Annotated in this window: 53 protein-coding genes (1 of these 53 only partly in view); 35 read left to right on the top strand and 18 right to left on the bottom strand. The window is 60.4% G+C overall.

Translation table 11 applies throughout. The features are described from left to right. Positions 1–1059 carry the end of an efflux RND transporter permease subunit gene (locus tag C6382_RS19815; RefSeq protein ID WP_107026039.1) on the top strand. Its footprint begins 2007 nt before the window's first position, so the window shows 1059 of its 3066 coding nt (coding positions 2008–3066); its start codon lies off the left edge, out of view; its stop codon occupies positions 1057–1059. 51 nt (positions 1060–1110) lie between these two features. Here C6382_RS19815 and C6382_RS19810 read toward each other — a convergent pair whose 3' ends face one another. From C6382_RS19810 to plsB, 5 genes are all read right to left on the bottom strand, one after another. After that, positions 1111–1800 (bottom strand): DUF4197 domain-containing protein, encoded by a 690-nt coding sequence (locus C6382_RS19810; RefSeq protein ID WP_107026038.1) that lies wholly within the window; start codon positions 1798–1800, stop codon positions 1111–1113. Between the two features lie 33 nt (positions 1801–1833). Next, entirely contained in the window at positions 1834–2232 is a 399-nt protein-coding gene (locus C6382_RS19805; RefSeq protein WP_107026037.1) for a YbaY family lipoprotein, read from the bottom strand. 147 nt (positions 2233–2379) lie between these two features. Further along, positions 2380–2799, bottom strand: a complete 420-nt coding sequence (locus C6382_RS19800; RefSeq protein WP_107026036.1) for a hypothetical protein — start codon at positions 2797–2799, stop codon at positions 2380–2382. 280 nt (positions 2800–3079) lie between these two features. Continuing rightward, positions 3080–3430, bottom strand: coding sequence for a YbaY family lipoprotein (locus C6382_RS19795; RefSeq protein ID WP_107026035.1), 351 nt, complete (start codon positions 3428–3430; stop codon positions 3080–3082). A gap of 63 nt (positions 3431–3493) precedes the next feature. Further along, positions 3494–5980, bottom strand: coding sequence for a glycerol-3-phosphate 1-O-acyltransferase PlsB (gene plsB, locus C6382_RS19790; RefSeq protein WP_107026034.1), 2487 nt, complete (start codon positions 5978–5980; stop codon positions 3494–3496). 221 nt (positions 5981–6201) lie between these two features. Between plsB and C6382_RS19785 the strand changes: the two genes are divergently transcribed. Beyond that, on the top strand, positions 6202–6411 hold the full coding sequence (locus C6382_RS19785; RefSeq protein WP_045189627.1) for a cold-shock protein: 210 nt from the start codon (positions 6202–6204) through the stop codon (positions 6409–6411). 72 nt (positions 6412–6483) lie between these two features. On the opposite strand, the gene C6382_RS19780 is transcribed toward C6382_RS19785, so the two are convergent. From C6382_RS19780 to C6382_RS19765, 4 genes are all read right to left on the bottom strand, one after another. After that, entirely contained in the window at positions 6484–6861 is a 378-nt protein-coding gene (locus C6382_RS19780; RefSeq protein WP_107026033.1) for a hypothetical protein, read from the bottom strand. A 17-nt stretch (positions 6862–6878) separates the two neighbouring features. Next, complete coding sequence (locus C6382_RS19775; protein ID WP_107026032.1) at positions 6879–7691, bottom strand: putative RNA methyltransferase; 813 nt, start codon at positions 7689–7691, stop codon at positions 6879–6881. Next, on the bottom strand, positions 7691–8842 hold the full coding sequence (gene dapE / locus C6382_RS19770; RefSeq protein ID WP_107026031.1) for a succinyl-diaminopimelate desuccinylase: 1152 nt from the start codon (positions 8840–8842) through the stop codon (positions 7691–7693). The genes C6382_RS19775 and dapE overlap by 1 nt, the downstream gene beginning before the upstream one ends. Before the next feature lie 102 nt (positions 8843–8944). Further along, positions 8945–11536, bottom strand: a complete 2592-nt coding sequence (locus tag C6382_RS19765) for a glycosyltransferase (protein WP_107026030.1) — start codon at positions 11534–11536, stop codon at positions 8945–8947. A gap of 290 nt (positions 11537–11826) precedes the next feature. Here C6382_RS19765 and tcdA point away from each other — a divergent pair, with 290 nt between their 5' ends. After that, positions 11827–12648, top strand: a complete 822-nt coding sequence (gene tcdA, locus C6382_RS19760; protein ID WP_178082806.1) for a tRNA cyclic N6-threonylcarbamoyladenosine(37) synthase TcdA — start codon at positions 11827–11829, stop codon at positions 12646–12648. On the opposite strand, the gene C6382_RS19755 is transcribed toward tcdA, so the two are convergent. The 4 genes from C6382_RS19755 to C6382_RS19740 are packed head-to-tail and all read right to left on the bottom strand — an operon-like array spanning position 12627 to position 15732. Next, positions 12627–13037 (bottom strand): SufE family protein, encoded by a 411-nt coding sequence (locus C6382_RS19755; RefSeq protein ID WP_107026029.1) that lies wholly within the window; start codon positions 13035–13037, stop codon positions 12627–12629. The genes tcdA and C6382_RS19755 overlap by 22 nt on opposite strands. Next, positions 13034–14239, bottom strand: coding sequence for an aminotransferase class V-fold PLP-dependent enzyme (locus C6382_RS19750; protein WP_107026028.1), 1206 nt, complete (start codon positions 14237–14239; stop codon positions 13034–13036). Before C6382_RS19750 ends, C6382_RS19755 begins: the two co-directional genes overlap by 4 nt. A 53-nt stretch (positions 14240–14292) precedes the next feature. Beyond that, positions 14293–15327, bottom strand: a complete 1035-nt coding sequence (gene dapD / locus C6382_RS19745) for a 2,3,4,5-tetrahydropyridine-2,6-dicarboxylate N-succinyltransferase (RefSeq protein ID WP_107026027.1) — start codon at positions 15325–15327, stop codon at positions 14293–14295. A 42-nt stretch (positions 15328–15369) separates the two neighbouring features. After that, positions 15370–15732 (bottom strand): ArsC family reductase, encoded by a 363-nt coding sequence (locus C6382_RS19740; protein WP_107026026.1) that lies wholly within the window; start codon positions 15730–15732, stop codon positions 15370–15372. A gap of 230 nt (positions 15733–15962) precedes the next feature. Between C6382_RS19740 and C6382_RS19735 the strand changes: the two genes are divergently transcribed. Beyond that, positions 15963–17609 (top strand): Na+/H+ antiporter, encoded by a 1647-nt coding sequence (locus tag C6382_RS19735; RefSeq protein ID WP_107026025.1) that lies wholly within the window; start codon positions 15963–15965, stop codon positions 17607–17609. 68 nt (positions 17610–17677) lie between these two features. Here the strand turns inward: C6382_RS19735 and dapC are convergent, their stop codons facing one another. Genes dapC through map form a run of 3 tightly spaced genes read right to left on the bottom strand, consistent with a single transcriptional unit; the run spans position 17678 to position 22397 of the window. Further along, entirely contained in the window at positions 17678–18871 is a 1194-nt protein-coding gene (dapC, locus tag C6382_RS19730) for a succinyldiaminopimelate transaminase (RefSeq protein WP_107026024.1), read from the bottom strand. Positions 18872–18893: 22 nt separating this feature from the next. Continuing rightward, the gene (locus C6382_RS19725; RefSeq protein WP_107026023.1) at positions 18894–21593 is read right to left on the bottom strand and encodes a [protein-PII] uridylyltransferase; all 2700 of its coding nucleotides are present in this window, start codon (positions 21591–21593) and stop codon (positions 18894–18896) included. A gap of 21 nt (positions 21594–21614) precedes the next feature. After that, a complete protein-coding gene (gene map / locus C6382_RS19720) occupies positions 21615–22397 on the bottom strand; it encodes a type I methionyl aminopeptidase (protein WP_107026022.1) in 783 nt (260 codons plus the stop codon). Between the two features lie 341 nt (positions 22398–22738). Between map and rpsB the strand changes: the two genes are divergently transcribed. The 23 genes from rpsB (at position 22739) to ispD (ending at position 48711) form a co-directional block, all read left to right on the top strand. Continuing rightward, positions 22739–23473: a 30S ribosomal protein S2 gene (rpsB, locus tag C6382_RS19715; RefSeq protein WP_038614011.1), complete on the top strand. Its 735-nt coding sequence runs from the start codon at positions 22739–22741 to the stop codon at positions 23471–23473. Positions 23474–23662: 189 nt separating this feature from the next. After that, a complete protein-coding gene (gene tsf, locus C6382_RS19710) occupies positions 23663–24526 on the top strand; it encodes a translation elongation factor Ts (protein ID WP_107026021.1) in 864 nt (287 codons plus the stop codon). Positions 24527–24707: 181 nt separating this feature from the next. Then, a complete protein-coding gene (gene pyrH, locus C6382_RS19705; protein WP_010224848.1) occupies positions 24708–25451 on the top strand; it encodes a UMP kinase in 744 nt (247 codons plus the stop codon). Then, entirely contained in the window at positions 25448–26005 is a 558-nt protein-coding gene (gene frr / locus C6382_RS19700) for a ribosome recycling factor (RefSeq protein WP_045193626.1), read from the top strand. Before pyrH ends, frr begins: the two co-directional genes overlap by 4 nt. A gap of 17 nt (positions 26006–26022) precedes the next feature. Then, positions 26023–26778: a polyprenyl diphosphate synthase gene (gene uppS, locus C6382_RS19695; protein WP_107026020.1), complete on the top strand. Its 756-nt coding sequence runs from the start codon at positions 26023–26025 to the stop codon at positions 26776–26778. Continuing rightward, positions 26778–27593 carry a phosphatidate cytidylyltransferase gene (locus C6382_RS19690; protein ID WP_107026019.1) on the top strand — a complete coding sequence of 272 codons (816 nt, stop codon included), beginning with the start codon at positions 26778–26780 and terminating at the stop codon, positions 27591–27593. The genes uppS and C6382_RS19690 overlap by 1 nt, the downstream gene beginning before the upstream one ends. After that, complete coding sequence (gene ispC, locus C6382_RS19685) at positions 27590–28780, top strand: 1-deoxy-D-xylulose-5-phosphate reductoisomerase (RefSeq protein ID WP_107026018.1); 1191 nt, start codon at positions 27590–27592, stop codon at positions 28778–28780. The genes C6382_RS19690 and ispC overlap by 4 nt, the downstream gene beginning before the upstream one ends. Positions 28781–28822: 42 nt before the next feature. Next, positions 28823–30175, top strand: coding sequence for an RIP metalloprotease RseP (rseP, locus tag C6382_RS19680; RefSeq protein ID WP_107026017.1), 1353 nt, complete (start codon positions 28823–28825; stop codon positions 30173–30175). 74 nt (positions 30176–30249) lie between these two features. Beyond that, on the top strand, positions 30250–32610 hold the full coding sequence (bamA, locus tag C6382_RS19675) for an outer membrane protein assembly factor BamA (RefSeq protein ID WP_107026016.1): 2361 nt from the start codon (positions 30250–30252) through the stop codon (positions 32608–32610). 44 nt (positions 32611–32654) lie between these two features. Continuing rightward, the gene (locus tag C6382_RS19670) at positions 32655–33158 is read left to right on the top strand and encodes an OmpH family outer membrane protein (protein WP_045189677.1); all 504 of its coding nucleotides are present in this window, start codon (positions 32655–32657) and stop codon (positions 33156–33158) included. 2 nt (positions 33159–33160) lie between these two features. Beyond that, on the top strand, positions 33161–34216 hold the full coding sequence (gene lpxD / locus C6382_RS19665) for a UDP-3-O-(3-hydroxymyristoyl)glucosamine N-acyltransferase (RefSeq protein ID WP_107026015.1): 1056 nt from the start codon (positions 33161–33163) through the stop codon (positions 34214–34216). A gap of 110 nt (positions 34217–34326) precedes the next feature. Continuing rightward, positions 34327–34767, top strand: coding sequence for a 3-hydroxyacyl-ACP dehydratase FabZ (gene fabZ / locus C6382_RS19660; RefSeq protein WP_038613986.1), 441 nt, complete (start codon positions 34327–34329; stop codon positions 34765–34767). Then, positions 34764–35540, top strand: coding sequence for an acyl-ACP--UDP-N-acetylglucosamine O-acyltransferase (gene lpxA, locus C6382_RS19655; RefSeq protein WP_038613984.1), 777 nt, complete (start codon positions 34764–34766; stop codon positions 35538–35540). The genes fabZ and lpxA overlap by 4 nt, the downstream gene beginning before the upstream one ends. 2 nt (positions 35541–35542) lie before the next feature. Further along, positions 35543–36670: a lipid-A-disaccharide synthase gene (lpxB, locus tag C6382_RS19650; protein WP_107026014.1), complete on the top strand. Its 1128-nt coding sequence runs from the start codon at positions 35543–35545 to the stop codon at positions 36668–36670. Next, positions 36671–37300, top strand: coding sequence for a ribonuclease HII (gene rnhB, locus C6382_RS19645; RefSeq protein ID WP_107026013.1), 630 nt, complete (start codon positions 36671–36673; stop codon positions 37298–37300). 108 nt (positions 37301–37408) lie between these two features. Beyond that, a complete protein-coding gene (gene dnaE / locus C6382_RS19640; RefSeq protein ID WP_107026012.1) occupies positions 37409–40930 on the top strand; it encodes a DNA polymerase III subunit alpha in 3522 nt (1173 codons plus the stop codon). A gap of 98 nt (positions 40931–41028) precedes the next feature. Next, on the top strand, positions 41029–41976 hold the full coding sequence (locus tag C6382_RS19635) for an acetyl-CoA carboxylase carboxyltransferase subunit alpha (protein ID WP_107026011.1): 948 nt from the start codon (positions 41029–41031) through the stop codon (positions 41974–41976). A 104-nt stretch (positions 41977–42080) separates the two neighbouring features. Next, positions 42081–43373 carry a tRNA lysidine(34) synthetase TilS gene (gene tilS / locus C6382_RS19630; protein WP_107026010.1) on the top strand — a complete coding sequence of 431 codons (1293 nt, stop codon included), beginning with the start codon at positions 42081–42083 and terminating at the stop codon, positions 43371–43373. A 271-nt stretch (positions 43374–43644) separates the two neighbouring features. Further along, positions 43645–45273 carry a CTP synthase gene (locus tag C6382_RS19625; protein WP_107026009.1) on the top strand — a complete coding sequence of 543 codons (1629 nt, stop codon included), beginning with the start codon at positions 43645–43647 and terminating at the stop codon, positions 45271–45273. A 2-nt stretch (positions 45274–45275) separates the two neighbouring features. Continuing rightward, positions 45276–46121 (top strand): 3-deoxy-8-phosphooctulonate synthase, encoded by an 846-nt coding sequence (gene kdsA / locus C6382_RS19620; RefSeq protein ID WP_107026008.1) that lies wholly within the window; start codon positions 45276–45278, stop codon positions 46119–46121. 154 nt (positions 46122–46275) lie between these two features. After that, positions 46276–47565, top strand: coding sequence for a phosphopyruvate hydratase (gene eno / locus C6382_RS19615; RefSeq protein WP_107026007.1), 1290 nt, complete (start codon positions 46276–46278; stop codon positions 47563–47565). A gap of 163 nt (positions 47566–47728) precedes the next feature. Further along, positions 47729–48007: a cell division protein FtsB gene (gene ftsB, locus C6382_RS19610; protein ID WP_038613966.1), complete on the top strand. Its 279-nt coding sequence runs from the start codon at positions 47729–47731 to the stop codon at positions 48005–48007. Further along, positions 48004–48711 (top strand): 2-C-methyl-D-erythritol 4-phosphate cytidylyltransferase, encoded by a 708-nt coding sequence (gene ispD, locus C6382_RS19605; RefSeq protein ID WP_107026006.1) that lies wholly within the window; start codon positions 48004–48006, stop codon positions 48709–48711. The genes ftsB and ispD overlap by 4 nt, the downstream gene beginning before the upstream one ends. A 43-nt stretch (positions 48712–48754) precedes the next feature. On the opposite strand, the gene C6382_RS19600 is transcribed toward ispD, so the two are convergent. Further along, the gene (locus tag C6382_RS19600; RefSeq protein ID WP_107026005.1) at positions 48755–49651 is read right to left on the bottom strand and encodes a LysR substrate-binding domain-containing protein; all 897 of its coding nucleotides are present in this window, start codon (positions 49649–49651) and stop codon (positions 48755–48757) included. A gap of 106 nt (positions 49652–49757) precedes the next feature. On the opposite strand from C6382_RS19600, the gene C6382_RS19595 reads away from it, so the two are divergent. From C6382_RS19595 to rpoS, 8 genes are all read left to right on the top strand, one after another. Next, entirely contained in the window at positions 49758–50870 is a 1113-nt protein-coding gene (locus C6382_RS19595) for an S-(hydroxymethyl)glutathione dehydrogenase/class III alcohol dehydrogenase (RefSeq protein WP_107026004.1), read from the top strand. 8 nt (positions 50871–50878) lie between these two features. Beyond that, positions 50879–51727: an S-formylglutathione hydrolase gene (fghA, locus tag C6382_RS19590; RefSeq protein WP_107026003.1), complete on the top strand. Its 849-nt coding sequence runs from the start codon at positions 50879–50881 to the stop codon at positions 51725–51727. A gap of 76 nt (positions 51728–51803) precedes the next feature. Beyond that, positions 51804–52277, top strand: a complete 474-nt coding sequence (ispF, locus tag C6382_RS19585) for a 2-C-methyl-D-erythritol 2,4-cyclodiphosphate synthase (RefSeq protein WP_107026002.1) — start codon at positions 51804–51806, stop codon at positions 52275–52277. Beyond that, positions 52274–53332 carry a tRNA pseudouridine(13) synthase TruD gene (gene truD / locus C6382_RS19580; protein ID WP_107026001.1) on the top strand — a complete coding sequence of 353 codons (1059 nt, stop codon included), beginning with the start codon at positions 52274–52276 and terminating at the stop codon, positions 53330–53332. Before ispF ends, truD begins: the two co-directional genes overlap by 4 nt. Then, the gene (gene surE / locus C6382_RS19575) at positions 53320–54069 is read left to right on the top strand and encodes a 5'/3'-nucleotidase SurE (RefSeq protein ID WP_107026000.1); all 750 of its coding nucleotides are present in this window, start codon (positions 53320–53322) and stop codon (positions 54067–54069) included. The genes truD and surE overlap by 13 nt, the downstream gene beginning before the upstream one ends. After that, on the top strand, positions 54069–54746 hold the full coding sequence (locus C6382_RS19570; protein ID WP_107025999.1) for a protein-L-isoaspartate(D-aspartate) O-methyltransferase: 678 nt from the start codon (positions 54069–54071) through the stop codon (positions 54744–54746). Before surE ends, C6382_RS19570 begins: the two co-directional genes overlap by 1 nt. 179 nt (positions 54747–54925) lie before the next feature. After that, on the top strand, positions 54926–55801 hold the full coding sequence (locus C6382_RS19565; protein WP_107025998.1) for a peptidoglycan DD-metalloendopeptidase family protein: 876 nt from the start codon (positions 54926–54928) through the stop codon (positions 55799–55801). A 107-nt stretch (positions 55802–55908) separates the two neighbouring features. After that, positions 55909–56916: an RNA polymerase sigma factor RpoS gene (gene rpoS / locus C6382_RS19560; RefSeq protein ID WP_038613944.1), complete on the top strand. Its 1008-nt coding sequence runs from the start codon at positions 55909–55911 to the stop codon at positions 56914–56916. Between the two features lie 531 nt (positions 56917–57447). On the opposite strand, the gene C6382_RS19555 is transcribed toward rpoS, so the two are convergent. After that, positions 57448–57525, bottom strand: a 78-nt coding sequence (locus C6382_RS19555; RefSeq protein ID WP_146146908.1) for an integrase core domain-containing protein, incomplete at its 5' end; no start/stop codon positions are given.

The following is a 57525-nucleotide window of genomic DNA, read 5'->3' as shown; positions in this document are numbered from 1 at the left end:
TATCCGGTGCAGTTCCGAGTCACCGGCGAGCACATCGAGCAAGTGCGTGCCCTGGCCCGCAAGGTGGCGGCCAAGGTGCGCGAGAACCCGCATGTGGTCAACGTGCACCTGGATTGGGAAGAGCCGAGCAAGGTGGTCTACCTCAACATCGACCAGGACCGCGCCCGCGCCCTTGGGGTGAGCACGGCCAATCTTGCCAGGTTCCTGCAGAGCTCGCTGACCGGCTCCTCGGTCAGCCAGTTCCGTGAAGACAACGAACTGATCGAGATCCTGCTGCGCGGCACCCGACAGGAACGCACTGAGCTTGCCAACCTGCCAAGCCTGGCGGTGCCGACCGACAATGGCCAAAGCGTGGCGTTGTCGCAGGTGGCAACGCTGGAATACGGTTTCGAGGAAGGTGTCATCTGGCACCGCAACCGTCTGCCTAACGTTACCGTCCGGGCAGATATCTACGGCAAGGAACAGCCGGTGACCCTGGTCAAGCAGATCCTGCCAACCCTGGATTCGGTGCGTGCCGAACTGCCGGATGGTTACCTGCTGGACGTTGGTGGCACCGTGGAAGATTCCACGCGTGGACAGAAGTCGGTGAACGCCGGCGTGCCGCTGTTTATCGTGGTGGTGCTGACCCTGCTGATGCTGCAACTGCGCAGCTTCTCGCGCACGGTGATGGTGTTCCTCACCGCGCCCCTGGGGTTGATCGGGGTGACGCTGTTCTTGCTGGTGTTCCGTCAGCCATTTGGCTTTGTCGCCATGCTCGGGACGATCGCGCTGTCGGGGATGATCATGCGTAACTCGGTGATTCTGGTCGACCAGATTGAGCAGGACATTGCTGCCGGACTGGACCGTTGGCAGGCGATTATCGAGGCGACGGTGCGGCGTTTCCGGCCGATCGTGCTGACCGCGCTGGCGGCGGTACTGGCGATGATCCCGCTGTCGCGCAGCGTGTTCTTCGGCCCTATGGCGGTGGCGATCATGGGCGGGCTGATCGTGGCGACGGCGTTGACGTTGTTGTTCCTGCCGGCGCTGTATGCCGCCTGGTTCAGGGTGAAGAAGGGCTGAGGGCCTCATCGCGGGGCAAGTCGAATCGTCGCACCGCGATGCATTTCAGGCTTACAACGCGCCAAACACCTTTTTGGCCAGCCCGGTCGCCGCCGCAGCCGGATTCTGGCGAATGCCCTCTTCCTGCTTGGCGATCATCTCGAACAAACCGTTGAGCGCCTGCTCGGTCACGTAGCCTTCGACATTGGCGTTCTTGGCATCGAGCACGCCCAAGGTCGCTGCTTGCCCGGCAAAGCTGTTGTACTGCTGGGCCAGGCCGACCTGGTCGGTGGCCTTTTTGACGATCGGCAGGAACCTGGCGCGGATCTGCTCGCGGCTGGTCTTGCTCAGGTACTGGGTGGCCGAGTCATTGCCACCGGCAAGAATGCCTTTGGCATCGTCGACGGTCATTTTTTTCACGGCATCGACCAGTAGCGCCTGAGCCTGGGGCACCGCAGCCTCCGCGGCCTGGTTCATGCTGGCTTCCAGCTGTTCGACCTGAGCACCCATGCCAAACTGCTTCATTTTCTTCGCCACTTTACCGAGGTTGCCCGGCAACTCGATGCGTGCATCCGGGTTATTACTGAAGCCGCCGGGCGTACCCAGTTGCTTCACGGCCACCTGGGCGCCTTGGGTCAGGGCGTCTTTCAGACCGCCAGTGGCGTCTTTCTGTGACAGGTCGCTGAGCGACAACGCCAGCGCGCTGGCCGACAGCAGCAGGCCGGCGCACAGGCCGGTGAAGGTGAGAGCGGGGCGGAACATGGCAGCATCCTTATCAGTTGTCAGAGCGGGCTATCAGCGAACAGCATCGACTTTGATGCGTAGCGCCTGCTGGTCGTTGCCATCAAGCGTTACGCCATGGTGTTCGGTGTTGATGAACAGCAGCTTGCCGTCCAGTTCGATTCGCGCGCTGATCGCGTAACGGTGACCAGGCTTGACCTGGGCCGGGTCGTAGGTCAGGTGGAAAGGCAACGGGACGTTGCCCTTTACCGGACCATTCTGGCGGGCCAGCGTGACTGCCGGGGCATCCATGAGCGAAACATCCTGCAGGCTGACGCTCAAGGTGGCGGCAGGCGGCAAAGCGATACGCTGCAGGTAGAAGACTTCGCCGTCGAGGCTGGCGTGTTGATTGGGGTTATTGCCGGAGCAGGCTGCAAGAAGGGTTAAGCAGCACAGTATTAAGCATTTTTTCATGGAATCTCCGGGCCCTTGGCGCTGGCTTGTGGCCAACCCTTGGGACTTTAACGGATTTTTATCGCGGATATCGATTGAATGGGGCGTACATCCTTTGATTTCGCCTGTAGTTCACTCGCTCACCTAGGATGTTGGCTTGGCCTGCCTTTATTCCACTTGGAGATCGCTTATCAGGGCGTAAAGGTCTACGTCTCGGAGGACTCGCCCGGCAACGTAGCGACCCGTGGGGTGCCGCAATAAGAAACTCAGCTCCGGCTTAGCATTTTTGGTTAGCGCGCCTGCATCGACATGGAGCGAGAATGGCTCTTGTGTACCTCGGATCTGAAAGCTGTTCTCGGAGATGTTGACATAGGTTTTGTGCTGATTTTCATCCAGATGAACCGCATGCAATGCGGTGATCAGCTGATGTCCCGACAGATCCGCAATTTCGGGGATTGATAGTGTTCCGGTGATGTGCTTAAAGCTAGCTGCATCAATTGGCTCGCTTACTGTCGGCCTGTCTTGGCTGTTGAGTGTGAGGTTCTGCCGGATTCGACGTGTCTGATGGTCCAGTGAAATCGGCAACATGTTTCTCAAAACAGGGCACATTGGCAAGGCGGATCGTGCCCTGTATTTCAATGAAAGTCATATTGCTCATGGAGTTCCTTGGTACCACCATGTTGTCGGCGATATTGCCAAGGGGCGCTGGTGATCACGTTAAGAAACAGGTGCGCCCTCCACCAGTTGGAAATGGGTCCGATCTTGAGATGCCAGCCATTTCCTTACATTACGACTAGTCGTTTTGACTGGCCGTACGGATCTCCCACCGCAGACCAACCATAAACACCACTGCTTGCTGCGATTGTCCTCAGTCGCGGGTGATGCGTTGTACCACTACGGTCAGCGGGGTGGCGGACGGATTATTCAAATCAATCGTATAGGCGCGGGTGTTGATGTAGAGCAGACGCCCTTCGTGTTCGATGCGCGCACTGATGCTGTAGGTGTGGTTGTCCTTGATCAGGCTCGGGTCGTAGCGCAGCTTGAAGTCGAAGGGCACATTCTGGTCGGTACGCAGGGTTTGGCTGGCCATGGGCAATGCTGGCGCGTCCTGCAGGGACACATCGTTGAGGCTGACGGTCACCAGCTTTTCGCCAATCAGCGCGATGCGCTCGAGGTAGAGCACTTCGATTTCCAGGCAGTTGTGTTTCTCAGTGGTCATAATCAATCTCCAGAGTAGGGCGATGAATTGCTTGCCTACCCTAAGTCTGGAGATCGCGTTGGATCAGAGGGAAACGCTAGCCGTCGGTTCGTCACGGTGCAAGGCCACCTGGCGGATCGACAAACGTACCTCCGCCGACAGCACCCGCTTGGCCGCCCCTTCGGCCAGTTCGCTGAGTTTCTCGTGGTAACCGAGCTTGCCATTGCTATCCGGGCGCAACACGCCTTGTTCGATCTGGGTCTGGATAAAGTGGCGGAACAGGGTTTTGTCGAAGAACTCCGGGGCGTTCAGGCCATGCAGGATCGACAGGCGCTGGGCCATGATCACACACAGGTCTTCCAGCTCTTCGGCGCTAAGCGTGTGCTGGCCGCTGTTGAGCAGCAACGCGGTGGCCATGTAGAAACGCTGCAGGGTCTGAGTGATGGCGCGGGCCAGCAGGGTCAGCAGCACGAACTGGCGTGAGCTTGGTGCCGGGCGCAGGTACACGCCACTCTCGTAGCGCAGCAGGCCCTGTTCGACAAAAGCCTGCAGCCACTGGTCGATTACCGCGTCCAGCTCTTCCAACTCCCAGCGGATGAACAGCTCCGATTGCAGGTACGGGTACAGTGCCCGGGTGTACTGCAGGATCAACTCGCGGCTCATGCGCGAGCTGCTCTGGAAGAAACTTGCCAGTAATGCCGGCAGGGCGAATATGTGCAGAACGTTGTTGCGGTAGTAGGTCATCAGCACCGCGTTCTGTTCGTCCAGGTACAGAATCCTGCCCAGCGCATCGCTCTGCTCGGCCAGCAGGCCCATGCCTTTGACGTGGCTGATCAGGGCCAGACCGTCACCTTCGGGCAAGGTCGTGTGCGGCGAGTAGGGTACCGTGCGCAGCAACGCCAGGTACAGGTCCAGGACCCGCGCCAGGGCACGTTCGTCCAGGGCCAGGCGGCTGGTGGAGAGCAAGGCCAGGGCTACCAGATTGACCGGGTTGATCGCCGCCGCTTCATTGAGGTGGCGCGCGACCTTTTCACCCAGACGCGAGGTGGTTTCGTTGAGCCAGGCCGGACGAAATTGCGGGGCATGGGTCTGTTCACGCCAGCCGGGCTGCTGCTGGTCGAGGAAGGCACCGAGGCGGATCGGCTCGCCGAAGTTCACCGCTACCTGGCCGAAGCGCTGTTTGAGCGCACCGATGACTTTGAAGATGTCAAAGATCGACTCTTTCTTCTTGCTTGCACCACGCAACTCACCCAGGTAGGTGCGGCCTTCAAGGACGCGTTCATAGCCGATGTACACCGGTACGAAGACGATCGGCGTGCGCGATGAGCGCAAGTAGCTGCGCAGGGTGATGGCCAGCATGCCGGTTTTCGGTTGCAGCATGCGCCCGGTACGTGAGCGGCCGCCTTCGACGAAGTACTCGACCGGGAAACCCTTGGTGAACAGGGTGTGCAGGTACTCGTTGAACACCGCGGTGTACAGCGGGTTGCCCTTGAAGGTGCGGCGCATGAAAAACGCCCCGCCGCGGCGCAACAGGCCGCCGATCACTGGCATGTTGAGGTTGATCCCGGCAGCGATGTGCGGCGGGGTCAGGCCGTTGCGAAACAGCAGGTAGGAGAGCAACAGGTAGTCGATATGGCTGCGGTGACAGGGTACATAGATGACTTCGTGACCGGGGGCGATGCCTTGTACCTGCTCGATATGGTTGACCTTGATACCGTCGTAGATCTTGTTCCAGAACCAGCTGAGCACCACTTCGAGGAAGCGGATGGCGGTATAGGTGTAGTCCGAAGCGATCTCGTTGCCATAGCGCAGGGCTTGGGCCTCAGCCTTGGCCAGGGGGATTTTCTCACGCTCGGCCTCGTCGGCGATGGCCTGGCGCACCAGCGGGTCGTGGATCAGGCCCTTGACCAGGTTGCGCCGGTGCGAAATGTCCGGGCCGATGACCGCGGTCTTGAGGTTGCGAAAGTGTACCCGCAACATGCGCTGAGCCATGCGTACGGTACGTTCGTGGCCCTTGTTGTGCTGGACCAGTTCACGCAGGTGAATCGGCGCAGAGAACTGCACACGGGTCTTGCGTCCGAGAATCAGCACGGTCAGCAGCCGACGCAAGCGCCCGGTCACCGCCCAGCTGTCGGCAAACAGCAGTTTCCACGGGCTGGACTCGCTGGCTGGCGACTGGCCCCAGAACACGCTGACCGGAATGATCTGCGCGTCTTCCTCGGCATGCTGGCTGATTGCGTTGACCAACCGCGACAGGGTCGGCGGGGCACCGCGCTTGTCCTGGCGGCCGAGCCAGTCGGGCTCCGGGGTCAGGTAGAAAAACGCAGCGGGTTCCTGCAGGGTACCGACAGCCACCGGTAATACCGGGCGCGGCAGCCCGGCTTTGGTGCATTCGCGGTCAAGTACCGCCAGATCGGTCAACGATGGCGACTGCAGGGCATAGAACACTGGTCGGCTGCGATCCAGGTTCAGGGTGAAGGACGACTGGTTGATGGTCTCGGAGCGAACCCACAGGTACAACAGGCGACGCAGGGCGCCAAAGATCAGGCGGCGCAGGGGGGAACGGGTCATACAGTGTGTGCTCTGGGTAAAATTTTCGAGTAATTGCTCAGCTGGTTAGTGTGACGTATCTGCGCAAGTTCAGCAAAATGCCGAGCCGTCATAAAAAATCTTTCGAGCCTGTCATATACTCGGTCCGCAGCTTGCAGGCGTAATCCCCAAGCTGCGTCGGCGGAGGAAGGTGATCCTCCGCTTGCAAGGCGATTCCAAAATAAAAAACCGGAGTAGTTCAGATGTCGTCTCGTGAGACTGGAAGTGTAAAGTGGTTCAATGACGCCAAAGGTTATGGCTTCATTCAGCGTGAAGGTGGCGCCGATGTGTTCGTTCACTACCGCGCCATTCGCGGCGAGGGGCATCGCACCCTGCTCGAGGGGCAGCAGGTCGAATACAGTCTGACGCAGGGCCAGAAAGGCCTGCAGGCCGAAGACGTTATAGGGCTCTAAAGCTGCAAGTATGAAGCTGCAAGCTGCAAGTTGACCGTGCTCGGCTTGTAACTTGCAGCTTACGGCTTGCAGCTAGTGCGTACGCCAGGTGATTTCCTCTTCACCGTCGGCACTGATGCGGATCCAGCGATCGGCATCCTCTTCACCTTCTTCCTCGACCCAGCTGCCCGGTGCACAGCGCACCTCGACACTCAGTGCAGCGAAGGCGGCGCGCGCGCAGGCGATGTCGTCATCCCACGGTGTTTGGTCGCTTTCCAGGTAGAGACTGTTCCATTTGCCTACAGCCTTCGGTAACCAGGTAACCGGAATGTTACCGGCCTTGCACTTGTAGGTCTGACCTTTCTGCTGCCAGTCGCTGCAAGGGCCGAGTGCTTCGGTGAGCCAGGCCGCGATCTGTTTATGGTCGACGTCAGCGTCTTTGAGGTAAATCTCGATATCGGGTTGGCGCATGGGGGCTCCAGGTGTGCTCAGTCTTGGCGCACGAAGTAATCGTAACGCATCGATACCGTGACCTCGAAAGGCTCGGCCTGCTCGATGACGCGGGCGCGTTTTTCCGCGCTGGCGCGCCAGCCATGAGGGGTCATGGCCAGCAAGTCAGCGCGGGACTTGCCATCGGCAAGGCTCAGACGGAATGTGAGGATTTCACTGTGGGCGTGCTGCATGCCGGCCGGGACCAGCGCCAGGTGCTTGTCGTCGGCGTAGTCGCGCACTTCATCATAGAGTTTATGGCGCAGCTCGATCAGGTGATCGTTGGTCGGGCCGACGCGCATCAGGCCGCCACCTGGGGCGAGCAGGCGCAGGGCCTCTTGCCAGTCCAGAGGGCTGAACACACTGGCGAGGAACTGACAGCTGGCATCGGCCAGGGGCACCCGCGCCATGCTTGCCACCAGCCAGGTCAGTGCCGGGTTGCGCTTGCAGGCGCGCTTTACCGCCTCGCGGGAGATATCCAGGGCATAGCCGTCAGCCTCGGGCAGCGCCTCGGCGATCTGCGCGGTGTAGTAACCCTCGCCACAACCGATATCCAGCCAGCGCGCGGGCGCGCGCTCGGCGGCCAGTTCGGCCAGGCGATGGGCAACCGGGGCATAGTGCCCGGCATTGAGAAAGTCGCGACGGGCTTCGACCATGGCCTGGTTGTCGCCCGGATCGCGGCTGTTCTTGTGCTGCACCGGCAACAGGTTCAGGTAGCCTTGGCGAGCCCGGTCGAAACGGTGTCCGGCCGGGCAGGCCACACCGTTGTCGACTGCACTGAGCGCTGCGCTGCAGAGAGGGCAGATGAGCATCAGGCAAGCAACCGGGTCAGGGTCTGGTAGTAGATCTCGGTCAGTACGTCGAGGTCACTGGCCAGGATCCGCTCGTTGACCTGGTGAATGGTGGCGTTGACCGGGCCCAGTTCAACCACTTGGGTACCGAGGGTGGCAATGAAGCGCCCATCGGAGGTGCCGCCGCTGGTCGAGGCCTTGGTTTCGCGACCGGTGACCGCTTTGATGCTGGCCGATACCGCGTCGAGCAGGTCGCCCGGCTCGGTCAGGAACGGCAGGCCAGACAGCGCCCAGTCGACGTGCCAGTCCAGCTGGTGCTTGTCGAGGATCGCCGCGACGCGGGCTTGCAGGCCTTCAACCGTCGATTCGGTGGAGAAACGGAAGTTGAACAGCGCCGTCAGTTCACCCGGTACCACGTTGGTCGCGCCAGTGCCGGAGTTGAGGTTGGAGATCTGGAAGCTGGTCGGCGGGAAGAAGGCATTGCCTTCGTCCCAATGCTCGGCAGCCAGCTCCGCCAGCGCCGGGGCGGCCAGGTGGATCGGGTTCTTGGCCAGGTGCGGGTAGGCCACATGGCCCTGCACGCCACGCACCGTCAGCTTGGCGCCGAGCGAGCCGCGACGACCGTTCTTGACCACGTCGCCAACCAGGCTGGTGCTCGACGGCTCGCCGACGATGCACCAGTCCAGGCGCTCTTTGCGCGCGGCCAGGCGTTCGATCACCGCCTTGGTGCCGTGGTGGGCCGGGCCTTCTTCGTCACTGGTGATCAGGAAGGCGACCTTGCCGCGATGGTTCGGGTAATCGGCGACAAAGCGCTCGGTGGCCACAACCATGGCCGCCAGGCTGCCTTTCATGTCGGCAGCGCCACGGCCACAGAGCATGCCGTCGGCATCGATCAGGGCATCGAACGGATCGTTCTGCCAGGCCTGCACGGGGCCGGTGGGCACTACGTCGGTGTGACCGGCAAAGCACAGCACCGGACCATCCTGGGTGCCATGGGTGGCCCAGAAGTTGTCGACATCTTCGATACGCATCGGCTCCAGCATGAAACCGGCATCGCCCAGGCGCTGCATCATCTGTTTCTGGCAGTCGGCATCGAGCGGGGTCACCGAGGGGCGACGGATCAGGTCGCAGGCCAGTTCTAGGGTAGGCGAGAGGTCGGCTGGGGCCGTCATTGAAGAAACTCCGGGGGCAAGGCAGGGCACGAATTCGAGGGGCGTTATCTTATAGCAATTCGGGGGGCTGTAGGAGCGGGGCGAGCCCGCTCTTACAGGTGGTCAGGACGCCTGCGCCGGCTGGGCGGCATCCACAGGCTTGGGCAGCGACGACAGCAGCGCCATGATCAGCGCCGCCAGATACGGCAGCGACTGCACCAGCAGCATGGCCACCCAGAAGCGCATGTCATTGCTCGGCAAACCCTGAACCAGGTAGATACCGGCCGCAGCACCCCATAGCAGCAACATGATGAACAGCTCTTCGCGGGCTTCGGAAAGCGCCACCAGCAAACCATGGCTGTCGGCGTTCTTCGGCGTGCGGAAGAACGGAATGCTGCTGGTGAAGAAACCGTACAGCACCGCTTTGGCGATGGTATGCGACAGGGCAAGGCCGGCCAGGGCTGCGGCGAAGGCATCCTTCATGTTGACCCCGACCGCACGGCGGTAGAGGAAGACAATCTTGCCGACCTTGAACACGAACAGCGCCAAGGGCGGGATGGCGAAGATCAGCAGCGGTGGATCGACTCGTTGCGGCACGATGATCATCGCCGCCGACCAGAGCAAGGCGCCAATGGTGAAGAAAATGTTCATGCCATCGGCAATCCACGGCAGCCAGCCGGCCAGAAAGTGATAGCGCTGGCCGCGGGTGAGCTCCGAGTCTTTACCACGCAACAGACTGGCAGCATGGCGCTTGATGATCTGGATGGCGCCGTAGGCCCAGCGGAAGCGCTGCTTCTTGAAGTCGATGAAGGTATCGGGCATCAGACCCTTGCCATAGCTCTCGTGGGAGTACGCCGCTGAGTAACCCTTCTCGAACACCCGCAGGCCGAGTTCGGCGTCTTCACAGATACACCAGTCAGCCCAACCGAGTTCTTCGAGCACCGAACGCCGGGTCATGGTCATGGTGCCGTGCTGGATGATCGCGTCTCGATCATTGCGGGTGACCATGCCGATATGGAAGAAACCCTTGTATTCGCTGTAACACAGCTTCTTGAAGGTGCTTTCGTTCTGGTCGCGGTAGTCCTGCGGCGATTGCACCACGGCGATTTTCGGGTCGCTGAAGTGCGGGACCATGTGCTTGAGCCAGTTGCGATCCACGCAGTAGTCCGAGTCGATCACCGCGATCACTTCGGCATCCTTGGCGGTGTGCGGGATCAGGTAGTTCAGTGCGCCCCCCTTGAAGCCCGCCAGAGGGGAGACGTGGAAGAACTTGAAGCGCTCACCGAGCATCTGGCAATGGGCCTTGATCGGCTCCCAGACCGCCGGATCCTTGGTGTTGTTGTCGATGATCAGGACTTCGTAGTCTGGATAATCCAGCGCCGCTAGGGCGTTGAGGGTCTGTTTGACCATCTCCGGTGGCTCGTTGTAGCACGGCACATGCACCGAGACTTTCGGGCGGTAAGCGCTGTCGGCCTGCACCGGCAGGAACTCACGGCGGCGTTTGCGAATCCACACCGCCTCGGCCAGTTCATGGGCTTCGGTCAGCAACACGATAAACACCCCGAGCGCGCCAAGTGCGAGCAAGAAGCCCACCGTCAGGCTGAACCAGGTGCTGTACTGCTGGCTGTAGTCGTAGCCGATCCACACCAGCACCGAACCGCAGAGGAAGGCGATAAAGGTCAGGAAGGTGCGCCCGCGCTGACGCAGGGCCGAGCCATCGATCAGCAGCAAGGTCAGCGAGAGCATCGCCAGGACCACCGAACCCACCGCCAGCACGCGCCACTGCGGAATGGCCACTACCGGGCCTTCGAAGTTGAATTTTTGCTGGCGGGCGGCGTTGAATACGCCCCAGTAAGCGCCGACCGAACCTTCGTCGCTGGCCTTCCACGGTTGGTCATAGGCTTCGATAACGAAGTAGTTGTAACCCTGACGGTTGAGCTTGTTGACCAGGGTGCGCAGGTAAATGGCCTGGTCGGCCGGGGTGGCGTCGGCGCCGCCACGCATGCGCCCGTTGCTCGGCCAGCCGACTTCGGAGAGCAGCAGTGGCTTGCGTGGGAATTGCTGTTTGAGGTCGCGGGCGCGGTCCAGTACGAACTGGCCGGCGTCCTTCATCGGGATGAATTCCCAGTACGGTAGGATATGCGCCGCTACCAGGTCGACGTGTTTGGCCAGCTCCGGGTGCTCTTTCCAGATATGCCACTGTTCACTGGTGGTCACCGGGACTTTCACCGCTGCGCGCACCCGGTCCAGGTACTGGATCAGCGCCTGGGGGGTGATTTCTTCGCGGAACAGTGCTTCGTTGCCGACCATCACCCGCACGACACTGCGCGAGCTGTTGGCCAGTTCAATGGCTTTCTGGATTTCCCGTTCGTTACGCTCAAGGTCCGGGCTGATCCACACCCCGAGGGTTACCCGCAGGCCGAACTCTTCGGCCAGGCGTGGAATCTCGGCCTGGGTGCCTTCGACGGTATAGATACGAATACTGTCGGTCAGCTTGCTCAGTTGCTCGAGGTCCTGGCGCAGTTCGTCCTCAGTCGGGTATTGGCCCTTTTGCGGGCTTTCTCCGAGGCGGAACGGCGAGTAGGAGAAGCCGGAAATCTGCTCCGGCCAGTCAGGGGCGGAAACCGGGCGGTTGATCAGTGCCCAGAACCCGGTGAATAGCGCGGCGATGGCCATGACTATCACCAGGTTGATACCAAATTTACGCGATGACATAGATAGTTCGGGTTCCGAAAGGTGGAACGGGCGAGCGCCACAGGGCGCGGATTCTGCTCTTTGTCCGCCTATGCTGTGTAGGAACAGGCTGGCGGCAAGGGTTAGATTGTCTTCAGGTGTCGAAGTTCTGAGGCCCGTGCTGTTGTCGTCCAGGACTAGGGATTGCCTGGCACATTAAAGCAGGATTACAACCGACTTTACTAATTCGTACAGGGGTGACTGGTCCGAAGCAGGATGGCAGCGGGCCTCAACAGGCCTATAATGCGCGCCGGTTTTTTCAGGGTATGGCCATGAGTACAGATGATCCACGCTTTGCCGGTGTTGCCCGGTTATACGGTGACAGCGGCCTGCAGCGCCTGCGCGAGGCCCATGTGGCGATCGTCGGTATTGGTGGTGTCGGCTCGTGGGCGGCTGAAGCCATGGCGCGTAGTGGCGTCGGTGAAATTTCGCTGTTCGACCTCGATGATGTCTGTGTCAGCAACACCAACCGCCAGTTGCATGCCATGGAAGGGAATGTCGGGCGCGCCAAGGCTGAAGTCATGGCCGAGCGCCTGCGGGCGATCAACCCGGCGTGCAAGGTGCATGCGGTGGTTGATTTCGTCACCAAGGAAACCTTGCCTGAGTACATCGGCGAGCACATCGATTGTGTGATCGACTGCATCGACAGCGTCATGGCCAAGGCCGCGCTGATCGGTTGGTGCAAGCGCCATAAGGTCACCATCATCAGCACTGGTGGTGCCGGCGGGCAGATCGACCCAACGCAGATTCGCGTTGCTGACCTGAACAAGACCTTTAACGATCCGCTGGCTTCGCGGGTGCGTTCGACCTTGCGTCGTGACTATGGCTTTTCCCGCACGGTCACTCGCAACTACAGTGTGCCTTGCGTGTTCTCTACCGAACAGTTGCGCTATCCCAAAGGCGACGGCAGCGTCTGCCTGCAGAAGAGTTTTGTCGGTGAGGGCGTCAAGCTCGACTGCTCGGGTGGCTTTGGCGCAGTGATGATGGTGACGGCGACCTTCGGCATGGTCGCCGCCAGCAAGGCGGTGGAAAAGCTGGTGGCCGGCGCCCGTCGGCCATCCGAACGCCAGGCTCAGTTGCCCGCGGCCAGCTGAGCCATACGCTGCAGCACGGCGTTCAGGCCGTTGCTGCGTGAGGGGGAGAGCTGACGCCCGAGGCCCAGCTGGTTGAACCAGCCGGGCAGGTCAAGTTGCTGGAGTTCGGTGCTGGACAAGCCCTCTACCCGAATCAGCAGCAGCGCCAGCAAGCCACGAATGATCCGCGCATCGCTGGCGCCTTTGAAGCGCCACTGACCGTCCTGCTGTTCGGCCACCAACCAGACCTGGCTTTCACAGCCATGAACGCGGTTGGCTTCGGATTTTTCTGCCTCGCTCAAGGGCGTCAGACGCTCACCCCATTGCATCAGCAAGCGAGCCCGTTGCTCCCAGCCCGCAGCCTGTTCGAAGCTGCTGAGCGCGTCTTGGGCGTTAACCGGCAGGCTCATCGCAGCAGCTCCAGGGCTTGATCCAGGGCCTCGAAGAAGCGTTGCAGGTCGTCGGAATCGTTGTACAGGCCCAGGGAAACCCGAATCGCCCCGTCCAGCCCGAAGCTTTTCAGCAGTGGCATGGCGCAGTGGTGCCCGGCACGCACGGCGATCCCCTGTTCAGTCAGCAGGTGGGCGAGGTCGGCATTGTGCACGCCTTCGACCACGAAGCTGGCCAGGGCCAGTTGCGGTTGACCCAGCAGGCGAATGCCTTCGCGATCGTTCAGGCCGCGCAACAGGCTGCGGTGCAGGCTGGCTTCGTGTTCGGCGACAGCGCTCGGATCGAGCCCCGCCAGGTAGTCGAGGCTGGCGCCCAGGCCGATCACACTGGCAATTGGCGGGGTGCCGGCTTCGAACCCCAACGGCGCCGGGCGGAAGCTGGCGTCGTGGTAATCGGCCACCTGGACCATCTCGCCACCGAATTGCCAGTGGCGCAGACGTGCCAGCGCTTCGCTGCGGCCGTAGAGCACGCCGACACCGTCAGGTCCATACAGCTTGTGGCTGGAGAACACGTAGAAGTCGCAGCCCAGTTGCTGCATGTCCTGGCGGCCATGCACCACGCCCTGGGCGCCATCGACCACCGTCAGCGCACCCTGGGCATTCGCGTGGGCCAGCAACGGCGCCAGCGGTTGCCAGGCACCCAGCACGTTGGACAACTGGCTGACCGCCAGCAGGCGGGTGCGCGGGCCAATCAACTGCAGGGCAATCTCAAGATCGATCAAGCCGCGGTTGTCCAGAGGCAGAATCACCAGCTTGAGCTGGCGGCGCTGGGCCAGTTGCTGCCAGGGCAACAGGTTGGCGTGGTGCTCCAGGGCGCTGATGGCGATTTCATCGCCGGCTTCGAACAGCCCTTCAAGGCCGTACGCCAGCAGGTTCAAGGCCGAGGTTGCGCCATGGGTGAAGATGATCTGTTGGGGGTTAGTGGCGTTGAGCCAGCTGGCGACCTTTTCCCGGCTACGTTCAAAGGCCTGGGTAGCCAACGCGCCGGGAAGGTGTTGGGCACGGTGCACATTGGCGGCACCGTGGCCGTAATAATGGCTCAAGGCATCGAGCAGTAGTTGCGGTTTTTGCGTAGTTGCAGCGTTGTCCAGGTAGGTCTGGTGCTGCCGTTGCAGAGCGGCGATGGCTGGAAAATCAGCGCGCCACGGGGAGGGCTGGAACATGATGTCGGACCTGAGTATCGGGCCTGGCGTTAGGCCAGACCCGATGGTACCACTTAGTTGTGGGCGTGCAGCGCTTCGTTGAGCTCGATCGCCGACTTGTGGGTCTTGCACTCTACAGCGCCGTTCAGCGAGTTACGGCGGAACAGCAGGTCGGTCTGACCAGCCAGGTCGCGGGCCTTGACGACCTTGACCAGCTGGTTGTTCTCGTCGAGCAGGTTCACCTTGGTGCCAGCGGTGATATACAGACCGGCTTCTACCGTGTTGCGGTCGCCCAGCGGAATGCCGATACCAGCGTTGGCGCCGATCAGGCAGCCTTCACCTACCTTGATGACGATGTTGCCGCCACCGGACAGAGTGCCCATGGTCGAGCAGCCGCCGCCCAGGTCCGAGCCCTTGCCGACGAACACGCCAGCCGAGACGCGGCCTTCGATCATGCCAGGACCCTCGGTGCCGGCGTTAAAGTTGACGAAGCCTTCGTGCATGATGGTGGTGCCTTCGCCGATGTAGGCACCCAGGCGCACACGGGCACTGTCGGCGATACGCACGCCGGCAGGTACGACGTAGTCGGTCATCTTCGGGAACTTGTCCACCGAGAACACTTCCAGCAGCTCGCCCTTCAGACGCGCTTCCAGTTGTTGCTCGGCCAGTTCAGCCAGGTCGACTGCGCCCTGGCTGGTCCAGGCCACGTTTGGCAGCAGCGGGAAGATGCCGGCCAGGCTCAGGCCGTGCGGCTTGACCAGGCGATGCGAGAGCAGGTGCAGCTTCAGGTAGGCTTCCGGCGTGGAGCTCAGGGCCGCGTCTTCGGCCAGCACGGTGGCGACCAGCGGCTTATTGCTTTCAGCCAGACGGGTCAGCAAAGCAGCTTGAGCGGTATCGATACCTTTCAGGGCTTCGGCCAACTGCGCAGCTTGGGCGGTGCTGAAGGTGATGGCCTGGTTGCCACCTTCATAACCCAATACAGGGGTAATCGCGGCGACCAGTTCGGCGCTCGGATTGATCAGTGGTTGTGCGTAGAAAACTTCCAGCCAGGCGCCTTGGCGGTTCTGGGTGCCGACACCGAAGGCCAGACTGAACAGGGTAGTGGACATGCAGTTACCTCTTGCGAATTTGAATGAAAGCGTGATGCCGCGTTATTGCAGGGCGGCTGCGTACAGGTCCGGCTTGAAGCCGACCAGGGTCCGCGCGCCGAGGTCGAGCACCGGGCGCTTGATCAACGACGGTTGGGCCAGCATCAGTTCGATGGCCTTGGCCTGGTCGAGGTCGGCCTTCTGGGCGTCTTCGAGCTTGCGGAAGGTGGTGCCGGCACGGTTTAGCACGGTTTCCCAGCCGTGCTCGTCGCACCAGCGGGTCAGGCTCGCACGGTCGATGCCTTGGGTCTTGTAGTCGTGAAAGTGGTAACCCAGGCCTTTGTCTTCCAGCCAGGTACGGGCTTTCTTCATGGTGTCACAGGCCTTGATTCCATAAAGGTGCAATGGCGTGTCGCGGTTGGTCATGTCTTGCCCCTCCTGGGAAAAAATGGTGAAGGATTATGCCATGGTCAACCGGTTAGGGTGGGTCTCGCCACGGCACTTTGTAGCATTGTGTTACAGGTTTCGGCAGCCTCTGCGACTTTTGTGCAGCGGTGCGCTAGCAGCCTGAACGGCTACCATGTCGTTTCAATGGCAATGTCCGGAATGGGCAAAGGGGGCGCCGTTGACTGTTTGAATTGAAAGGAACACGCCGCATGCAATCAGCCTACACCGTTCTCATCCTGCTGATGCTGGTGAGTGTCTCCAAACTTGTCGGTCGGGTGATCCCGTTGCCGTTGCCGCTGGTGCAGATCGCCGCCGGGGCCTTGCTGGCCTGGCCGACACTGGGGTTGCACGTGGCCCTGGACCCGGAACTGTTTCTGTTTCTATTCCTGCCACCGTTGCTCTTTGCCGATGGTTGGCGCATGCCAAAGCGCGACCTCTGGCGCTTGCGCGGTCCAATCCTGACCCTGGCTGTGGGGCTGGTGCTGTTTACCGTGGTCGCCGCTGGATACTTCATTCACTGGATCCTGCCGAGCATCCCATTGCCGGTGGCCTTTGCCCTCGCCGCCGTGCTGTCGCCAACTGACGCTGTGGCGGTGTCGGCGATTACCCAGGATCGTCTGCCAACGCCTCTGATGCATATGCTTCAGGGTGAGGCGTTGATGAACGACGCCACCGGTCTGGTGACTTTCAAGTTTGCCCTGGTCGCCGCCATTACCGGTGCGTTCTCGCTGGCTGAAGCGAGTGTCACATTCGTTCTGGTGGCGCTCGGTGGTCTGGCCATTGGCGTGGCCCTGAGCTGGCTGGTGGGGCGCCTGCGCGCGTGGATGATCGCCCGTGGTTGGGACGACCCCGCTACCCATGTGGTGTTCATGTTGCTGCTGCCGTTTGCCGCCTATGTATTGGCCGAGCGCCTTGGCGCTTCCGGGATCCTCTCGGCGGTGGCTGCCGGGATGATGCAGAGCTGGCTCGACCTGCTGCCACGCCAGACCAGCACGCGCTTGCTCAACCGCAGTGTCTGGTCATTGCTGGAGTTCAGCTTCAACGGCCTGATCTTCCTGCTGCTGGGCCTGCAACTGCCCGACATCATCAAAGCGGTCACCAGTCATGAAGCATCGTTGTGGCCGACTCTGCTGTGGCGTTGCCTGGATGTGGTGGCGATCTTTGCAGTGCTGGTGGTGTTGCGTTTCGTCTGGGTGCAGAGCATTTGGCGCTTGATCGGGGTGATCCGCCGCTGGCGTGGCAAGGAAGACCTGGTGCTGGTGCCCACTGCCCGTTCCTGCTGGCTGCTGACCCTCGGCGGGGTGCGGGGTGCGGTGACCTTGGCCGGGGTCATGTCGGTGCCTTTGCTGATCAGTGCGGGCAAGGCCTTCCCGGAGCGCGATCTACTGATCTTTATTGCTGCTGGGGTGATCCTGCTGTCGCTGGTGTCGGCCTGCATTGCCTTGCCGCTGCTGTTGCGCGGGGTGACAAAGAGTCCCGACGACACCTTGCGCCAGGAGGCCAAGGAAGTCTGGCGACGCACGGCTGAGGCGGCTATCCATGCCCTGGAAGCCGAAGATCTGTCTGAGCCGGGTGGGCCCCAGGATGCGGCCCAGGCGGCGTTGGCCGCGGAACTCAAGGCGCGGCTGATGGCCGAGTACCGGTATCAGCTGGACAGTTTCAATGACAGCGCGGAAACCCAGGCCCTGGCCGAGCAGATGGATCAGTTGGAGCGACGCCTGCGTCTGCGTGCGTTACGGGCCCAGCGTCTGGAGTTGTACAAGCTGCACCGTCATCACCAGGTGGGCGATGATGTGGTGCGTCAGGTGCTGGGGGAACTGGATTTGAGCGAGGCAAACCTGGGGGCGGTTAAGTAAAACGCGGGGCAAGCCCGCTCCCACAGAGGGGTGTGATCCTCTAGGGGCGGGCTTGCCCTGCGATAGGCTTACTTCTGCAGGAACGCGCGAATCCGCTCCGCCGCTTCTACACACTCAGCCAGCGACGCAACCAGCGCCATGCGCACACGCCCGGCTCCCGGATTGACGCCATTCACTTCACGGGACAGGTAAGAACCCGGCACCACGGTCACGTGCTGGGTCTTGTACAGGTCGCGGCAGAACTCGGCATCGTCACCCGGCACTTTGGCCCAGAGATAGAAACCACCGTCCGGGCGCTGCACATCCAGCACCGGCGCCAGAATTTCCAATACCGCATCGAACTTCTCGCGGTACAGATCACGGTTGGCCAGCACGTGTTCTTCATCGTTCCAGGCGGCGATGCTGGCCAGTTGGGTCTGTACCGGCATAGCGCAGCCGTGGTAAGTGCGATAGAGCAGAAACGGCTTGATGATTTCAGCATCGCCAGCGACGAAGCCCGAACGCAGGCCCGGCAGGTTGGAGCGCTTGGACAGGCTGTGGAACACTACGCAACGTTTGAAGTCACTGCGGCCCAGCTCCACGCAGGCGCTGAGCAGTCCCGGTGGCGGGCTTTGTTCGTCGAAATACAGCTCGCTGTAGCACTCGTCGGCGGCAATCACGAAGTCGTGCTCATCGGCCAGGGCGATGAGCTTTTTCAGGGTATCCATCGGCACCAGCGCGCCGGTGGGGTTGCCCGGGGAGCAGATGAACAGGATCTGGCAACGCTTCCAGGTCTCGGCCGGGACGGCATCGAAGTCCGGATTGAAACCGTTGCTGTCCAGGCATGGCAGGTAGTGCGGGGTGGCGCCGGCCAGCAGGGCTGCGCCCTCGTAGATCTGGTAGAACGGGTTGGGGCTGATGACCAGGCCATCGGCGCTACGGTTGACCACCGCCTGGGTGAAGGCGAACAGTGCTTCGCGGGTGCCATTGACCGGCAGTACGTGTCTGTCGGCATCCAGCCAGCCACTTGGCACCGCAAAACGACGCTCGCACCAGCGGGTGATGGCCTGGCGCAGGGTTGGCAGGCCAACGGTGGTCGGGTATACGGCCATTTGCTGGAGATTGTCGGCCAGGGCCTGGGCAACGAACGCCGGCGATTCATGCTTGGGCTCACCGATCGACAGGGCAATGGCGCGTTTGTCGGCGGCAGGCTGGACGCTGCCGAGCAAGGCACGAAGTTTCTCGAACGGGTAGGGCTGAAGCTGAAGCAAATCGGTGTTCATCGGCGCTGGGTCTCGTCAAACGTTAAATGGTCAGGCGGGAAACGGTGGTCGCGGCGGCCTGGTCGACGCGCAATTGCTCGACGATGGCATCCTGCAGGCGGCTGCACAGCTGTGGATCGGACAGCGGTTGGTTGTCGGCATCGGTGATGAAGAACACGTCTTCGACCCGCTCACCAAGGGTGGCGATCTTGGCATTTTGCAGCGAAAGGTCGAATTCCAGGAAGATCTTGCCGATCCGCGCCAGCAGGCCTGGGCGGTCAGGGGCACTGAGTTCGAGGATGGTCACCGGTCGCTGGGCGTCGTTGTGAATGGTTACCTGTGGGGCAAAGGTGAAGTGCTTGAGCTGGCGCGGCACCCGGCGTTTGATGATGGTCGGGTAATCGTCCGGATTGCGCAGGGCATCACTCAGGCCGTCGCGAATCTCTTTGACCCGTTGCGGATTGTCGCCGATTGAGCCGCCGTCGTTATCGAGCACGATATAGGTGTCGAGGGTGAACTGGCTGCTGGAGGTGATGATCCGCGCGTCATGGATGTTCAGGTTGAGCTGGTCCATGGCCGCCACGGTCACGGCGAAGAAGTCGTGTTGGTCCGGCGCGTAGATGAAGATCTGCGTGCCGCCTTCGAATTCGCGCTGGGTGGTTTCTTTGATCAGCACCAGCGGGCCGCCATCGGCCGGCTGCTGCAGGATCGCGTCGCTGTGCCAGGCCACGTCGGCGGCGGTGTGGCGCAGGAAGTAGTCGTCGCCCAGTTGCGCCCACAGCTGCTCGACGTCGTCCGGGTCGGTGCCTTCGCGGATCAGGATATCCAGGGCCGCGCTCTGGGTCTGGCGGATCTGTTCTTCGCGGTCCAGCGGGTTTTCCAGGCCGCGGCGCAGGGCGCGCTTGGTTTCGGTGTAAAGCTGGCGTAACAGGCTGGCGCGCCAGGAGTTCCACAGGCTCGGGTTGGTGGCGTTGATGTCGGCCACGGTCAGCACATAGAGATAATCCAGGCGGGTCTCATCACCGACCTGTTGGGCGAAATCGTGGATCACTTGCGGATCGGACAGGTCCTTGCGCTGAGCGGTGGTCGACATCACCAGGTGATTCTGCACCAGCCAGACGATCAGACGGCTGTCCCAGGTGGGTAGCTGGTGACGCAGGCAAAACGCCTGTGCATCCACGGCGCCGAGCTCGGAGTGGTCGCCCTGGCGGCCTTTGCCGATGTCGTGATAGAGGCCGGCCAGGTAGATCAGCTCGGGCTTGGGCAGGCGGCCCATGAGCTTGCTGGCCAGCGGGAATTTCTCCGACACCGGGGTGTATTGCAGTTTACGCAGGTGCTTGATCAGGTTCAGGGTGTGGGCATCGACGGTATAGATATGGAACAGGTCGTGCTGCATCTGCCCGACGATCAGGCCGAATTCCGGCAGGTAGCGCCCCAGAATGCCATAGCGGTTCATGCGTCGCAGATTGCGATGTATGCCGATTTCGCACTTGAACAACTCGATAAACAGGCTGGTATTGCGGATATCGTTGCGAAAATCGTCGTCGATCAGGTGGCGGTGTTCACGTAGCAAGCGAATGGTGTCGGCGCGCACCCCCTTGATTTCCGGGTGCTGGGCCATCAATACGAAAATTTCCAGCATGGCGAACGGGGTGCGCTTGAAGACGTTCGTGCGGACTGCCTCGATATAGCCGTCATGCAACTGGAAGCGCGCATTGAGCGGCTGGGTGCTGCCACTGTCGTCGTCGAGAATGATTTCTTCAAAGTGCTGGATGATCAGGTCGCTGAGCTCGGCGATGCTCATGACTACCCGGTAGTACTGTTGCATGAACTGTTCGATGGCCCGCTTGGGGTTGTCATCACTGAAACCGAGCAGGGCGGCAATACTGCGCTGATGATCGAACAGCAGGCGGTCTTCGGCGCGGCCGGCGAGCATGTGCAGGGCATAGCGGACCTTCCACAAGAATTCCTGGGAGGAGGCCAGCAGGGCGTTTTCGCTCTCCAGCAGGAAGCCTTCACCTGCCAGAGCATGCAGGTTCAGGGTGCCGTACTGGCGACGGGCGATCCACAGTACCGTCTGGATATCGCGCAGACCGCCGGGTGAGCCTTTGACGTTGGGCTCAAGGTTGTATTCGGTATCGTTGTACTTGTGGTGCCGGGCCTTTTGCTCGGCGCGTTTGGCCAGGAAAAACTCCTTGCTCGGCCACATGTGCGCAGTGCTGGTGACTTCCAGCATGCGCAGGCGCAGGCGCTCGGGGCCGGCAATGGTGCGGCTTTCCATCAGGTTGGTGGCTACCGTCAGGTCGGCTCGCGCTTGTTCGGCGCACTCATCGATCGAGCGCACGCTCTGGCCCACTTCCAGGCCAATGTCCCAGAGCAGGGTCAGGAAACGCTCGATCGAGTCGCGAAACACTTCGTGATCGGCGCTGTCGAGCAGAATCAGCAGGTCGATGTCGGAGTAGGGGTGCAACTCGCCGCGGCCATAACCGCCGGTTGCCACCAGAGCGATATCGGCCTCATCACTCCAGTCGAACTGGTTCCAGGCCTGTTGCAGGATGTTGTCGACGAACCAGGCGCGGTCCTCGATCAGCCGGCGGATCTCGCGACCGTCGCGAAAACGCTTGTCGAGCACTTCGCCAGCCTGGCGGATGGCCTTCTTGAAGGCTGCGATAGGGCTAGCCTTGAGGGCCAGTTCCGCCTGGAACTGGCCGCGGTCGAACAGCTCGGGATCCACCTGGGGCATCGAGTCACTTTCCTGTTTGAATCAGGCTGACATACGGGGAATGGTGTCGTCTTTACGCAGTGTGAAAATCTCGTAACCTGTCGCGGTCACCACCAAGGTGTGTTCCCACTGCGCCGAGAGCTTGCGGTCCTTGGTGATGGCGGTCCAGCCGTCGCCCAGCACTTTGGTGTCGGCGCGGCCCTGGTTGATCATCGGCTCGATGGTGAAGGTCATGCCTTCCTTGAGCTCCATGCCGGTACCGGCGCGGCCGTAGTGCAGGATCTGCGGCTCTTCGTGGAACACCTTGCCGATACCGTGACCGCAGAACTCGCGGACCACCGAGAAACCGTTCTTTTCGGCGTGCTTCTGGATCACTTCACCGATGTCGCCCAGGCGGCAGCCCGGCTTGACCAGCTCAATGGCCTTGTACATGCATTCCTGGGTGACCTGCGACAGGCGCTCGGCCCAGACCGGCACGTTGCCGACGTGGAACATGCGGCTGGTGTCGCCGTGGTAACCGTCCTTGATGACGGTCACGTCGATGTTCAGGGTGTCGCCATCCTTGAGCGGTTTGTCGCCCGGGATGCCATGGCACACCACATGGTTGACCGAAGTGCAGATCGACTTGGGAAAACCCTTGTAGTTGAGCGGTGCCGGAATCGCCTTCTGGACGTTGACGATATAGTCGTGGCACAGGCGGTCGAGCGCTTCGGTGGTGACCCCGGGCTTGACGTGCGCTTCGATCATTTCCAGGACTTCGGCGGCCAGGCGGCCGGCGATGCGCATCTTTTCGATGTCTTCGGCGGTTTTGATGGTGACGGTCATTGCAGGCTCTCTACGGCGCATTGCTGCGCAAATATTCTGAGGAAAGGCCGGATTCTACCAGAGCGGCGCCCGCTCAGGCGGCTATGGCGGTGATACAGCCTTTATATAGACGCATTCTGGCGCGATTAGCGTTGCGGTGCAAAAGCCTGTGACGGACGATGCTATTTCGGGTTCCGTTCAGCGTGTTTGTGTGATATAAAATGCGCCGCTTTGCGGGGATAGCCCCGGAAGCTTAAACCCACACACGTGTCGACACGATGACCTGGGTGCCTGCGATCTACGGATCCTGGGTTGGTCATTGGGATACGTGGAGGCCCAACCCGACTTATCAAGGAACTATCATGTCCCAAGTCAATATGCGCGATATGCTGAAGGCCGGTGTGCACTTCGGTCACCAAACCCGTTACTGGAACCCGAAAATGGGCAAGTACATTTTCGGTGCGCGCAATAAGATTCACATCATCAACCTTGAAAAAACCCTGCCAATGTTCAACGACGCACTGACTTTCGTTGAGCGTCTGGCCCAGGGCAAAAACAAGATTCTGTTCGTCGGCACCAAGCGTTCCGCTGGCAAGATCGTTGCTGAAGAAGCAGCACGTTGCGGTTCGCCGTACGTCGATCACCGCTGGTTGGGCGGCATGCTGACCAACTACAAAACCATCCGTGCTTCGATCAAGCGTCTGCGCGACCTGGAAACCCAGGCCGAAGATGGCACCTTCGCCAAGCTGACCAAGAAAGAAGCCCTGATGCGCTCCCGTGATCTGGAAAAACTGGATCGCAGCCTGGGCGGTATCAAGGACATGGGCGGTCTGCCTGACGCTCTGTTCGTGATCGACGTTGACCACGAGCGCATCGCTATCACCGAAGCCAACAAGCTGGGTATCCCGGTCATCGGCGTTGTCGATACCAACAGCAGCCCAGAAGGCGTTGACTACATCATCCCAGGTAACGATGACGCCATCCGCGCTATCCAGCTGTACATGGGTTCGATGGCTGACGCGGTTATCCGTGGTCGCAACAACGTTGCTGGCGGCACCGAAGTTTACGCTGAAGAAGCAGCACCAGCTGCTGAGTAATTGACGCCTGGCGTCTACTCGGCACGCAAAAAGGGGGCTAGGCCCCCTTTTTGCCACCTTGAAATCCTCTTGTCAGCATCGCCGTTGCAAGCTTGTCCGGGCATGAGTGTTGATGAGTGGATTTACAGAATTGAACGCCCGTCAAGTATCGGGTGGAATGGTTGAAAACCTATCCAAGAGGAATTTGAAATGGCAGCAATTACTGCAGCGCTGGTCAAAGAACTGCGTGAGCGTACCGGCGAAGGCATGATGGATTGCAAGAAAGCCTTGGAAAAGGCTGGCGGCGACATCGAAAAAGCCATTGATGACATGCGTGCTTCGGGCGCCATCAAGGCAGCTAAAAAGGCTGGTAACGTTGCCGCTGAAGGCGCTATCGCCATCAAGGCCGACGACAAATCCGCCGTCCTGCTGGAAGTGAACTCGCAGACCGACTTCCTGGCTCTGCAAGACGACTTCAAGAATTTCGTCAACGCCAGCGTTGATAAAGCATTCGCTGAAAAGCTGACCGATGCCGCTCCACTGATCGCTGCTCAAGAAAGCGCTCGTGAAGCCCTGGTTGCCAAGGTTGGTGAGAACGTCAACATCCGTCGCCTGGTGCGCGTTGAAGGTGACGTTGTTGGTACCTACCTGCACGGTAACAAGATCGGTGTTGCTGTTGTCCTGAAGGGCGGCGACGTCCAGCTGGCCAAAGAAATCGCCATGCACGTAGCGGCAAGCAACCCTGAGTTCCTGCTGCCTTCGGAAGTTTCGGCTGAAGCGATCGAGCGCGAGAAGAACGTCTTCCTGACCCTGAACGAAGAGAAGATCAAGGGCAAGCCTGAGAACATCGTCGAGAACATGGTCAAAGGCCGTATCTCGAAGTTCCTGGCCGAAGCCAGCCTGGTCGAGCAAGCGTTCGTCATGAACCCGGAAATCAAAGTCGGCGAACTGGCCAAGAAAGCCGGTGCTGAAATCGTTTCCTTCACCTACTTCAAAGTGGGTGAAGGCATCGAGAAGCCAGTCGACAACTTCGCTGAAGAAGTTGCCGCCCAGCTGGCTGCTGCCAAGCAATAAGACAGATTCACCTCTGTCGCCCCGAAGAGGCTGCCCGCTCACGCGCGCAGCCTCTTTGTCAAACCGGAAGGGGTTTATCCAACCTGCTTCCGCTGGCACTGAAGCAGTGCCACGCTACAGTTAGCAGGCTGTAAACAGCCCGCTCAGATTTTTTTTACAAACGCCGCAGGAGAGATTCGCAATGGCTCAGCAGGGCAGTGGTTATCAGGCTCGCTATAAACGCATTCTACTCAAGCTTAGCGGCGAGGCCCTGATGGGCTCGGAAGAGTTCGGGATCGACCCCAAGGTCCTGGATCGCATGGCACTGGAAGTTGGCCAGCTGGTCGGGATCGGTGTTCAGGTAGGCTTGGTGATCGGTGGTGGTAACCTGTTCCGTGGCGCGGCGCTCAGTGCAGCCGGCATGGACCGCGTCACTGGCGACCATATGGGCATGCTGGCTACGGTGATGAATGGCCTGGCCATGCGTGATGCGCTGGAACGGGCGAATATTACCGCTATCGTCATGTCGGCCATCTCCATGGTGGGTGTGACCGATCACTACGATCGTCGCAAAGCCATGCGCCACCTGAACTCGAAAGAAGTTGTAATCTTCGCTGCCGGCACCGGCAACCCGTTCTTCACCACCGACTCCGCTGCTTGCCTGCGCGCCATCGAAATCGATGCCGATGTGGTATTGAAGGCAACCAAGGTTGATGGTGTATACACTGCAGATCCATTCAAAGACCCGCATGCCGAGAAGTTCGATCATCTGACCTACGATGAAGTGCTGGATCGCAAGCTGGGTGTAATGGACCTGACGGCAATCTGCCTGTGCCGCGACCACAAGATGCCGCTGCGCGTCTTCAACATGAACAAGCCCGGCGCCCTGTTGAACATCGTGCATGGTGGCGCTGAAGGAACTCTGATCGAGGAAGTTCAAAAATGATCAACGAAATCAAGAAAGACGCCCAAGCGCGCATGCAGAAATCCCTGGAGTCTCTGGCTTACGCGTTCGGCCAGATTCGTACCGGCAAGGCACACCCAAGCATCCTGGCAAGCGTGATGGTGCCTTACTACGGTACCGACACTCCGATCAGCGGCGTCGCCAACGTCACCGTGAAAGATTCGCGCACCCTGCAGGTCGTGGCTTTCGAGCGCAACATGCTCGCTGCCGTTGACAAGGCCATCCAGAGCGCCGGTTTGAATCTCAACCCGACCAACCTGGGTGAGTTGCTGCTGATCACCATGCCAGCCCTGACTGAAGAAACCCGCAAGGGCTTCACCAAGCAGGCACGCAGTGCGGCCGAAGACGCTCGCGTTGCTGTGCGCAACATTCGCCGCGATGCTCTGGGTGAACTGAAGAAGCTGGTCAAAGACAAGGAAATCAGTGAAGACGAAGAGCGTCGCGCCATCGCTGATATCGACAAGCTGACGAAAGATACCGAGGCCCAGATCACCAAGGCCACCGAAGAGAAAGAAAAGGACCTGATGGCCGTTTAAAGGTCGGGACTTTTTTAATGGAAAAGACCAAACAGGGTGGGTCCCCATCGGTGCCGCGCCATGTCGCGATCATCATGGATGGGAATAATCGCTGGGCGAAGAAACGCCTGTTGCCCGGTGTCGCCGGGCACAAGGCAGGCGTCGACGCCGTGCGCGCGGTCATCGAGGTGTGCGCCGAGGCCAAGGTCGAGGTCTTGACCCTGTTCGCCTTCTCCAGTGAAAACTGGCAGCGGCCGGCCGAAGAGGTCGGAGCCTTGATGGAGTTGTTCTTGTCGGCCTTGCGCCGCGAGGCAAAGCGCCTCAATGACAACAACATCAGCCTGCGCATCATTGGTGATCGCTCACGCTTCCACCCTGAGCTGCAGGCCTCCATGCGCGAGGCCGAGGCACTGACGGCTGGGAGCGATCGCTTCATTCTGCAGATCGCCGCCAACTATGGCGGCCAGTGGGATATCGCCCAGGCCGCCCAGCGCCTGGCGCGCGAGGTTCAGGCCGGCCACCTGCGTCCGGACGACATCACGCCGGAGCTGCTGCAGACCTGTCTGGCAACAGGTGACCTGCCGCTGCCCGATCTGTGCATTCGTACCGGTGGCGAGCACCGCATCAGTAACTTCCTGTTGTGGCAGCTGGCTTACGCCGAACTGTACTTCTCCGACCTGTTCTGGCCGGACTTCAAACACGAGGCCATGCGCACTGCGCTGGCCGATTACGCTTCGCGCCAGCGCCGCTTCGGGAAAACCAGCGAGCAGGTTGAAGCTGGAGCCCGTGCTTAATGCTTAAACAACGCATCATCACTGCGCTGATCCTGTTGCCGATCGCTCTGGGGGGCTTCTTCTTGCTCGATGGTGGGGATTTCGCCCTGTTCATCGGTCTGGTGGTCACCCTGGGTGCCTGGGAGTGGGCGCGCTTGGCGGGTCTGGTGGCGCAAGCTGTACGTGTTGCCTTCGCCGCAGTGGTGGCCGGGCTGCTGATGCTGCTCTACCTCATGCCGGAGCTGGCGCCTTGGGTGCTGGGTGCGTCGGTCTTGTGGTGGGGTGTGGCGACCTGGCTGGTGCTGACGTATCCGCGTACCAGCGAGCTCTGGTCCAGCGTCGCTTGCCGCTTGCTGATCGGTCTGCTGATCCTGTTGCCGGCCTGGCAAGGCTTGGTACTGCTCAAGCATTGGCCTTTGGGTAATTGGTTGATCATGGCCGTCATGGTGCTGGTCTGGGCTGCGGACATTGGTGCGTACTTCTCCGGGCGTGCCTTCGGCAAGCGCAAGCTGGCGCCGCAGGTGAGCCCCGGCAAGAGCTGGGAAGGCGTCTACGGCGGCCTGGCGCTGAGTCTGGTGATTACCCTGGTAGTCGGTCTGGATCGTGACTGGAGCGTCGCAGAATTGCTGCTGGGCCTGTTGGGCGCTGCCATCGTGGTGCTGGTGTCGGTAGTTGGTGACTTGACCGAAAGCATGTTCAAGCGCCGTTCCGGGATCAAGGACAGCAGTAATTTGCTGCCGGGGCACGGCGGTGTACTGGACCGCATTGACAGCCTGACCGCTGCCATTCCGCTGTTTGCCGTGCTGCTCTGGGCAGCCAACTGGGGCGTGATGTGAGTAGCGTGCAACGTATTACCGTATTGGGTGCTACTGGCTCGATCGGCTTGAGCACCCTGGATGTCATCGCTCGTCATCCCGATCGCTACCAGGTGTTCGCGCTGAGTGGCTACTCACGCGTGCAGGAGCTGCTCGCGCTGTGTCTGCGTCATGCCCCGGTGTTTGCCGTGGTGCCGTCGGCCTCGGCAGCAGGGCAACTGCGCGCAGGGTTGGCGGCAGCCGGTTCGGCCACTGAAGTGCTGGAAGGCGAAGCGGGCTTGTGCCAAGTGGCAGCCGCCGCCGAAGTTGACGCGGTGATGGCGGCGATTGTCGGCGCGGCGGGATTGCGTCCTACCCTGGCGGCGGTCGAGGCAGGCAAGAAGGTCCTGCTGGCTAACAAAGAGGCGCTGGTGATGTCCGGCGCCTTGTTCATGCAGGCGGTGCAGCGCAGTGGCGCGGTATTGCTGCCCATCGACAGCGAACACAACGCAATCTTCCAGTGCTTGCCAGGCGACTATGCTCGTGGCCTGTCCCAGGTCGGTGTGCGGCGCATCCTGCTGACCGCCTCCGGTGGGCCGTTTCGCGAAACGCCCTTGGCCGAGCTGGTCGAGGTCAGCCCGGAGCAAGCCTGTGCCCATCCGAACTGGTCCATGGGGCGCAAGATCTCGGTCGACTCGGCAAGCATGATGAATAAAGGGCTCGAGCTGATCGAGGCGTGCTGGTTGTTCGATGCACGGCCGAGCCAGGTCGAAGTGGTGGTGCATCCGCAGAGCGTGATCCACTCACTGGTCGATTATGTCGATGGTTCGGTGCTGGCCCAGTTGGGCAACCCGGACATGCGCACGCCGATTGCCAATGCTCTGGCCTGGCCGCAGCGGATTGATTCCGGTGTCGCGCCGCTGGATCTGTTCGCGGTGGCGCGCCTGGATTTCCAGGCCCCCGATGAGCAGCGCTTTCCCTGTCTGCGCCTGGCGCGTCAGGCTGCCGAGGCGGGTAATAGTGCGCCAGCGATGCTCAATGCGGCCAATGAAGTGGCGGTGGAGGCATTTCTCCAGCGGCGGATTCGCTTCCCGCAGATCGCGGGTATGATCGAACAAGTACTCGACCAGGAACCGGTTGTCGCGGTGCCGACGCTCGACGCGGTGTTTGCCGCCGATCAGCGCGCCCGCCACCTGGCCGGGCAGTGGTTGAACCATCACGGGCGCTGAGGCTGAGCGCCTGGCTGGGCTGAACGTCATTCGGAGAACGATATGAGTGCGCTCTACATGATTATCGGCACCCTGGTGGCATTGGGTGTGCTGGTCACCTTTCACGAATTCGGTCACTTCTGGGTGGCCCGGCGTTGTGGCGTCAAGGTTCTGCGGTTTTCCGTCGGTTTCGGTATGCCGCTGCTGCGCTGGCATGATCGCCACGGCACCGAGTTCGTCGTGGCGGCCATCCCGCTGGGTGGCTACGTCAAGATGCTCGATGAGCGTGAGGGCGAAGTGCCGCTTGATCAGATCGAGCAATCCTTCAACCGCAAGTCGGTGCGCCAGCGTATTGCGATCGTTGCGGCCGGGCCTGTGGCCAACTTTCTGCTGGCCATCCTGTTTTTCTGGGTGCTGGCCATGGTTGGGACACAGCAGGAGCGTCCAGTCATCGGTGGGGTCGAGGCAGGCAGTGTAGCGGAAGTTGCTGGTCTGAAAGCTGGTCAGGAAATTGTATCTATTGATGGCAAAGCGACCAACGGTTGGTCCGCAGTCAATCTGCAGTTGATCCGTCGCCTGGGTGAAAGCGGCCAGTTGCACATCAGTGTGCGCGAAGAAGGCGCGACTGTTGACAGTGCTCATGTGCTGACCCTGGATAACTGGCTCAAAGGCGCTGACGAGCCTGACCCGATTCGTTCCCTGGGCTTGCGTTTGTGGCGTCCGGCGTTGCCGCCGGTACTGGCTGAGCTTGACCCCAAGGGGCCAGCCAAGGCGGCGGGTCTGCAGGCCGGTGATCGCCTGCTCAGCCTTGATGGCAAGGCGTTGAATGACTGGCAACAGGTCGTTGATACCGTGCGTGGGCGCGCGGGTAGCAAGATCGTGCTGCAAGTCGAGCGTGAGGGTGCAACCCTGGATGTACCGGTTACCCTGGCCAGCCGTGGCGAGGGCAAGTCGGCCAGCGGTTATCTCGGAGCTGGCGTAAAGCCAGTGAAGTGGCCGGATGCCATGCTTCGGGAAGTCAGCTATGGGCCTTTGGAGGCCGTAGGCGAGGGGCTTTCACGGACCTGGAACATGAGCGTCCTGACCCTCGAATCGTTGAAGAAAATGCTGTTCGGCGAGCTCTCGGTAAAAAACTTGAGTGGACCGATAACCATTGCTAAAGTGGCGGGCGCTTCAGCCCAGTCAGGCGTTGGGGATTTCCTGAATTTCCTCGCCTACCTGAGCATTAGCCTGGGGGTTCTTAATTTGCTGCCCATTCCAGTACTGGATGGGGGGCATTTGCTGTTCTACCTGATCGAATGGGCGCGTGGTCGTCCGCTTTCGGATCGGGTGCAAGGTTGGGGGATCCAGATCGGTATCAGTTTGGTAGTCGGGGTGATGTTGCTTGCCCTGATAAACGATTTGGGTCGACTGTAAAGCTTCGCTCAATTGCGAACCTGCCGCGTCCCGCGGCGGGTCGTTTATTGCCAGTTGGAATAAGAAAGGACTTCATGAAACGTCTGCTGCTAACTGCGGTTCTCGCCGTACTGATGATCGCTGAAGTTCACGCCGAGTCCTTCACCATCTCCGATATTCGTGTCAATGGTCTGCAGCGGGTTTCCGCAGGCAGCGTTTTCGGTGCTTTGCCGTTGAACGTCGGCGATGAGGCCGATGACCGTCGCCTGGTGGACTCCACCCGTGCGTTGTTCAAGACCGGTTTCTTCCAGGACATCCAACTGGGCCGTGACGGCAATGTCCTGATCATTACCGTGGTCGAGCGCCCTTCGGTGTCCAGCATCGAGATCGAAGGCAACAAGGCCATTAGTACCGAAGACCTTATGAAAGGTCTGAAGCAGTCTGGCCTGTCTGAAGGCGAGATCTTCCAGCGTGCCACCCTTGAAGGTGTGCGTAACGAACTGCAACGCCAGTATGTTGCCCAGGGGCGTTACTCGGCAGAGGTCGACACTGAAGTCGTGCCGCAGCCACGCAACCGCGTCGGCCTGAAGATCAAGATCAACGAAGGTACTGTTGCTGCCATCCAGCACATCAACGTGGTCGGCAACACAGTCTTTCCTGAAGAAGACCTGGTTGACCTGTTCGAACTGAAAACCACCAACTGGCTGTCGTTCTTCAAGAACGATGACAAGTACGCCCGTGAAAAACTCTCCGGTGACCTGGAGCGTCTGCGTTCCTACTACCTGGACCGCGGCTACATCAACATGGACATCGCTTCCACCCAGGTGTCGATCACCCCGGACAAGAAGCACGTCTACATTACTGTCAACGTCAACGAAGGTGAGAAGTACACCGTTCGTGACGTGAAGCTTTCTGGCGACCTCAAGGTGCCGGAAGATCAGGTCAAGTCGCTCATGCTGGTGCAGCCGGGTCAGGTGTTCTCGCGTAAAGTGATGACCACCACCTCCGAGCTGATCACCCGTCGTCTGGGTAACGAAGGCTACACCTTCGCCAACGTCAACGGCGTGCCACAACCGAACGACCAGGATCACACCGTCGACATCACCTTTGTGGTCGATCCGGGCAAACGTGCCTACGTCAACCGTATCAACTTCCGTGGCAACACCAAGTCTGAAGACGAAGTGCTGCGTCGTGAAATGCGCCAGATGGAAGGTGGCTGGGCTTCGACCTACCTGATCGACCAATCCAAGACCCGCCTTGAGCGCCTGGGCTTCTTCAAGGAAGTCAACGTCGAGACCCCGGCCGTTCCGGGTACCGATGACCAGGTCGACGTCAACTACAGCGTTGAAGAACAAGCGTCCGGTTCGATCACTGCCAGCGTCGGCTTCGCCCAGAGTGCCGGTCTGATCCTCGGTGGTTCGATCAGCCAGAGCAACTTCCTGGGTACCGGTAACAAGGTTTCTCTCGGCCTGACCCGCAGTGAATACCAGAGCCGCTACAACTTCGGTTTCGTTGACCCCTACTGGACTGCCGACGGCGTCAGCCTGGGCTATAACGCCTTCTATCGCACCACTGACTACGACGACCTCGACGTTGACGTTGCCAGCTATGCCGTTGATAGCCTGGGTGGCGGTGTCAGCGTCGGTTACCCGATCAGCGAAACCTCGCGCCTGACCTTCGGCCTGACCGCACAACAGGACGAGATCAAGACCGGTCAGTACACCGTTGACGAGATCTTCGACTTCGTCAAAGAGGAAGGCGACAAGTACCTGAACTTCAAGGCTTCGGCCGGCTGGTCCGAGTCGACCCTGAACAAGGGCGTGCTCGCCACTCGTGGTCATTCCCAGAGTTTGGTGTTTGAAACCACCACACCGGGCAGCGACCTGTCGTTCTTCAAGCTCGACTATCGTGGTCAGCTGTTCAAGCCAATCACCAACGACTACACCCTGCGTCTGCACACCGAGCTGGGTTATGGTGATGGCTATGGCAGTACCTCCGGCTTGCCGTTCTATGAGAACTACTACGCGGGTGGTTTCAACTCGGTTCGTGGCTTCAAGGACAGTAGCTTGGGTCCGCGCAGCACCCCTAGCCGTGGTTTTCCTGTGACGGGTAACGAAGGCACCATCGCCGACCCGGACCAGGATCCACTGCCGTTCGGTGGTAACGTCCTCGTCCAGGGTGGTGTAGAACTGTTGTTCCCGCTGCCATTCGTCAAGGACCAGCGTTCGCTGCGTACCTCGGTATTCTGGGATGTGGGTAACGTGTTCGATACCAACTGCGGCTCCAAGCCTGATTGCGAAGACATCGGCCTGTCGGGTCTGGCCAGCTCCGTTGGTCTGGGCGTGACCTGGATTACCGCGCTCGGTCCGTTGAGCTTCAGCCTGGCCATGCCGGTGAAGAAACCGGATGAAGCTGATACCCAGGTGTTCCAATTCTCTCTGGGCCAGACCTTCTAAGGTCTGCCCCTTGCTAACGACAACGGATTCTGTAGGAGTGCATCGTGCGTAAGTTGACTCAACTGGCAGTACTGGCTGCGACCCTGATCGCAACCCCGGCTTTCGCCGAAATGAAGATTGCCGTCCTGAACTATCAGATGGCCCTGCTCGAATCGGACGCGGCGAAGAAGTACGCCGTCGATGCCGAGAAGAAGTTCGGCCCGCAGCTGACCAAGCTGAAGAACCTGGAAAGCAGCGCCAAGGGCATTGCCGACCGTATCCGTGCCGGTGGCGACAAGATGGCCCAGCCGGAGCGCGAGCGTCTGGAGCTTGAATACAAGCAGAAAGCCCGTGACTTCCAGTTCCAGTCCAAGGAGCTGAATGAGTCCAAAGCCGTGGCTGACCGTGAAATGCTCAAACAACTGAAGCCCAAGCTCGATGGCGCGGTTGAAGAAGTGATCAAGAAGGGCGGTTTTGACCTGGTGCTCGAGCGTGGCGCGGTGATTGATGTCAAACCTCAGTACGACATCACTCGCCAAGTCATCGAGCGCATGAACCAGTCCCGTTGAACATGACTGTGACCATGAAACTCGGCCAGTTGGCCGAGTTCCTCGGCGCCACCCTGAGTGGCCCGGAGGAGCTGGAAATCTCTGGCCTGGCAACCCTTCAGGAAGCCGGGCCGGGGCAGTTGAGCTTTCTCGCCAATCCGCAGTACCGCAAGTACCTCGGTGATAGCCAGGCAGCTGCGATCCTGCTCAAGCCGGCCGATGCCGAAGGCTTCGCCGGCAATGCCCTGATCGTCCCCGATCCGTACCTTGCCTATGCGCGCATCTCCCACCTGTTCGATCCAAAGCCCAGGGCTGTAGCGGGAATTCATCCCAGCGCCGTGGTTGCCGCCGATGCCCAGGTCGATGCCAGCGCCAGCGTCGGTGCCTGTGCGGTGATCGAGAGCGGTGCGCAGATCGGCCCGGGTGTGACTATCGGTGCGCAGTGCTTCATCGGCGCCCGTTGCGTGATCGGCGAGGGCGGTTGGCTGGCCCCGCGGGTGACCCTGTACCACGACGTGCGCATTGGCAAGCGTGTGGTGATCCAGTCTGGCGCGGTTATCGGTGGTGAGGGCTTCGGCTTTGCCAGCGACAAGGGCGTCTGGCAGAAGATCGCGCAGATCGGTGGCGTCAGTATCGGTGATGATGTCGAAATCGGTGTGAACACCGCCGTCGACCGCGGCGCCCTGGCAGACACTCGTATCGGCGACGGCGTCAAGCTCGACAACCAGATCCAGATCGCTCATAACGTACAAATTGGTGATCATACGGCGATGGCGGCCTGTGTCGGCATTTCCGGCAGTACCAAGATTGGCAAGCATTGCACCATCGCCGGCGGTGTCGGCATGGTGGGGCATATTGAAGTCTGCGACGGCGTTTTCGTATCCGGCATGACCATGGTCACTCGCTCGATTACCGAGCCTGGGGCTTATTCTTCCGGTACGGCGATGCAGCCGCTGGGCGAGTGGCGCAAAAGTGCCGCACGGATTCGCCAGCTCGACGAGATGGCGAAGCGCCTTCAACAGTTGGAAAAGCGTGTCGAGGTCGTGACCTCAGGCAGCCAGCCTTCATCAGAAGGCTGATACCATTTCCTGATCGAGAGTGAATAGCCCCAGGCTGACTCTTTGATTTGCAAAAGGAGCGTCTGGCAAATGCGGGCGCTCCCTATCTTTACTACAGGCTTCCCCCCGAAATGATGGACATCAACGAGATTCGCGAATACCTGCCTCACCGTTACCCGTTCCTGTTAGTGGACCGGGTAGTGGACCTGGACGTCGAGGCCCAGCGCATTCGTGCCTACAAGAATGTCAGCATCAATGAACCTTTCTTCAATGGTCACTTCCCGGCGCACCCAATCATGCCGGGCGTGCTGATCATCGAAGCCATGGCCCAGGCGGCCGGTATCCTTGGCTTCAAGATGCTCGACGTGAAACCTGCGGACGGTACGCTGTACTACTTCGTCGGTTCCGACAAACTGCGCTTTCGTCAGCCGGTATTGCCGGGTGACCAGCTGATCCTCGAAGCCAAGTTCATCAGTTGCAAGCGCCAGATCTGGAAGTTCGAGTGCCAGGCGTCGGTCGACGGCAAGCCAGTGTGCTCAGCCGAGATCATTTGCGCGGAACGTAAACTATGAGTTTGATTGACCCTCGGGCGATCATCGATCCGTCGGCGAAAATCGCCGACGGCGTCGAGGTTGGCCCTTGGTCTATCGTCGGTGCCGGTGTCGAGATTGGCGAGGGGACCGTCATTGGTCCGCACGTGATCCTCAAGGGGCCGACCCGTATCGGTCGGCACAATCGCATCTACCAGTTCTCCTCGGTAGGCGAAGATACCCCGGACCTGAAGTACAAGGGTGAGCCTACGCGCCTGGTAATCGGTGACCACAATGTCATCCGTGAAGGTGTGACCATTCACCGTGGCACCGTGCAGGACCGCTCGGAAACCACCCTCGGCGATCACAACCTGATCATGGCCTATGCCCACATCGGTCATGACAGCGTTATCGGTAATCACTGCATTCTGGTGAACAATACCGCGCTGGCCGGGCATGTTCATGTTGATGACTGGGCGATCCTTTCCGGATTCACCCTGGTGCATCAGTTCTGCCATATCGGCGCCCACAGCTTTTCTGGTATGGGCACCGCGATCGGTAAGGATGTACCGGCTTACGTAACGGTGTTCGGTAACCCGGCCGAGGCGCGTAGCATGAACTTCGAGGGCATGCGCCGTCGAGGCTTCAGTGAAGACGCCATTCATGCCCTGCGTCGTGCCTACAAGGTGGTTTATCGCCAGGGGCTGACGGTCGAGCAGGCCATCGCCGAGCTGGCTGAGCCTGCCGCGCAATTCCCTGAAGTCGACGTGTTCCTCAAGTCGATCCAGAACTCCACCCGCGGCATCACCCGCTGATCATGGCTGAGCTCTGTGTAGCGCTGGTGGCGGGTGAGGCCAGCGGCGATATTCTTGGCGCCGGATTGATGCGCGCGCTCAAGGCACGCCATCCTCAAGTACGATTCATCGGGGTCGGTGGGCCGCTGATGCAGGCTGAGGGCTTGGTCTCCTACTTCCCGATGGAACGCCTGGCAGTCATGGGCCTGGTCGAAGTGCTGGGGCGTCTGCGTGAACTGCTCAAGCGGCGCAAGGCTTTGATCCAGACCCTGATCGAAGAACGCCCGGATGTGTTCATCGGTATCGATGCGCCTGACTTTACCCTCAATATCGAACTGAACCTGCGCAGGGCCGGGATCAAGACCGTGCACTATGTCAGCCCCTCGGTCTGGGCCTGGCGGCAGAAGCGTGTGCTGAAGATTCGCGAAGGTTGCGACCTGATGCTGACGCTGTTTCCGTTCGAGGCGAAGTTCTACGAAGAGAAGGGGGTGCCGGTGCGTTTTGTCGGTCACCCGCTGGCTGACAGTATTCCCCTCGAAGCCGATCGTTGCGCTGCCCGCGAGCAACTGGGGCTCGGTGACGGGCCGCTGGTAGCCTTGATGCCCGGCAGCCGTGGCGGTGAAGTGGGACGTTTGGGCGCGTTGTTTCTCGATGCTGCTCAGCGTTTGCGCGAGTTGGTACCAGGGGTGCGCTTTGTGTCGCCCTGCGCCAATGCCGAGCGCCGTGCCCAGCTGGAGCAAATGCTCGAGGGCCGCGACCTGCCGTTGAGCCTTCTCGACGGTCGTTCACACCAGGCCCTGGCCGCCTGTGATGCGGTGTTGATCGCCTCGGGTACTGCCACCCTCGAAGCGCTGCTGTTCAAACGGCCGATGGTGGTCGCCTACCGTTTGGCACCGCTGACTTACTGGATTCTCAAACGACTGGTCAAAAGCCCCTACGTGTCCCTGCCCAACCTCCTGGCCCAACGCATGCTGGTACCGGAGTTGCTGCAGGAAGCCGCCACCCCCGAAGCCTTGGCCCAGACCTTGGCGCCGCTGGTTGAGGGCGGCGCACAGCAGACCGAAGGTTTTGACCAGATTCACCGTACCTTGCGCCGCGATGCCTCGAACCAGGCAGCCGAAGCGGTGCTGGCCCTGCTGGAAGCCCGATAGATGCAAATGGGACTGGACTTCAACCTGGTCGAGGACCTGGTCGCCGGCGTCGACGAAGTCGGCCGCGGCCCGCTGTGCGGCGCGGTAGTGACGGCGGCGGTGATCCTCGATCCGCAGCGACCGATTCTTGGGCTGAACGATTCGAAGAAGCTCACCGAGGCGCGTCGCGAAAAGCTGTTTGATGAAATCTGCGAGAAAGCCCTGAGCTTCTGCATCGCCCGCGCCGAAGTCGAGGAAATCGACGAGCTGAACATTCTGCATGCCACCATGCTGGCCATGCAGCGCGCGGTCGAGGGGCTGAGCGTCACTCCGAAACTGGCGCTGATCGACGGCAATCGCTGCCCCAAGCTTTCAGTGCCGGCGGCACCGGTGGTCAAAGGTGACAGTCAGGTGCCAGCGATTGCTGCCGCTTCGATCCTGGCCAAGGTTACCCGCGACCGGGAAATGGCCGCTTTCGAGCTGATGTATCCGGGATACGGCATTGGCGGACACAAGGGCTATCCGACCCCGGTGCACCTTGAAGCTTTGGCGCGGTTGGGGCCGACGCCGATTCACCGACGCTCCTTCGCACCGGTTCGCGCCGCTTATGCAGTGCGGGGCGTTCTGAGCAACGGTTTCGCCGAGGTCTGATAGTCTCGGGCAAGTGTCAGTAGTCAGGATCGACCTGCGCTGGCTGATGTTTTGATCAAGGCCCGGTACAATCCGGGCCTTGTTGTTTTGTGCTGCTATAGGATCATCATGTCGGCTTCTTTCGTTCATCTTCGCCTGCACACCGAATTCTCGCTGGTCGATGGCCTGGTGCGGATCAAGCCGCTGGCCAAGGCATTGGCCTCGATGAACATGCCGGCCGTAGCGGTTACCGACCAGAGCAACATGTGCTCGCTGGTCAAGTTCTACAAGAACGCCATGGGCTCGGGGATCAAGCCGATCTGTGGCGCCGATCTGTGGCTGGCCAATCGTGACCCGGACGCGCCGCTGTCGCGCATCTGCTTTCTGGCCATGGACGCCAAGGGCTATCGCAACCTCACCGAGTTGATTTCCCGCGGTTGGATCGAAGGCCAGCGTAATGGCCTGGTGGTGATCGAGCGTGACTGGATCCCGCCAGCCAGCGAGGGGCTGATTGCCTTGTCAGCAGCCAAAGAGGGCGATATCGGCATGGCGTTGCTCAATGGCAACCCCGATGAAGCCGAAGCGTTGCTGCAAGACTGGATGGCGATGTTCCCCGAGCGCTTCTATGTTGAAGTGCAACGCACCAACCGCGCCGGTGATGAAGAGTACCTGCATGCTGCGGTCGCCCTGGCCGACAAGCTCAACGCGCCGCTGGTGGCGACCAACGATGTGCGTTTCATCAAGCAGTCGGACTACGACGCCCATGAAACTCGCGTATGTATCGGTGAAGGCCGCGCCCTGGACGATCCACGGCGCTCGCGTAACTATAGTGACCAGCAGTACCTGAAAAGTCCGGAAGAAATGGCCGAGCTGTTCAGCGACCTGCCTGACGCAGTGGCCAACACGGTGGAGATTGCCAAGCGCTGCAATATCCAGGTGCAGTTGGGCAAACACTTCCTTCCTGATTTCCCGACGCCCAACGGCATGGGCATTGACGACTACCTTCGGCATGTTTCCCATGAGGGCCTGGAAGAGCGTCTGGCGGTGCTGTGGCCGAAAGAGACCACGCCCAATTACGAAGAAAAGCGTCAGGTCTACCTCGATCGCTTGAAGTTCGAGCTGGATATCATCATCCAGATGGGCTTCCCCGGTTACTTCCTGATCGTTATGGACTTCATCAAGTGGGCCAAGAACAACGGCGTGCCGGTCGGCCCGGGCCGGGGGTCGGGTGCCGGCTCGCTGGTGGCCTACGTGCTGAAGATCACCGACCTCGACCCGCTGGCCTACGACTTGCTGTTCGAACGTTTCCTCAACCCGGAACGGGTTTCCATGCCCGACTTCGACGTCGACTTCTGCATGGATGGTCGCGACCGGGTCATTGAGTACGTGGCCGATGCCTATGGCCGCAACGCGGTAAGCCAGATCATCACCTTCGGCACCATGGCCGCCAAGGCGGTGGTGCGCGACGTGGCGCGGGTCCAGGGTAAGTCCTACGGCCTGGCCGATCGTCTGTCGAAAATGATTCCGTTCGAAGTCGGCATGACCCTGGAGAAAGCCTACGAGCAGGAGGAAGTGCTCCGCGACTTCCTCAAGACCGATGAGGACGCCAAGGAAATCTGGGACATGGCCCTCAAGCTCGAGGGTGTCTGCCGTGGTACCGGTAAACACGCTGGTGGTGTGGTTATCGCGCCAACCAAGCTCACCGACTTCTCGCCGATCGCCTGTGATGAAGAGGGCGGCGGCCTGGTCACCCAGTTCGACAAAGATGACGTCGAAGCCGCAGGCCTGGTGAAGTTCGACTTCCTCGGTCTGCGGACTCTGACCATCATCAAGTGGGCGATGGAAACCATCAACCGCGAGCAGGCCAAGAAGGGTCTGGATGACCTGAACATCGATTTCATCCCGCTGGATGACAAGAAAACCTACGAGTTGCTGCAAAAGGCTGAGACCACTGCGGTATTCCAGCTTGAATCGCGGGGCATGAAGGAGCTGATCAAGAAGCTCAAGCCTGACTGCCTGGAAGACCTCATCGCACTGGTAGCGCTGTTCCGCCCAGGCCCGCTGCAATCGGGCATGGTGGACGACTTCATCAACCGCAAGCACGGTCGCGCTGAACTGGCTTATCCGCATTCGGACTACCAGTACGAAGGTCTCAAGCCGGTGCTGGCACCGACTTACGGCATCATCCTGTACCAGGAACAGGTGATGCAGATCGCCCAGGTAATGGCCGGCTACACCCTCGGTGGTGCGGACATGCTGCGTCGCGCCATGGGTAAGAAAAAACCCGAGGAAATGGCCAAGCAGCGCGGCGGTTTCATTGAGGGTTGTGCCACCAACAATATCGACCCGGACCTGGCAGGTAACATCTTCGACCTGGTAGAGAAGTTCGCCGGTTACGGTTTCAACAAATCCCACTCTGCCGCCTATGGCCTGGTGTCTTACCAGACTGCCTGGCTGAAAACCCACCACCCGGCGCCGTTCATGGCCGCGGTGCTGTCGGCGGATATGCACAACACCGACAAGGTCGTGACCTTGATCGAGGAAGTGCGCAGCATGAAGCTGCGCCTTGATTCACCGGACGTGAACACCTCCGACTTCAAGTTCACGGTCAATGACGACGGGCGTATCGTCTATGGTCTGGGCGCGATCAAGGGTGTCGGTGAGGGCCCGGTAGAGGCTATCGTCGAAGCGCGCAAGGCCGGTCCGTTCAAGGATCTGTTCGACTTCTGTGAGCGCGTCGACCTCAAACGCATCAACAAGCGAACCCTCGATGCGCTGATCCGAAGTGGTGCCCTCGACCGTCTGGGGCCGTACTTCCATGACGAGCTCAAGGCCTACCAGGCCAACATCGACCGTAACCGCGCAGTATTGCTGGCCGCGATGGAAGAAGCGATCAAGGCCGCCGAGCAGACCGCCCGTACCGCTGACAGTGGGCACGCCGACCTGTTCGGCGGGTTGTTCGTCGAAGACGACGCCGATGTCTACGCCAACCACCGCAAGGCCCGTGAGCTGACCCTCAAAGAGCGCCTGCGTGGCGAAAAGGACACCCTCGGCCTGTACCTGACCGGTCACCCGATCGATGAGTACGAAGGCGAAATCCGCCGCTTCGCCCGTCAACGCATCATCGACTTGAAGCCGGCCCGCGACACTCAGACAGTGGCCGGCATGATCATCGCCCTGCGGGTAATGAAGAACAAAAAGGGTGACAAGATGGGCTTTGTCACCCTCGACGACCGATCCGGACGTATCGAAGCTTCGCTGTTTGCCGATGCCTTCATGGCCGCCCAGGCCCTGTTGCAGACCGACGCGATGGTGGTGGTCGAAGGCGAAGTCAGTAACGATGATTTCTCCGGCGGCCTGCGCCTGCGGGTCAAGCGCGTCATGAGCATGGAAGATGCCCGTACCAACCTGGCCGAAAGCCTGCGCCTGAAGGTGCATACCGACGCCCTCAAGGGCGACCGGCTGACCTGGCTGGGCGAGCTGTTCAAGCGCCATCGCGGGGCCTGCCCGATCACCATGGAGTACACCGGCAGCGATGCCAAGGCGATGTTGCAGTTCGGCGAAAGCTGGCGAATCGACCCGGCCGATGGCCTGATTCAGGCACTGCGTGACCAGTTCGGGCGTGAGAACGTCTTTTTGCAATATCGATGAATTTTTAATCTCGACCTGAATGCGCCTGATCCCTTAAGGTAGGGCGCCAAACGGATCAACCGGCCGGCCGCCTGGCCGTAGACCCTAGACGGATGCCTATGAACCCGAATTTTCTGGATTTCGAACAGCCGATTGCTGACCTGCAAGCCAAGATCGAAGAGCTGCGCCTGGTCGGCAATGACAACTCGCTGAACATCGGCGATGAAATCGCCCGTCTGCAAGACAAGAGCAGCACTCTGACCGAAAGCATTTTCGGCAATCTGACCAGCTGGCAGATTGCCCGTCTGGCGCGTCACCCACGTCGTCCGTACACCCTGGACTACATCGATCACCTGTTCACCGAGTTCGACGAACTGCACGGCGACCGCCACTTTGCCGACGACGCCGCGATTGTCGGCGGTATCGCCCGTCTGGACGACAAGCCAGTGATGGTCATCGGTCATCAGAAAGGCCGCGAAGTGCGTGAGAAGGTGCGCCGCAACTTCGGTATGCCGCGTCCGGAAGGCTATCGCAAAGCGTGCCGCCTGATGGAAATGGCCGAACGCTTCAAGATGCCGATCCTGACTTTCATCGACACCCCGGGTGCCTACCCGGGCATCGACGCCGAAGAGCGCAACCAGAGTGAGGCAATTGCCTGGAACCTGCGGGTCATGGCTCGCTTGAAGACCCCGATCATCGCTACCGTTATCGGTGAAGGTGGTTCTGGTGGTGCGCTGGCCATCGGCGTCTGCGATCAGCTGAACATGCTGCAGTACTCCACCTACTCGGTGATCTCGCCGGAAGGCTGCGCCTCGATTCTGTGGAAGACCGCCGAGAAGGCCTCCGATGCAGCCGAAGCCATGGGCATCACCGCCGAGCGCCTCAAGGGCCTGGGCATTGTTGACAAGGTAATCGCCGAACCGCTGGGCGGCGCTCACCGCGACCCGGCGAAAATGTCGGCAACCATCCGTGGCGAGCTGATCGAACAGCTGGACATGCTCAAGAAGTTCGACAACGATGCGTTGCTCAAGCGCCGTTATGACCGTCTGATGAGCTACGGGCTCTGATCTGACGCATCGGTGCTCCAGTTGCGGGTCAAGCCCGCTCCCACAGGCTTCACACAACCTGTGGGAGCGGGCTTGACCCGCGATTCGCAACCAGGTCCACACCGATGATTGATTTGCATCGCAAGCTTTCTCCCTGGCTAACCGTTCCGTCTTGGTGCGTTGCCCTCTCCGGCGGTCTCGACTCCACTGTCCTCCTGCATCGGCTGGTCAGTCTGTCCCGCCAACATCCGCTACCCCCCATTCGCGCCATCCACATCCACCACGGCCTGCAAGCTGCGGCTGACGCCTGGCCCGCCCATTGCCAGCGCCTGTGTGACGATCTTGGCGTCAAGTTGCAGATCATTCACATCAAGGTCGCCCCCGGTGCCAGTCTCGAGCAAGGCGCCCGTAACGCGCGTTATGCAGCCTTCGCTGAGGCTCTGCGTCCCGGCGAAGTGCTGTTGACCGGACAGCACCGCGAAGACCAGGCTGAGACCCTGCTGTTTCGGCTGTTGCGCGGGGCTGGTGTGCGCGGCCTGACTGCCATGCCTGCGCAGCGTGCACTGGGGCAGGGGCTGCTGTTGCGGCCTTTGCTCGATGTATCGCGAGAGGCGCTGGAGCACTACGCCCATGCGCAACAGCTGGCGTGGGTCGAAGATCCTTCCAATGGCGACACGCAGTATTCCCGTAACTATTTGCGTCACGCGGTAATCCCGGTGTTGCGCCAACGTTGGCCGCAAGCGGCACAGAATCTGGCGCGTACTGCCGAGCACCTGAGCGAAGCCCAAGGCTTGCTGGATGAGCTGGCGGTTCAGGACCTGGCCCAGGCGTCGACACCGAGCGGTTTCGATTGGCTGCCTCTGGCCTCATTGGACCTGGCGGCACTGCGTGCGTTGTCTCCGGCGCGCCAGCGCAATGCTTTGCAGTACTGGTTAGCGCAACGCACGCGTCTTCCGGACACGCGCCACTGGTGCGGATGGGAGGACCTGCGCGATGCATCAGGCGACGGACGGCCATGCTGGCGTCTGACCGACGGTGAGCTGCAGCATGCCAACGAGCGTATCTGGTGGCTGGCCGACGACTGGCTCAAGGCCCCGGTGGGGCAGAACTGGGACGATCCGGCGCAAAGCCTGACCTTGCCACACAATGGCCGCCTGCAGTTGAGCGGCATGATGCCGCAGGGGCCATTGCGCATCGCTTACCGCCAAGGCGGTGAAAGCCTGCAGATTGCCGGGCGCGGCCGCCGTGACCTCAAGCGCCTGCTCAACGAGTTGCAGGTGCCGGCGTTCGTCCGTTGCCGCCTGCCGTTGCTCTATCGCGACGAGCAGCTGCTGGCCGTGGCCAACCTGCCGCAACTGAGCCAGGGCGACTGGCAATTACACTGGTGTGTACCGACGAGCGTGCAAGGTTTGAGATGAAAGGCACATTCCGGTAGACTACGCTCCCTTCTTGATACAACTTCTGTGGCTTCCCCGAAATCACAGCAGTTGCCGATTACCAAGCAGTTTTTTGCTGGGCGATTCTAAAAATGTTTAGCGAGCTCCTAACCGGGTTTTCAACCCCCGGTGTGTTCAGACGCGGCAGTTTTTTAAGATGCACTGTGATTGACGCAGGTGATCGGGGGCTTCGGCCTTCCTTCGCTTTCCCCGGCGGCACTGACCGCTTTAACGCAGACTTCTAGGGTTTTTCATGACGCGCTACATATTCGTCACGGGCGGTGTTGTTTCTTCATTGGGGAAAGGCATTGCCTCGGCTTCATTGGCGGCCATCCTGGAGGCGCGGGGGCTCAAGGTCACCATGCTCAAGCTGGACCCGTACATCAACGTCGACCCGGGCACCATGAGCCCGTTCCAGCACGGTGAAGTGTTCGTCACCCACGACGGCGCCGAAACCGACCTGGACCTGGGCCACTACGAGCGGTTCATCCGCACGACCATGACCCAGAACAACAACTTCACCACCGGCCGTATCTACGAGCACGTGCTGCGCAAAGAGCGCCGTGGTGATTACCTGGGCGCGACCATCCAGGTCATTCCGCACATCACCGACGAAATCAAGCGCCGCATCATCAAGGGTGCTGGCGATGCCGACGTGGCCCTGGTGGAAATCGGCGGTACCGTGGGTGACATCGAGTCGCAACCGTTCCTCGAGGCGATCCGTCAACTGCGCGTCGAAGTGGGCTCCAAGCGCGCCATGCTGATGCACCTGACCCTGGTGCCGTACATCGCCACCGCTGGCGAGACCAAGACCAAGCCGACCCAGCACTCGGTCAAGGAACTGCGCTCCATCGGCCTGCAGCCTGACGTGCTGATCTGCCGCTCCGACCATCCGGTCGATGTCTCCTCGCGTCGCAAGATCGCCCTGTTCACCAACGTTGAAGAGCGTGCGGTGATCTCCCTGGAAGACGTCGACACCATCTACAAGATCCCGGCCGTGCTGCACGCCCAGGGTCTGGATGACTTCGTCGTCGAGCGCTTTGGCCTGCAGTGCAATGGCGCTGACCTGTCCGAGTGGGAAAAGGTCGTCGATGCCAAGCTCAATCCAGAGCACGAAGTGACCATCGCCATGGTCGGCAAGTACATGGAGCTGCTGGACGCCTACAAGTCGCTGATCGAAGCGATGAGCCATGCCGGCATCCAGAACCGCACCAAGGTCAACCTGCGTTACATCGATTCCGAAGACATCGAGAACCAGGGCACCAGCCTGCTCGAAGGCGCTGATGCCATCCTGGTACCGGGCGGCTTCGGTCTGCGCGGTGTCGAAGGCAAGATCACGGCCGTGCAGTACGCTCGTGAGAACAAGGTGCCGTACCTGGGTATCTGCCTGGGCATGCAGGTCGCGGTCATTGAGTTCGCCCGTAACGTCATGGGCTGGAAAGATGCCAACTCCACCGAGTTCGATCGCAACAGCGCTCACCCGGTTGTCGGCCTGATCACCGAGTGGGAAGACGCCACCGGCGCGGTTGAAACCCGTACCGAAGCCTCCGATCTGGGCGGCACCATGCGTCTGGGCGCCCAGGAGTGTCAGCTGGAAAGCGGCTCCAAGGTCCATGACTGCTACGCCAAGGATGTGATCGTCGAGCGTCATCGTCATCGCTACGAAGTGAACAACAAGCTGCTGCCACAACTGATGGAAGCCGGCCTCAAGGTTTCCGGTCGTTCCGGTGACGGCGCGTTGGTCGAAGTGGTCGAAGCCCAGGATCATCCGTGGTTCGTCGCTTGCCAGTTCCACCCTGAGTTCACCTCGACCCCGCGTGACGGTCATCCGCTGTTCAGCGGTTTCGTCAAGGCGGCACTGGCTCAAAAGAACAAGGCCTGATCATGACCCAGAAGATCATTCGCGTCGGTAACATCGAGATCGCCAACGACAAGCCGTTCGTCCTGTTCGGCGGCATGAACGTGCTGGAGTCCCGTGACCTGGCCATGAAGGTCTGCGAAGAGTACGTGCGGGTTACCGAGAAGCTCGGTATCCCTTACGTGTTCAAGGCCAGCTTCGACAAAGCCAACCGTTCGTCGATCAACTCCTACCGTGGCCCTGGCCTGGAAGAGGGGATGAAGATCTTCGAAGAGATCAAGCGCACCTTCAATGTTCCGCTGATCACCGATGTTCACGAACCACACCAGGCGCAAGCCGTGGCAGAGGTTTGTGACATCATCCAGTTGCCGGCCTTCCTGTCGCGCCAGACCGACCTGGTGGTGGCCATGGCCAAGACCGGCGCGGTGATCAACATCAAGAAGGCCCAGTTCCTCGCGCCTCAGGAAATGAAACACATCCTGACCAAGTGTGAAGAAGCCGGTAACGATCAATTGATCCTCTGCGAGCGTGGTTCGAGCTTCGGCTACAACAACCTGGTGGTGGACATGCTCGGCTTCGGCATCATGAAGCAGTTCGAGTACCCGGTGTTCTTCGACGTGACCCATTCCCTGCAGATGCCGGGTGGTCGCGCCGATTCCGCTGGCGGCCGTCGTGCCCAGGTCACCGACCTGGCCAAGGCCGGTCTGAGCCAGGGCCTGGCCGGGCTTTTCCTCGAAGCCCACCCGGACCCGGACAACGCCAAGTGTGACGGTCCGTGTGCCCTGCGCCTGGACAAACTGGAGCCATTCCTGGCCCAGCTCAAGCAACTGGACGATCTGGTGAAGAGTTTTCCGACGGTAGAAACCGCGTAATCCTCAATTCTCCGGTAAAGTACCCCCCGTTCAACCTCTGACCCTCGGGTCAGGGGTTTGCTTTCGCCAGGCCTGCCTGTTTCAAACTGCCCGGCGAGCGGCAAAGATTTTTCTCAGCTGCGTTGTTTTCGTCAATTCTGGAGTGCTTACAACAATGGCAAAAATCGTCGACATCAAAGGTCGTGAAGTTCTCGATTCGCGTGGTAACCCTACCGTAGAAGCGGACGTACTGCTCGACAACGGCATCATCGGTAGCGCCTGCGCGCCGTCCGGTGCTTCCACTGGCTCGCGCGAAGCGCTGGAGCTGCGTGATGGCGACAAGAGCCGTTACATGGGCAAGGGCGTACTGAAGGCTGTCGCCAACATCAACGGCCCGATCCGCGATCTGCTGCTGGGCAAAGACCCGGTTGACCAGAAAGCTCTCGACCGCGCCATGATCGACCTGGACGGTACCGAGAACAAGGCCAAGCTGGGCGCCAACGCCATTCTGGCTGTATCCCTGGCTGCTGCCAAAGCCGCTGCCCAGGATCAGGACCTGCCGCTGTACGCGCACATCGCCAACCTCAACGGCACCCCAGGCCAGTACTCGATGCCAGTGCCGATGATGAACATCATCAACGGTGGCGAGCACGCCGATAACAACGTCGATATCCAGGAGTTCATGGTTCAGCCGGTTGGCGCCAAGACCTTCTCTGACGGTCTGCGTATGGGCACCGAAATTTTCCATCACCTCAAAGCTGTGCTCAAGGCCCGTGGCCTGAACACCGCTGTAGGTGATGAAGGCGGTTTCGCGCCTAACCTGGCTTCCAACGAAGACGCCCTGGGCGCCATCGCTGAAGCTGTGGCCAACGCCGGCTACAAGCTGGGCACCGACGTGACTCTGGCCCTGGACTGCGCGGCCAGCGAATTCTACGAAGACGGCAAGTACAACCTGTCTGGCGAAGGCAAGTCGTTCGACGCTGAAGGTTTTGCCGAGTACCTGAAAGGCCTGACCGAGCGTTTCCCGATCATCTCGATCGAAGACGGTCTGGACGAGTCCGACTGGGCTGGCTGGAAGATCCTCACTGACAAGATCGGTGCCAAGGTGCAACTGGTTGGTGACGACCTGTTCGTGACCAACACCAAGATCCTCAAGGAAGGCATCGACAAGCAGATCGGCAACTCGATCCTGATCAAGTTCAACCAGATCGGCTCGCTGACCGAAACCCTGGAAGCCATCCAGATGGCCAAGGCTGCCGGTTACACCGCAGTGATCTCGCACCGTTCGGGCGAAACCGAAGATTCGACCATTGCCGACCTGGCCGTGGGTACCGCTGCCGGCCAGATCAAGACTGGTTCGCTGTGCCGTTCCGACCGCGTCTCCAAGTACAACCAGCTGCTGCGTATCGAAGAGCAACTGGGCAGCAAGGCTGTGTACCGTGGTCGTGCCGAGTTTCGCGGCTAAGCAAGAGATGGTAAAAAGACAGCAACCAAGGTTCGCTGAACAGTCATACTGACAGTTCAGCAACTTGTTGCGGCAGGTCTGTGTGCACAAAGCCTGGCTTCGGCCAGGCTTCGTGCCATCAGTGCCCTGCAGAGGTGGCGGTCTTTTTCCACTGGATACCCTGATGCGCAGTCCCTATTGGTTGTTCCTCGTTCTGCTCCTGCTGCTTGGTGGCCTGCAGTATCGCCTGTGGGTGGGCAATGGCAGCCTGGCCCATGTCACCGAACTCAAGCAACAGATTGCCGACCAGCACGCCGAAAACGAGCGTCTGCTGGAACGTAACCGTGTGCTTGATGCTGAAGTACTGGAGTTGAAAAAAGGTATGGAAACCGTCGAAGAACGGGCTCGCCATGAACTGGGTATGGTCAAGGAGGGTGAAACCCTCTACCAGCTTGCCCAATGAACCAGACCTTGCCGGCCTTCTGGGCCGTGATCCCCGCCGCGGGCGTTGGTGCCCGCATGGCTGCCGACCGGCCCAAGCAGTACCTGCAATTGGGCGGGCAGACCCTTCTCGAGCATAGCCTCGATTGTTTTCTCGACCATCCCTGTGTCAAAGGGGTGGTGGTCAGCGTTGCCGCTGACGATCCTTACTGGCCTGGCTTGCGCTGCGCCAGTGACCCACGCATTCAGCGTGCCGCCGGTGGCCAGGAGCGCGCCGATTCGGTGCTCAATGCCTTGCTGCTGCTGCATTCCCAGGGCGCGGCTGACAGCGATTGGGTGCTGGTACACGATGCCGCCCGCCCGAACCTGGCGCGCAGCGACCTGGACCGTTTGCTGTTCGAACTTGCCGACGATCCGGTAGGTGGTCTGTTGGCCGTGCCGGCCCGCGACACCCTCAAGCGCGCCGACGCCAACGGGCGGGTCAGCGCCACCATTGACCGCAGTACCGTGTGGCAGGCTTATACCCCGCAGATGTTTCGTCTGGGCACATTGCACCGGGCCCTGGCCGATAGTCTGGTGGCGGATGTGGTGATCACCGATGAGTCCTCGGCCATCGAGTGGGCGGGGCAGGCGCCGCGCCTGATTGAGGGGCGTAGTGACAACATCAAGGTGACCCGGCCGGAAGACCTGGAGTGGCTGCGTCAGCGCTGGGCCAAGCGCGGCTGAATACAGCGGGCCTGTAGGCGCCGGCATTGCCGGCGAAGTTTTTTCAGCCCGCGCGATACTCAGGCAACAGCGCCAACCCCTCACGCAAATAGTCCACCAGCTTGCGCACCTTCGGTGACAGATGCCGTTGCTGCGGGTACAGCGCCCACACTGCTGTGTTGGGCGGTTGCTGCGCTTCAAGCAACGAAATCAGCGCCCCGGTCTTCAAGTGCTCAAGCACGTAATAGTCTGGCAGCTGACACAACCCCATGCCCTGCAGTGCTGCATCCAGCACCGCCTGGCCGCTGTTGCAGCGCCAGTTGCCTTGCACCCTGAGAGCTTGCTCACGACCATCCTGCTGCAGCGTCCAGATATCCGAGCTGCCGATCAGGCAATTGTGCCGAGCCAGTTCCGACACGCTGTGCGGTCGACCGTAGTGCTCCAGATATGCCGGCGAGGCGCACAGGTACATGCGCCGCGGAGCCAGGCGCGTTGCAACCAGGCGCGAATCCTGAAGGCGGCCCAGGCGAATGGCCAGGTCCATGCCTTCATGGAGCAGGTCAAGGGTGCGATTGCTCAGTTCGACATCGACCCGCAGTTGCGGGTACAGCGCCATGAAGCGCGTCACCAGCGGCACGATGAAGCGCTCGCCATAGGCCACCGCGCAGGTCATGCGCAGCAAGCCTTTGGGCTCACTGGTGAGATCGCCCATGGCGCGCAAGGCTTCCTCCCGGCCATCCTGCAGACGCTGGCAATGCTGCAGAAACGTCTGTCCAGCTTCGCTCAAGGTCACTTTGCGCGTGCTGCGGTAAAGCAGGCGAGTTTGCAGGCGGTCTTCCAGTCGGGCGATCTGGCGGCTGATATGTGAAGACGAAACCCCCAGGCGTTCGGCCGCAGCGGTGAATTGGCCCGATTCGGCCACTGCGACAAACTCGTCGATACCTTCCCAGCGGCTACTCATGGATTATCCCTATACAGCAATAATGTTTTGTCTTTGTCCTGATTATTAATCAAATGATGATGAATTACACTTCGAGCTTGAACTGACCCCTTGCTGGAGAAGATTGATGATCAAGTCCCGTGCCGCCGTTGCCTTCGAGGCCAAGAAACCGCTGGAGATCGTCGAAGTCGACGTGGCCATGCCCAAGGCGGGTGAAGTGCTGTTGCGCGTTGTTGCCAGCGGTGTCTGCCACACCGATGCCTACACCCTGTCCGGTGCGGACCCTGAAGGTATCTTTCCATCGATCCTGGGCCATGAAGGCGGCGCGATCGTCGAGGCGGTGGGTGAGGGCGTCACCTCGGTGGCGGTGGGTGATCATGTGATCCCGCTGTATACCCCTGAGTGCGGCCAGTGCAAGTTCTGCCGGTCCGGCAAGACCAACCTGTGTCAGGCCATTCGCGCGACTCAGGGCAAAGGCCTGATGCCTGACGGCACCACGCGTTTCTCCTACAAGGGGCAGCAACTGTTCCACTACATGGGGACTTCGACCTTTTCCGAGTACACCGTGCTGCCGGAAATTTCCGTGGCCAAGATCCAGAAAGAAGCGCCGCTGGAGAAGGTCTGTCTGCTCGGTTGTGGTGTCACCACCGGCATCGGCGCGGTGCTCAATACCGCCAAGGTCAAACCGGGCGATACCGTGGCCATCTTCGGTCTCGGTGGCATCGGCCTGTCGGCGATCATTGGTGCGGTCAAGGCCAAGGCTGCGCGGATCATTGCCGTGGACATCAATCCGGGCAAGTTCGAAATCGCCAGGCAACTGGGCGCCACCGATTGTGTCAATCCCAAGGATTACGACCGCCCGATCCAGGACGTCATCGTTGATCTCACCGACGGCGGTGTGGACTTCTCCTTCGAATGCGTAGGCAACGTACAACTGATGCGCGCCGCGCTGGAATGCTGCCACAAGGGCTGGGGCGAGTCGGTGATCATTGGTGTCGCCGGCGCGGGTCAGGAAATCTCCACCCGTCCGTTCCAGCTGGTGACCGGCCGGGTCTGGCGCGGTTCAGCGTTTGGCGGCGTGCGTGGCCGCAGCGAGCTGCCGAGCTACGTGGAAATGTCGGAAAAAGGCGAGATCCCGCTGGATACCTTCATCACCCACACCATGGGCCTGGAAGACATCAACAAGGCATTCGACCTGATGCATGAAGGCAAGAGCATTCGTAGCGTCATCCATTTCTGAGGTTTGCCATGAGCCTGGAAAACATTTCCTGCCAGAAGAGTTTCGGTGGCTGGCACAAGCGCTACCGCCATCGCTCCGAGGTGCTTGGTTGTGACATGGTGTTTGCCGTCTACCTGCCGCCGCAAGCGGAGCAGGGCGGCAAACTGCCGGTGCTGTACTGGCTTAGCGGCCTGACCTGCACCGACGAGAACTTCATGCAGAAGGCGGGTGCGCACAAGCTTGCGGCCGAGCTGGGGTTGATCATTGTCGCCACCGACACCAGCCCGCGCGGGCCTCAGGTGCCGGTCGATCCTGAGAGCGCTTGGGACTTTGGCCTCGGCGCTGGTTTTTACCTCAACGCCACAGAACAACCCTGGGCCCAGCACTACCGCATGCATGACTATGTGGTGCATGAGCTACCGAAGCTGGTCGAGGCGCATTTCCCCGCGTCAGATCGTCGCGGCATCAGCGGCCACTCCATGGGCGGCCACGGTGCACTGGTCTGTGCGTTGCGCAATCCCAAGCGTTATCAGTCAGTATCGGCGTTCGCCCCGATCAGCAATCCGATGGATTGCCCCTGGGGCCAGAAGGCCTTCTCCCGCTACCTGGGTGAAGACCGCACACGCTGGCGCGAATGGGATGCCAGTGTATTGATTGCCGAAGCGAAGGAGCGCCTGCCGTTGCTGGTGGACCAGGGGGATCGCGATGATTTCCTCGAAACCCAGCTCAAACCTCAGGTATTGGTCCAGGCGGCGAAGGCTGCCGGTCATCCACTTGAACTGCGCTTGCAGCCAGGTTATGACCACAGCTACTACTTCATCGCCAGCTTTATCGATGAGCACCTGCGTCATCATGGTGTGGCCCTGGGTTTGTTGTAGGCACTGTCTTACAAATCAGCCTAATGCCCGGCAAAGCGGGTAGAATCACGCCCTGACTCAATCAGGGCGTTTTTTTATGCGTATTGGCCACGGCTACGATGTGCACCGCTTCGCGGAAGGCGATTTCATCACCTTGGGTGGGGTGCGCATTGCGCACACGTTCGGGCTACTGGCCCATTCCGATGGCGATGTATTGCTGCACGCCCTGAGCGATGCCCTGCTCGGCGCTGCGGCGCTGGGCGACATCGGCAAACACTTCCCCGACACTGACCCGCAGTTCAAGGGGGCAGACAGCCGTGTGCTGTTGCGTCATGTGGTCAAGATCGTTCAGGCCAAAGGCTGGAAAGTCGGCAATGTCGACGCCACCATCGTCGCCCAGGCGCCGAAGATGGCCCCGCATATCGACACCATGCGCCAACTGATCGCTGAAGACCTGCAGGTCGAGCTGGATCAGGTCAATGTCAAGGCTACCACCACCGAGAAGCTTGGCTTCACCGGTCGCGAAGAAGGCATTGCCGTCCACGCCGTTGCCTTGTTGCTGCCAGCATGACCGAACTGGAACTGCTCGGCCCGCGTGCATCGGGCCCGGCGCTGGGTAGCGCGATTCTCAAGGCCACCGCCGAAGACTTTCAGGTCGATGAAGTCCTCGATATCCCCCTGTCCGGTGCTGGCGAGCACCTATGGTTGTGGGTCGAAAAACGCGACCTCAATACCGAAGAAGCTGCGCGCCGTCTGGCCCGGGCTGCTGGCGTACCGCTGCGCAATATCAGCTATGCCGGCCTCAAGGATCGTCAGGCTCTGACCCGTCAATGGTTCAGCCTGCACCTGCCGGGCAAGGCCGATCCGGACTTGAGCGCGGCGGAAAATGAAACCCTGAGCATCCTCAAGCAGACCCGGCACTCGCGCAAGCTGCAGCGTGGCGCCCATTCGGCCAATGGCTTCACCTTGCGCCTGACCGCGCTGAATGCTGAGCACCCGGCATTGGACGCGCGTCTGGAGCAACTACGCAGCCAAGGCGTTCCCAACTATTTTGGAACCCAGCGCTTCGGCCATGCCGGCGGCAATGTTCACGATGCCCACGACTGGGCCGGGCGTCAGGCCCTGCCGGAACAGCGCAATGTACGTTCACGACTGCTTTCCAGTGCTCGCAGCTATGTGTTCAACCAGGTGCTGGCGCAGCGCGTAGCCGACGGCAGCTGGCAGCACGCTCAGGTCGGCGACCTGTTGGCCTTCACCGATAGCCGTAGCTTTTTTCCGGCCGGCGAAGCGGAGTGTTCCGATCCGCGTCTGGCCATTCTTGACTTGCATCCCACCGGCCCACTCTGGGGCGAGGGGCAGTCAGCCGCCAGCGGCGCCACTGGCGAACTCGAACAGCGCATCGGTGAGCAGCATGCGTCGTTGTGCCAATGGTTGGCGCGGGCGGGCATGAGCCATGAACGTCGCATCCTGCGACTGCCCATTGGCGGCCTGACGTGGCATTATCCCGAGCCTGATATTCTGCAACTGGAATTCGTCCTTCCGGCCGGATGCTTTGCCACCGTCGTGGTGCGCGAGCTTGTTGATCTGGTGTCGGCAGGGCAGACGGACAGCCCATGCGTATTCTGATTTCGAACGACGACGGTGTTACCGCACCCGGACTCGCCGCGCTGCATGCTGCGCTGGCGGACTATGCCGACTGTGTAGTGATTGCCCCGGATCAAGACAAGAGCGGCGCCAGCAGTTCGCTGACGCTCGACCGCCCCTTGTGCCCGCAGACGCTGGCCAACGGCTATATCAGCCTCAATGGCACGCCGACCGATTGCGTACACCTGGGGCTCAACGGTCTGTTGGAGCAAACACCGGACATGGTGGTATCGGGAATCAACCTGGGCGCCAACCTGGGCGATGACGTGCTTTACTCCGGTACGGTGGCCGCCGCCCTCGAAGGGCGCTTCCTCGCTGGTACTTCCTTCGCTTTTTCGTTGCTCTCGCGCCTGCCGGACAACCTGCCGACGGCCGCCTATTTCGCACGCAAGCTGGTTGAGGCGCACAAGACTCTGGAGTTACCGCCGCGAACAGTGCTCAATGTGAATATCCCCAACTTGCCGCTCGAGCATATCCGCGGTGTTCAGTTGACGCGTCTGGGGCATCGCGCCCGCGCTGCGGCCCCGACCAAGGTGGTCAACCCGAGGGGCAAGGAAGGCTACTGGATCGCAGTGGCCGGTGATGCCGAGGACGGCGGCCCGGGCACGGATTTTCATGCGGTGATGCAGGGCTATGTTTCGATCACCCCGTTGCAGCTCGACCGCACGTTCAACGATGCTTTCGAGCGCCTGGATGGTTGGCTGGAGGGGCTGCTCTGATGCGTGAACAGGAGGATCTGATGCGCCATGGTATCGGTTTTACCTCGCAACGAACCCGTGAGCGGCTGATTCAGCGGTTGATCGAAGAGGGCGTGTCCAACCCCAAAGTACTCGATGTGCTGCGGCGTACGCCGCGTCACTTGTTTGTCGACGAGGCGCTGGCACACCGCGCCTATGAAGACACGGCGCTGCCGATCGGCAACAACCAGACGATTTCCCAGCCATTCATGGTCGCGCACATGAGTGAGCTGCTGCTGCAGGCGGGCCCTCTGGACAAAGTGCTGGAGATCGGCACCGGTTCGGGTTATCAGACCGCCATCCTCGCGCAACTGGTCGAGCGGGTGTTCTCTGTGGAGCGCATCAAGGTGCTCCAGGATCGCGCCAAGGAACGACTGACCGAGCTCAATCTGCGTAACGTGGTGTTCCGCTGGGGTGATGGTTGTGAAGGCTGGCCGGCGCTGGCGCCTTACAATGGCATCATCGTCACGGCCGTGGCTCCGGAAGTTCCGCAGGCCTTGCTTGATCAGCTCGCCCCGGGCGGGCGTATGGTCATTCCGGTGGGGCCGACAGGGGACACCCAGCATTTGATGCTGATCGTGCGTGAAGAGCATGGGTTTTCGCAGCAGGTGCTGGGTGCTGTGCGTTTCGTACCGTTGCTGACCGGCCCGCTGGCCTGATCAAGACTTTTTTTCACAGCGGGCGAATTCCTCCGGCATTGTCCTGTCTATCTGGCAGGCTACCCTATGCTGTTGGGGGCACATTTTGCGCACGCCCGGCGTCCGCAAGGCACATGTGCTCGGTTATAATTGAAACAATATTGCATTTTCACAGCAGTCACCATGAGAGGGAGCGGCGGGTGGGTCACACAATCATTCAGCAGCGCAGGGGATTTTCGAGCTTCAAGCTTCTGGTGATTGCACTTGCCGTGGGTTCACTGGTTTCCGGCTGCTCCAGCACATCCAGCAATAGCGCCCGTGTGGTCGACCGCAATGCGCCACCGGTAGCCAAGCGTCCTGCCACGACCAGCGGCCAGTATGTGGTGCGCCCGGGGGACACGCTTTACTCCATTGCCTTCCGTTATGGCTGGGACTACAAGGCCCTTGCAGCGCGCAACAGCATTGCAGCGCCGTATACCATCCGGCCAGGCCAGGCGATTCGCTTCGATGGACGCTCCAACGGGCAGGCCAGCGGCGCCACCACGGTGGTCACCACCTCGTCATCGCCTTCGAGCAAGACCACCATCACCACCCGCCCGGCCGGTACTCCAGCCAAGCCCGTGACGACCACACCAGTGACGCCAGCGCCTGTGGCAACCACTGCCACCACCGCGCCGGTCCAAGTGCCTGCAACTGAGCGAGCAGTGGGTGGCTGGGCATGGCCGGCCACGGGTGTACTGATTGGAAAATTTGCTTCAAACGGCAGTTTGAATAAAGGCATTGATATCGCCGGTGATTTGGGACAGCCTGTTTTTGCTGCGTCTGATGGTTCAGTTGTCTACGCCGGGAGTGGCTTGCGGGGCTACGGCGAGTTGGTCATCATCAAGCACAGCGACACCTACGTCAGTGCCTACGGCCACAACCGCAGGCTTTTGGTTCGGGAGGGACAGCAGGTCAAAGTTGGGCAGACAATTGCCGAAATGGGTTCCACGGGCACAGACCGGGTGAAGCTGCATTTTGAGATTCGCCGCCAGGGCAAACCTGTTGATCCGCTGCAATTCCTGCCGCGTCGTTGATTGCTAGTACCCGGCCTGTTCCTCGCGTAGAGGGGACAGGCTCCAGCGTTGCCAGGGATATCGGCGTCGCTCGAGTCTGAGTTCGAACTCAGCAAAGGACTATAACAATGGCTCTCAGTAAAGAAGTGCCGGAGTTTGACATCGACGATGAAGTGCTCCTGATGGAGACGGGCATCGTTTTGGAAACGGATGTGGTGTCAGACGAACCTGCTGTATCTTCGGTTCGGACCAGGGCTAAACAAGGCTCTACGCTTAAGCAGCACAAGTACATCGATTATACGCGTGCGCTTGATGCAACCCAGTTGTACCTCAATGAAATCGGCTTTTCGCCTTTGCTCTCGCCAGAGGAAGAGGTTCATTTTGCGCGCCTGTCGCAAAGTGGCGATCCGGCCGGACGCAAGCGCATGATCGAGAGCAACCTGCGTCTGGTGGTGAAAATCGCCCGGCGTTATGTGAATCGCGGGCTTTCGCTGCTGGACTTGATCGAAGAGGGCAACCTGGGGTTGATTCGCGCGGTCGAGAAGTTCGATCCCGAGCGTGGTTTCCGTTTCTCCACCTATGCCACCTGGTGGATCCGGCAAACCATCGAACGAGCGATCATGAACCAGACCCGCACGATTCGCTTGCCGATTCATGTGGTCAAGGAGCTCAACGTTTACCTGCGCGCGGCGCGTGAACTGACCCAGAAGCTCGATCACGAACCGTCCCCGGAAGAGATCGCCAGTCTCCTGGAAAAGCCCGTTGGAGAGGTCAAACGCATGCTCGGGCTCAACGAGCGTGTATCCTCGGTGGATGTTTCGCTGGGGCCGGACTCTGACAAGACCCTGCTCGATACCCTGACCGACGATCGCCCTACAGACCCTTGCGAGCTGCTCCAGGATGATGACCTGTCCCAGAGTATCGACCAATGGCTGAGCGAGCTGACTGACAAGCAGCGCGAAGTGGTGATTCGCCGTTTCGGCCTGCGTGGGCACGAAAGCAGCACCCTGGAAGATGTCGGGCTGGAGATAGGCCTGACCCGTGAGCGGGTACGCCAGATCCAGGTCGAGGGCCTCAAGCGCCTGCGTGAGATCCTTGAGAAGAACGGCCTGTCCAGTGAGTCGCTGTTCCAGTAAGCACTGCTTGCAGCAAAGAACGCCTCGACGTGATCGAGGCGTTTTTGTTTGTGGATGAAATGCGCTACTGGGAGGCATTTCCTGTTGTTACCAGGGAAACATCTGGTTTTAGTCGAAAGCGCTCATCGTTGTTGGCACAGTTGTTTTCCGTGTAAGCCTTCGCTTACTTGTTATGTAAGCCATCGCTATAGGCTTTAGTAGAACGTTGTCGTTTTAAGTGTGGTTGATTTTGTAACTTATTGATAAATAACAACTTTGTCGTTTGTTTCAGAGAGGTTTCTGCAGCTTTTTGAGAGATTTGCCCCATTGAAGGAAATGCTGCAGCCGCTAGTATCTCAATTGTGTCTACGGACTGACACAGGCTATCAAGGATGACGGCCAAGGACATCGCAGGACGCGATTCATCAGGATGATGAAAGGGAACAAAGGGACTACGGAAAAAATGTGGGCGGGTTAAACCGCCCCTTTTTTTTGCCTGCAAATGTCTAGTCCTGAAATAGGTTTACACCTTTTCAGGTAGGCCGTTAGGCCTCAGAACGCCCGATGCACCGCATCGGGCGTTTTGTTTTTCAGGGCCATGTGTGGCCGCTCCGTATTGTAGATTTGCAC

The organism is Pseudomonas sp. BBP2017 (genome assembly GCF_003024385.1).
In the GTDB taxonomy this organism is placed as follows: Bacteria; Pseudomonadota; Gammaproteobacteria; order Pseudomonadales; family Pseudomonadaceae; genus Aquipseudomonas.
The sequence above is the reverse complement of the archived record's forward strand: the minus strand, read 5'-3'. Positions and strand labels throughout refer to the sequence as shown.

Coding starts and splice junctions, on each gene's coding strand:
- C6382_RS19780 (WP_107026033.1), bottom strand. CDS start 6,861: ATGCGCCAACCCGATATCGAGATTTACCTCAAAGACGCTGACGTCGAC.
- dnaE (WP_107026012.1), top strand. CDS start 37,409: ATGTCGGCTTCTTTCGTTCATCTTCGCCTGCACACCGAATTCTCGCTG.
- fabZ (WP_038613986.1), top strand. CDS start 34,327: ATGATGGACATCAACGAGATTCGCGAATACCTGCCTCACCGTTACCCG.
- rpsB (WP_038614011.1), top strand. CDS start 22,739: ATGTCCCAAGTCAATATGCGCGATATGCTGAAGGCCGGTGTGCACTTC.
- C6382_RS19635 (WP_107026011.1), top strand. CDS start 41,029: ATGAACCCGAATTTTCTGGATTTCGAACAGCCGATTGCTGACCTGCAA.
- C6382_RS19570 (WP_107025999.1), top strand. CDS start 54,069: ATGCGTGAACAGGAGGATCTGATGCGCCATGGTATCGGTTTTACCTCG.
- ispD (WP_107026006.1), top strand. CDS start 48,004: ATGAACCAGACCTTGCCGGCCTTCTGGGCCGTGATCCCCGCCGCGGGC.
- lpxB (WP_107026014.1), top strand. CDS start 35,543: ATGGCTGAGCTCTGTGTAGCGCTGGTGGCGGGTGAGGCCAGCGGCGAT.
- lpxD (WP_107026015.1), top strand. CDS start 33,161: ATGACTGTGACCATGAAACTCGGCCAGTTGGCCGAGTTCCTCGGCGCC.
- lpxA (WP_038613984.1), top strand. CDS start 34,764: ATGAGTTTGATTGACCCTCGGGCGATCATCGATCCGTCGGCGAAAATC.
- C6382_RS19805 (WP_107026037.1), bottom strand. CDS start 2,232: ATGAAAAAATGCTTAATACTGTGCTGCTTAACCCTTCTTGCAGCCTGC.
- pyrH (WP_010224848.1), top strand. CDS start 24,708: ATGGCTCAGCAGGGCAGTGGTTATCAGGCTCGCTATAAACGCATTCTA.
- ispF (WP_107026002.1), top strand. CDS start 51,804: ATGCGTATTGGCCACGGCTACGATGTGCACCGCTTCGCGGAAGGCGAT.
- ftsB (WP_038613966.1), top strand. CDS start 47,729: ATGCGCAGTCCCTATTGGTTGTTCCTCGTTCTGCTCCTGCTGCTTGGT.
- uppS (WP_107026020.1), top strand. CDS start 26,023: ATGGAAAAGACCAAACAGGGTGGGTCCCCATCGGTGCCGCGCCATGTC.
- dapC (WP_107026024.1), bottom strand. CDS start 18,871: ATGAACACCGATTTGCTTCAGCTTCAGCCCTACCCGTTCGAGAAACTT.
- C6382_RS19800 (WP_107026036.1), bottom strand. CDS start 2,799: ATGTTGCCGATTTCACTGGACCATCAGACACGTCGAATCCGGCAGAAC.
- dapD (WP_107026027.1), bottom strand. CDS start 15,327: ATGTCCACTACCCTGTTCAGTCTGGCCTTCGGTGTCGGCACCCAGAAC.
- tilS (WP_107026010.1), top strand. CDS start 42,081: ATGATTGATTTGCATCGCAAGCTTTCTCCCTGGCTAACCGTTCCGTCT.
- C6382_RS19735 (WP_107026025.1), top strand. CDS start 15,963: ATGCAATCAGCCTACACCGTTCTCATCCTGCTGATGCTGGTGAGTGTC.
- C6382_RS19785 (WP_045189627.1), top strand. CDS start 6,202: ATGTCGTCTCGTGAGACTGGAAGTGTAAAGTGGTTCAATGACGCCAAA.
- C6382_RS19775 (WP_107026032.1), bottom strand. CDS start 7,691: ATGCTCATCTGCCCTCTCTGCAGCGCAGCGCTCAGTGCAGTCGACAAC.
- C6382_RS19725 (WP_107026023.1), bottom strand. CDS start 21,593: ATGCCCCAGGTGGATCCCGAGCTGTTCGACCGCGGCCAGTTCCAGGCG.
- C6382_RS19810 (WP_107026038.1), bottom strand. CDS start 1,800: ATGTTCCGCCCCGCTCTCACCTTCACCGGCCTGTGCGCCGGCCTGCTG.
- truD (WP_107026001.1), top strand. CDS start 52,274: ATGACCGAACTGGAACTGCTCGGCCCGCGTGCATCGGGCCCGGCGCTG.
- C6382_RS19765 (WP_107026030.1), bottom strand. CDS start 11,536: ATGTCATCGCGTAAATTTGGTATCAACCTGGTGATAGTCATGGCCATC.
- plsB (WP_107026034.1), bottom strand. CDS start 5,980: ATGACCCGTTCCCCCCTGCGCCGCCTGATCTTTGGCGCCCTGCGTCGC.
- tcdA (WP_178082806.1), top strand. CDS start 11,827: ATGAGTACAGATGATCCACGCTTTGCCGGTGTTGCCCGGTTATACGGT.
- eno (WP_107026007.1), top strand. CDS start 46,276: ATGGCAAAAATCGTCGACATCAAAGGTCGTGAAGTTCTCGATTCGCGT.
- C6382_RS19740 (WP_107026026.1), bottom strand. CDS start 15,732: ATGACCAACCGCGACACGCCATTGCACCTTTATGGAATCAAGGCCTGT.
- dapE (WP_107026031.1), bottom strand. CDS start 8,842: ATGACGGCCCCAGCCGACCTCTCGCCTACCCTAGAACTGGCCTGCGAC.
- rnhB (WP_107026013.1), top strand. CDS start 36,671: ATGCAAATGGGACTGGACTTCAACCTGGTCGAGGACCTGGTCGCCGGC.
- map (WP_107026022.1), bottom strand. CDS start 22,397: ATGACCGTCACCATCAAAACCGCCGAAGACATCGAAAAGATGCGCATC.
- tsf (WP_107026021.1), top strand. CDS start 23,663: ATGGCAGCAATTACTGCAGCGCTGGTCAAAGAACTGCGTGAGCGTACC.
- C6382_RS19795 (WP_107026035.1), bottom strand. CDS start 3,430: ATGACCACTGAGAAACACAACTGCCTGGAAATCGAAGTGCTCTACCTC.
- kdsA (WP_107026008.1), top strand. CDS start 45,276: ATGACCCAGAAGATCATTCGCGTCGGTAACATCGAGATCGCCAACGAC.
- rpoS (WP_038613944.1), top strand. CDS start 55,909: ATGGCTCTCAGTAAAGAAGTGCCGGAGTTTGACATCGACGATGAAGTG.
- C6382_RS19690 (WP_107026019.1), top strand. CDS start 26,778: ATGCTTAAACAACGCATCATCACTGCGCTGATCCTGTTGCCGATCGCT.
- C6382_RS19600 (WP_107026005.1), bottom strand. CDS start 49,651: ATGAGTAGCCGCTGGGAAGGTATCGACGAGTTTGTCGCAGTGGCCGAA.
- rseP (WP_107026017.1), top strand. CDS start 28,823: ATGAGTGCGCTCTACATGATTATCGGCACCCTGGTGGCATTGGGTGTG.
- frr (WP_045193626.1), top strand. CDS start 25,448: ATGATCAACGAAATCAAGAAAGACGCCCAAGCGCGCATGCAGAAATCC.
- surE (WP_107026000.1), top strand. CDS start 53,320: ATGCGTATTCTGATTTCGAACGACGACGGTGTTACCGCACCCGGACTC.
- C6382_RS19755 (WP_107026029.1), bottom strand. CDS start 13,037: ATGAGCCTGCCGGTTAACGCCCAAGACGCGCTCAGCAGCTTCGAACAG.
- C6382_RS19750 (WP_107026028.1), bottom strand. CDS start 14,239: ATGTTCCAGCCCTCCCCGTGGCGCGCTGATTTTCCAGCCATCGCCGCT.
- bamA (WP_107026016.1), top strand. CDS start 30,250: ATGAAACGTCTGCTGCTAACTGCGGTTCTCGCCGTACTGATGATCGCT.
- C6382_RS19595 (WP_107026004.1), top strand. CDS start 49,758: ATGATCAAGTCCCGTGCCGCCGTTGCCTTCGAGGCCAAGAAACCGCTG.
- fghA (WP_107026003.1), top strand. CDS start 50,879: ATGAGCCTGGAAAACATTTCCTGCCAGAAGAGTTTCGGTGGCTGGCAC.
- C6382_RS19625 (WP_107026009.1), top strand. CDS start 43,645: ATGACGCGCTACATATTCGTCACGGGCGGTGTTGTTTCTTCATTGGGG.